At 51.0% G+C, this 51,372-nt stretch carries 43 protein-coding genes and 1 pseudogene (1 of these 44 cut by a window edge); 17 read left to right on the top strand and 27 right to left on the bottom strand.

Annotated elements, in window-relative coordinates; genetic code table 11:
* Positions 1 to 1,513, bottom strand: a pseudogene (locus G462_RS22400) (hypothetical protein); the annotation flags it as partial.
* Between the two features lie 123 nt (positions 1,514 to 1,636).
* On the opposite strand from G462_RS22400, the gene G462_RS0110080 reads away from it, so the two are divergent.
* Entirely contained in the window at positions 1,637 to 2,497 is an 861-nt protein-coding gene (locus G462_RS0110080; protein WP_026958889.1) for a helix-turn-helix transcriptional regulator, read from the top strand.
* A 46-nt stretch (positions 2,498 to 2,543) separates the two neighbouring features.
* Here G462_RS0110080 and G462_RS0110075 read toward each other — a convergent pair whose 3' ends face one another.
* The 9 genes from G462_RS0110075 to G462_RS0110030 all read right to left on the bottom strand — a co-directional run bounded on the left by G462_RS0110075 (position 2,544) and on the right by G462_RS0110030 (position 11,281).
* Positions 2,544 to 2,939, bottom strand: coding sequence for a group I intron-associated PD-(D/E)XK endonuclease (locus G462_RS0110075; protein ID WP_026958888.1), 396 nt, complete (start codon positions 2,937 to 2,939; stop codon positions 2,544 to 2,546).
* A 310-nt stretch (positions 2,940 to 3,249) separates the two neighbouring features.
* Positions 3,250 to 3,477, bottom strand: a complete 228-nt coding sequence (locus G462_RS0110070; protein ID WP_026958887.1) for a hypothetical protein — start codon at positions 3,475 to 3,477, stop codon at positions 3,250 to 3,252.
* Between the two features lie 120 nt (positions 3,478 to 3,597).
* On the bottom strand, positions 3,598 to 3,924 hold the full coding sequence (locus G462_RS0110065; RefSeq protein WP_026958886.1) for a hypothetical protein: 327 nt from the start codon (positions 3,922 to 3,924) through the stop codon (positions 3,598 to 3,600).
* Between the two features lie 51 nt (positions 3,925 to 3,975).
* The gene (locus G462_RS22395) at positions 3,976 to 4,344 is read right to left on the bottom strand and encodes a hypothetical protein (protein WP_051326662.1); all 369 of its coding nucleotides are present in this window, start codon (positions 4,342 to 4,344) and stop codon (positions 3,976 to 3,978) included.
* Positions 4,345 to 4,372: 28 nt separating this feature from the next.
* Complete coding sequence (locus tag G462_RS24250; RefSeq protein ID WP_084405017.1) at positions 4,373 to 5,833, bottom strand: TnsD family Tn7-like transposition protein; 1,461 nt, start codon at positions 5,831 to 5,833, stop codon at positions 4,373 to 4,375.
* 23 nt (positions 5,834 to 5,856) lie between these two features.
* Complete coding sequence (locus tag G462_RS24245; RefSeq protein WP_169720159.1) at positions 5,857 to 6,813, bottom strand: TniQ family protein; 957 nt, start codon at positions 6,811 to 6,813, stop codon at positions 5,857 to 5,859.
* The gene (locus tag G462_RS0110040) at positions 6,806 to 8,245 is read right to left on the bottom strand and encodes an AAA family ATPase (protein ID WP_026958883.1); all 1,440 of its coding nucleotides are present in this window, start codon (positions 8,243 to 8,245) and stop codon (positions 6,806 to 6,808) included. Before G462_RS0110040 ends, G462_RS24245 begins: the two co-directional genes overlap by 8 nt.
* Before the next feature lie 13 nt (positions 8,246 to 8,258).
* On the bottom strand, positions 8,259 to 10,460 hold the full coding sequence (locus G462_RS0110035; RefSeq protein ID WP_026958882.1) for a Mu transposase C-terminal domain-containing protein: 2,202 nt from the start codon (positions 10,458 to 10,460) through the stop codon (positions 8,259 to 8,261).
* Entirely contained in the window at positions 10,457 to 11,281 is an 825-nt protein-coding gene (locus G462_RS0110030; RefSeq protein WP_026958881.1) for a TnsA endonuclease N-terminal domain-containing protein, read from the bottom strand. Before G462_RS0110030 ends, G462_RS0110035 begins: the two co-directional genes overlap by 4 nt.
* Before the next feature lie 474 nt (positions 11,282 to 11,755).
* Between G462_RS0110030 and G462_RS0110015 the strand changes: the two genes are divergently transcribed.
* Positions 11,756 to 15,886 (top strand): esterase/lipase family protein, encoded by a 4,131-nt coding sequence (locus G462_RS0110015; RefSeq protein ID WP_026958879.1) that lies wholly within the window; start codon positions 11,756 to 11,758, stop codon positions 15,884 to 15,886.
* A gap of 252 nt (positions 15,887 to 16,138) precedes the next feature.
* On the opposite strand, the gene gcvP is transcribed toward G462_RS0110015, so the two are convergent.
* The 3 genes from gcvP to gcvT all read right to left on the bottom strand — a co-directional run bounded on the left by gcvP (position 16,139) and on the right by gcvT (position 20,714).
* The gene (gene gcvP, locus G462_RS0110010) at positions 16,139 to 19,030 is read right to left on the bottom strand and encodes an aminomethyl-transferring glycine dehydrogenase (protein WP_026958878.1); all 2,892 of its coding nucleotides are present in this window, start codon (positions 19,028 to 19,030) and stop codon (positions 16,139 to 16,141) included.
* A gap of 152 nt (positions 19,031 to 19,182) precedes the next feature.
* A complete protein-coding gene (gene gcvH / locus G462_RS0110005) occupies positions 19,183 to 19,575 on the bottom strand; it encodes a glycine cleavage system protein GcvH (RefSeq protein ID WP_026958877.1) in 393 nt (130 codons plus the stop codon).
* A gap of 47 nt (positions 19,576 to 19,622) precedes the next feature.
* Positions 19,623 to 20,714, bottom strand: coding sequence for a glycine cleavage system aminomethyltransferase GcvT (gcvT, locus tag G462_RS0110000; RefSeq protein ID WP_026958876.1), 1,092 nt, complete (start codon positions 20,712 to 20,714; stop codon positions 19,623 to 19,625).
* Positions 20,715 to 21,159: 445 nt separating this feature from the next.
* On the opposite strand from gcvT, the gene G462_RS0109995 reads away from it, so the two are divergent.
* The gene (locus tag G462_RS0109995) at positions 21,160 to 21,915 is read left to right on the top strand and encodes a sulfite exporter TauE/SafE family protein (protein ID WP_026958875.1); all 756 of its coding nucleotides are present in this window, start codon (positions 21,160 to 21,162) and stop codon (positions 21,913 to 21,915) included.
* Positions 21,916 to 22,064: 149 nt separating this feature from the next.
* Complete coding sequence (locus G462_RS0109990) at positions 22,065 to 22,724, top strand: hypothetical protein (RefSeq protein ID WP_026958874.1); 660 nt, start codon at positions 22,065 to 22,067, stop codon at positions 22,722 to 22,724.
* Positions 22,725 to 22,781: 57 nt separating this feature from the next.
* On the opposite strand, the gene ald is transcribed toward G462_RS0109990, so the two are convergent.
* From ald to G462_RS0109970, 4 genes are all read right to left on the bottom strand, one after another.
* Positions 22,782 to 23,903 carry an alanine dehydrogenase gene (gene ald, locus G462_RS0109985; protein ID WP_026958873.1) on the bottom strand — a complete coding sequence of 374 codons (1,122 nt, stop codon included), beginning with the start codon at positions 23,901 to 23,903 and terminating at the stop codon, positions 22,782 to 22,784.
* 56 nt (positions 23,904 to 23,959) lie between these two features.
* Positions 23,960 to 24,721 (bottom strand): SDR family oxidoreductase, encoded by a 762-nt coding sequence (locus tag G462_RS0109980; RefSeq protein ID WP_026958872.1) that lies wholly within the window; start codon positions 24,719 to 24,721, stop codon positions 23,960 to 23,962.
* A gap of 292 nt (positions 24,722 to 25,013) precedes the next feature.
* A complete protein-coding gene (locus G462_RS0109975) occupies positions 25,014 to 26,309 on the bottom strand; it encodes a methyl-accepting chemotaxis protein (protein ID WP_026958871.1) in 1,296 nt (431 codons plus the stop codon).
* Between the two features lie 169 nt (positions 26,310 to 26,478).
* Complete coding sequence (locus tag G462_RS0109970; RefSeq protein ID WP_026958870.1) at positions 26,479 to 27,384, bottom strand: AraC family transcriptional regulator; 906 nt, start codon at positions 27,382 to 27,384, stop codon at positions 26,479 to 26,481.
* A 213-nt stretch (positions 27,385 to 27,597) separates the two neighbouring features.
* Between G462_RS0109970 and G462_RS0109965 the strand changes: the two genes are divergently transcribed.
* The gene (locus tag G462_RS0109965) at positions 27,598 to 28,563 is read left to right on the top strand and encodes an SDR family oxidoreductase (protein ID WP_026958869.1); all 966 of its coding nucleotides are present in this window, start codon (positions 27,598 to 27,600) and stop codon (positions 28,561 to 28,563) included.
* 58 nt (positions 28,564 to 28,621) lie between these two features.
* On the opposite strand, the gene G462_RS0109960 is transcribed toward G462_RS0109965, so the two are convergent.
* On the bottom strand, positions 28,622 to 28,975 hold the full coding sequence (locus G462_RS0109960) for a DUF4345 family protein (protein ID WP_026958868.1): 354 nt from the start codon (positions 28,973 to 28,975) through the stop codon (positions 28,622 to 28,624).
* A 157-nt stretch (positions 28,976 to 29,132) separates the two neighbouring features.
* On the opposite strand from G462_RS0109960, the gene G462_RS0109955 reads away from it, so the two are divergent.
* On the top strand, positions 29,133 to 29,642 hold the full coding sequence (locus G462_RS0109955; protein ID WP_026958867.1) for a GNAT family N-acetyltransferase: 510 nt from the start codon (positions 29,133 to 29,135) through the stop codon (positions 29,640 to 29,642).
* A 20-nt stretch (positions 29,643 to 29,662) separates the two neighbouring features.
* Here the strand turns inward: G462_RS0109955 and pdxR are convergent, their stop codons facing one another.
* Positions 29,663 to 31,165 carry a MocR-like pyridoxine biosynthesis transcription factor PdxR gene (pdxR, locus tag G462_RS0109950; protein WP_026958866.1) on the bottom strand — a complete coding sequence of 501 codons (1,503 nt, stop codon included), beginning with the start codon at positions 31,163 to 31,165 and terminating at the stop codon, positions 29,663 to 29,665.
* A 214-nt stretch (positions 31,166 to 31,379) separates the two neighbouring features.
* On the opposite strand from pdxR, the gene tauA reads away from it, so the two are divergent.
* The 5 genes from tauA (at position 31,380) to G462_RS22385 (ending at position 36,887) form a co-directional block, all read left to right on the top strand.
* Positions 31,380 to 32,387 carry a taurine ABC transporter substrate-binding protein gene (tauA, locus tag G462_RS0109945; RefSeq protein ID WP_026958865.1) on the top strand — a complete coding sequence of 336 codons (1,008 nt, stop codon included), beginning with the start codon at positions 31,380 to 31,382 and terminating at the stop codon, positions 32,385 to 32,387.
* Positions 32,388 to 32,444: 57 nt separating this feature from the next.
* A complete protein-coding gene (locus tag G462_RS0109940; RefSeq protein ID WP_026958864.1) occupies positions 32,445 to 33,281 on the top strand; it encodes a taurine ABC transporter ATP-binding protein in 837 nt (278 codons plus the stop codon).
* A gap of 8 nt (positions 33,282 to 33,289) precedes the next feature.
* Positions 33,290 to 34,267: an ABC transporter permease subunit gene (locus G462_RS0109935; RefSeq protein ID WP_084405014.1), complete on the top strand. Its 978-nt coding sequence runs from the start codon at positions 33,290 to 33,292 to the stop codon at positions 34,265 to 34,267.
* Between the two features lie 151 nt (positions 34,268 to 34,418).
* Positions 34,419 to 34,796, top strand: coding sequence for a CHASE3 domain-containing protein (locus G462_RS23925; RefSeq protein WP_026958862.1), 378 nt, complete (start codon positions 34,419 to 34,421; stop codon positions 34,794 to 34,796).
* A 63-nt stretch (positions 34,797 to 34,859) separates the two neighbouring features.
* Positions 34,860 to 36,887, top strand: coding sequence for a response regulator (locus G462_RS22385; protein WP_084405013.1), 2,028 nt, complete (start codon positions 34,860 to 34,862; stop codon positions 36,885 to 36,887).
* A gap of 75 nt (positions 36,888 to 36,962) precedes the next feature.
* Here the strand turns inward: G462_RS22385 and G462_RS0109920 are convergent, their stop codons facing one another.
* Positions 36,963 to 38,981 carry an alkyl/aryl-sulfatase gene (locus G462_RS0109920; protein WP_026958861.1) on the bottom strand — a complete coding sequence of 673 codons (2,019 nt, stop codon included), beginning with the start codon at positions 38,979 to 38,981 and terminating at the stop codon, positions 36,963 to 36,965.
* A 111-nt stretch (positions 38,982 to 39,092) separates the two neighbouring features.
* Between G462_RS0109920 and G462_RS0109915 the strand changes: the two genes are divergently transcribed.
* From G462_RS0109915 to G462_RS22380, 4 genes are all read left to right on the top strand, one after another.
* Positions 39,093 to 40,001 carry a LysR family transcriptional regulator gene (locus G462_RS0109915; protein ID WP_026958860.1) on the top strand — a complete coding sequence of 303 codons (909 nt, stop codon included), beginning with the start codon at positions 39,093 to 39,095 and terminating at the stop codon, positions 39,999 to 40,001.
* A gap of 130 nt (positions 40,002 to 40,131) precedes the next feature.
* The gene (locus G462_RS0109910; protein WP_026958859.1) at positions 40,132 to 40,683 is read left to right on the top strand and encodes a hypothetical protein; all 552 of its coding nucleotides are present in this window, start codon (positions 40,132 to 40,134) and stop codon (positions 40,681 to 40,683) included.
* A gap of 85 nt (positions 40,684 to 40,768) precedes the next feature.
* Positions 40,769 to 41,251 carry a GNAT family N-acetyltransferase gene (locus G462_RS0109905; protein ID WP_026958858.1) on the top strand — a complete coding sequence of 161 codons (483 nt, stop codon included), beginning with the start codon at positions 40,769 to 40,771 and terminating at the stop codon, positions 41,249 to 41,251.
* 98 nt (positions 41,252 to 41,349) lie between these two features.
* On the top strand, positions 41,350 to 41,952 hold the full coding sequence (locus G462_RS22380; RefSeq protein WP_211234209.1) for a hypothetical protein: 603 nt from the start codon (positions 41,350 to 41,352) through the stop codon (positions 41,950 to 41,952).
* 5 nt (positions 41,953 to 41,957) lie between these two features.
* On the opposite strand, the gene G462_RS0109895 is transcribed toward G462_RS22380, so the two are convergent.
* From G462_RS0109895 to G462_RS0109865, 7 genes are all read right to left on the bottom strand, one after another.
* The gene (locus tag G462_RS0109895; RefSeq protein WP_026958857.1) at positions 41,958 to 42,884 is read right to left on the bottom strand and encodes a DUF6963 family protein; all 927 of its coding nucleotides are present in this window, start codon (positions 42,882 to 42,884) and stop codon (positions 41,958 to 41,960) included.
* Positions 42,884 to 44,710 carry an ABC transporter ATP-binding protein gene (locus tag G462_RS22375; protein ID WP_051326660.1) on the bottom strand — a complete coding sequence of 609 codons (1,827 nt, stop codon included), beginning with the start codon at positions 44,708 to 44,710 and terminating at the stop codon, positions 42,884 to 42,886. Before G462_RS22375 ends, G462_RS0109895 begins: the two co-directional genes overlap by 1 nt.
* Positions 44,710 to 45,570 (bottom strand): ABC transporter permease, encoded by an 861-nt coding sequence (locus G462_RS0109885; RefSeq protein ID WP_026958856.1) that lies wholly within the window; start codon positions 45,568 to 45,570, stop codon positions 44,710 to 44,712. The genes G462_RS22375 and G462_RS0109885 overlap by 1 nt, the downstream gene beginning before the upstream one ends.
* Before the next feature lie 4 nt (positions 45,571 to 45,574).
* Positions 45,575 to 46,498, bottom strand: coding sequence for an ABC transporter permease (locus G462_RS0109880; RefSeq protein WP_026958855.1), 924 nt, complete (start codon positions 46,496 to 46,498; stop codon positions 45,575 to 45,577).
* A gap of 56 nt (positions 46,499 to 46,554) precedes the next feature.
* Positions 46,555 to 48,093 carry an ABC transporter substrate-binding protein gene (locus G462_RS0109875; RefSeq protein WP_035477425.1) on the bottom strand — a complete coding sequence of 513 codons (1,539 nt, stop codon included), beginning with the start codon at positions 48,091 to 48,093 and terminating at the stop codon, positions 46,555 to 46,557.
* A 328-nt stretch (positions 48,094 to 48,421) separates the two neighbouring features.
* Entirely contained in the window at positions 48,422 to 49,258 is an 837-nt protein-coding gene (locus tag G462_RS0109870; protein WP_026958853.1) for a MurR/RpiR family transcriptional regulator, read from the bottom strand.
* Positions 49,259 to 49,348: 90 nt separating this feature from the next.
* Positions 49,349 to 50,266, bottom strand: coding sequence for a MurR/RpiR family transcriptional regulator (locus tag G462_RS0109865; protein ID WP_026958852.1), 918 nt, complete (start codon positions 50,264 to 50,266; stop codon positions 49,349 to 49,351).
* A 207-nt stretch (positions 50,267 to 50,473) separates the two neighbouring features.
* Here G462_RS0109865 and G462_RS0109860 point away from each other — a divergent pair, with 207 nt between their 5' ends.
* Together G462_RS0109860 and G462_RS0109855 are read left to right on the top strand one after the other, a co-directional pair.
* Positions 50,474 to 51,010, top strand: a complete 537-nt coding sequence (locus G462_RS0109860; RefSeq protein WP_051326659.1) for a TRAP transporter small permease — start codon at positions 50,474 to 50,476, stop codon at positions 51,008 to 51,010.
* Positions 51,007 to 51,372, top strand: the 5' end (the start) of a protein-coding gene (locus tag G462_RS0109855) for a TRAP transporter large permease (protein WP_035477423.1). Its footprint extends 918 nt past the window's final position; the window shows 366 of its 1,284 coding nt (coding positions 1–366); the start codon lies at positions 51,007 to 51,009; its stop codon lies off the right edge, out of view. Before G462_RS0109860 ends, G462_RS0109855 begins: the two co-directional genes overlap by 4 nt.

Genomic DNA, 51,372 nt, shown 5'->3' with positions numbered 1-51,372 from the left:
TGACACCCAATGAGTCAGAGCGAAGGTACTGGCTTGAATACAAAACCGTGGCCAATTTAACTTGACCACTACAAACCCAGTGTGCTAGCAGTCCAGATGACGTCAGCGCGAGGTCGAAAGTAGACGCTATGGCAGTATTATCTGTTTCACTGTATTTGGAGATGTTAGAGATTTCATATCCGCTGTCATGAAAACTGTAGGCTCTATACTCACTTTGCAATTTAAAGCTGAGACGAGCGGATATCAGTGACATGATGCTCTTGGTCAGCTCAGGCAATCCCAAGTTGTTCAGTATTTTTTCAACGAGGTTTTCTGTTGTGTATGGGCGCGTATCGTCTGATTTCTCGATATTTGTCTTCAACTTGAGTACAGCGCTGAGCATTGCATTACAAAACGACCGCACAAGTTGAGCGCCACTATTCACGAATTTAATTGCACTCAAATCTCCCTGCGAACCAATTTCATGACTACCGCTTTTGTTGTCTAACCTTGACCTCAAATCCTCATGGTTGAAATTGATCGCATGTATGGACATCCGGTCAGACAACATAGTGAAGATACGGTTCTGATTCTCACGCCCTTGAAGAATCGTTTTCTCGGTGATGTAAGGTCTTAAGTCTGCCCTCCACTTTTTCTGATGATTGCCAAGCGTTTCTCGGAACTTGTCAAAGCACTTATTTACGCCCGAAAATTCCTGAGAGCCTTGAATACTGAAGCTTTCGAAGCTGGAGTATAATTTCCTCGTCAGAGCAATGATGTCGTAATCAGAAACTGTACTAATTAGGTGTGCAAGGAACTCAGATTGCTGGCGATCAAACTCGTCCAAAATTAGCAATGAGTTTTCCAAAAAATCGCTGATTCGATGAGTACGTTGTATTCCGTGCCATGGATAAAGGAGTTTAGCTGTCGTCATGAAGATGACTTGTGTTGATTCAGCATCTATCAACCCGGCAGGAAAAACTCGATTCAGGACGTCCTCGACTGATTTTTCTTGTTGCACTTGTTGCCGAAAATACGACCGCAATAAGCTGAAAATACTCCCATAAAGCACCTGAAGATCCTCGTCCAAAATGCTGGAACACTTCGCTACCTTGGCTTCTTCAATCATGCGGGCTTTATCAAGTAACTTTTTTATTTCTCTTCTTGCGTTGTGCTCCAAAACGCCGAGCAAAATTCCCCAATCACTATCACTTAATTCGCCAATAGACGTCGCCTGGGCGGGAATTAAAATCACGTTTCTTCTGAACTTGTCCTTGCTCTCAAGACTAAGGGAATGATCTTCGTCAATACGCGCCAAGAGTGATTCGTATGCTTCTTTGACATTGATCCTCAAGTTGGTGGCGTAGATTAGTGTTTTCTTGGAGTCAGACTTTAGGTGCTCTAGTTGTAAAGCCGTTGCTTGATAAGTCTTTCCCAATCCCGTCTGAGCATCGACCAGCGCTAGGCAGCCTTGCTTGCTACAACAGGCTTCTGGACCAACCATGTCTATATACGTATTCAGTAGAGCACTCACTAATGACTCCTATCGCATTGGGAATTGACGCTTTGTCGATACCGAACAATAATAAGTAGCTAATAGCGACAGGTAAATACTGAATACACATACACGTCGCATAACTAGACAGGTAATCACTTGATGGATAAATGGCCTATTCGATGGGATCTCCTCTTTCGCTATCGCATGATCGAGATTATTGCACTCTGGGAAGGCAGGTTAACAACCAAACATCTGATACAGAGCTTTGGTATAGGTAGGCAGCAAGCTTCAAAAGATATCAATAGCTATATCACGGAAGTTGCGCCCGGAAGTCTCATCTATGACAAACAGCTAAAAGGCTACAAACCCAGTGATAGCTTCTCTCCTAAGCTAACAAGTGGTCAGGCAGATGAGTATTTACATATCCTCGCCAGGCAGGAGGATATGGCCATCACGTTTTCTGAACTCAATATGGGTTTTGAAAACACAGAAATGGTTCGCCCGATAACCCGCAACATATCGCCAGAGGTGTTACGACCGCTAGTTCAAGCAATTAGAGAAAAAAAACGTGTAGACATAAGCTACACATCAATGAAGAACGGGAAGGAAGTAGAGAGAATAATCTCCCCCCATACACTTGTTTGTACCCCCCTGCGCTGGCATGTTCGGGCTTTTTGTGAACATGCCCAAGGATACAGAGACTTTGTACTGAGCCGGATAAGAGGGCTCCCAGACATTAACGATAAAATCGTCATGGGTAGAGACCAGGACGAAGCGTGGAACACTGCTCTTGAAGTACACCTTTCACCTGATCATAGACTCAGTGAATCGCAAGCTGCCGTAGTAGCCCATGACTACGGGATGACCAACAACATCATCAAGATCCCGACATCAGCGGCGTTGGTTAGATACGTGCTAGATGCTTACAACATAGACGTTAAACTCCTTGATTTAGATCCGAAAGGGCAACAAGTAGTCCTAAGCAACTATGAACAGCTCAAACCGTACTTGTTCTTTTAGATAGCTCACGAACAAATCAAACGCAGTACCAACAGTTTTCCGCTAACTATATGCTTTCAAATGCCTTAATGAAGGGCTTTCTGTCTTTATGGAAACGGATATGGCCAATTGAATTCAAGGGCTTACGGGCTTCATCAAACGGCTTTGTTATGTAGCCCCAGTTCCCTACCTTAGAAAAGAAAATAACGTAGTCAATATCTGCACTTCCCCACCTATTTTCAACCAATACAGACTCATCATGAGTGTCTATAGCTTTTACTTGAATTCGATAGAGAGTACGACCATCTAAGGCGATAAGGTCTGTCTTCATGTCATGATCTGTTATGGGCATGAAGACCTCCCAGCCATCGCAAGTCAACCAGCTTGCGGTAAGTGTTTCAAATGAGACGTTTTGGTAGTACTTATCGGCGGGAGGAGTTCGGACGATACTTCGTTTAGGCATAGCGGTTCCTATAAATTGACGCCGAATACCAGATGGGCCTCCTGGTAGACGAACAAGGTACCGCTCACCGGTAACCTCAATTTATATCACCGTACAAGCGTTCGCTTTGCACCTAGTACAAAGGCTGGCCAGCCTCGCCGTTCCCCTGTATTGGGTTACTAGACGTAAATGCACTATCAGACATCATGCCTGTGATATCAGTAAGATTTTGAATTTACAACGAAGTCATTTGCCATTCAACTAGTTTAAAGCTGACTGCTTTGTCATAGCCCTTACACTGGTGACGCAAAGAAGAGCGTCTTTACCTTTCCTACTCGAAACCTCCCATTGCTTTGCAATTCAAATAGCTTGTGAGCTCGGCAATACCATAGTCTTCCAAGACCTCTCTCGGTGATAGCCCTTCATAACTAGGTAACTCAGCATGATTGAACCATGCTACGGTGTTTTCCCCCGCTTTTTCGTTAATAAACTGAGCAGCTTCTACACTAGTCTCCGCATCCTCGATTAACGCCAACAGTGAGTAGTAATCGATTCCCATTCGAAGTTCCTCGTACGGTTAGTAAGAGTTCAACATGTATATCGTCAGCGCATGATAGTTTCGTCAGAATGCCCCCTCCAATGCTTAGTTAGAGGGTACTCATGATGCTGATGTTGATTTTCATTTCCTTCCCAAGAGCTCCCCAACGGAGACTTGCTTAATCATTCGTTCAAAGTCATCAAACAGTGTTTCTAGAGCGACGTCATTCACGGCTCGAGAGCTTATGAGATAAAAGGTTGGCAGGCCGGTCATAAGTTGATAGTCAATTTTGTACACTTCAATACAGCCGTCGGGCTCTGCAATTGCAGCGAGCTCTCTAAACAGCCGAGAAACGACGAATGCGTAGCAGCTTTGAGTTTGGTAGTCGTCAAGGACAGCTAGTCTAGGATAGAGGTTGTCTATCTGCTTCATTACCGCCGATGAAACAACATCATCACCAATTAGCACTACAAGCCTCCAGTCTGCTTAAAGCTCCCAAAGCATCGTTTGCAACGAGCGTTATACCTTTGCTTTGACTTCATTAGGCAGACCTGGAACATCACGCAGCGCTATCTCCATCATGCTAACGCCATGAACCGAACTCTTTTTAGAAATGCTCTCCATTACTAGCCCTTGATAAAAGGAATAGCCGCTTTCCCCGTCTAGATGTAGCTTGTAGGTTGAGCCACTCGCCTGCGGCCAAATGACATACTCGCCATCCAGAAAAGCCTCAGACGCGTCAAAAGCGCCGCTTGAGACATTCCACCGGTCATTCTCCCTCCAAGTTGCAAACACCTTGTAAAAAGGCCTATCCTCAGGTGCTTCAAAGCGAAGAACTGTCCAACCTTCGGGGGTATGTGTTTTGATGTTTTGCTTGTAGGTCTCCATATTGACTCCTGATTCATGGGGTTAATAATCACTGTTTTGAACTGCGCCTAGCAGCTCTTGGGATAGCTTCAGGCAGTTGCTTGTACAACCAGTCTTTGTCGTGTTTGAACAACCAGGTATAACTGGCTCGGGCGGCATCTTGTATTTGTTTTCGAGAAGGTGTTTTGAGGCTATTTTGTGTGGCGACTAGGTTTGCACGATGCTCACTTCGCTTGTGGTAAAAGCGGATTCGAGAACGTAATACAGGCAGCTCAGAATATCGCCCGAGTTCTTGCTCGACAGCACCGACTGAACAACCAATATGAGCAGCAATCGCTTGAGTGCTTTTGCCAATAGTGAGCTTTCGCCAGATAATCCGCCGTTCTTCCTCAAATAGCTTTTGCGTACGGCGCTTGACCTCGACACTGCCCCTTAAAGCTATCCGCTTAAATGTCGAAACACTGCCGCCAAGTGTCTTCGCCACTTGCCGAAGGCTTTGCCCAGTTTTTAACTTGGATAATGTCTGCTGCTCGACTTCTAGTTTTAGCTGAGACTTTTCTCGGTCGATTCTCCGAGCATGCCGCTCTATCACTTTTTGGTGTGTAACTTCAGCTGTTCCACTGAAACGCATGAAGTCGCTGACTGACTCAAACAGCGCTCCAACCATCAAAAGATGTTTTAGCGGATGATGATTAGCCGCTACTCCTCTTACTATGCAAGCAGGAAACTGCTGACGCTTGCCAAGAGAAAAAACTGAGTCCAGTGAAGGTTCTGATAACAGCGGATTCCAGTAGACTTCTAACTCGGAGCGCCAAGTCTGTTGTCGTACATTGAGATTTGGAGAAGCAAAGCCCATCTCAGCCAACCTCACGCTATAGGCATAGATTAACCACTCATTATCAAGTGGAGTCCAACAAACCTCCAATAGCTCCCGACTCAGCTGAGCCAGCCTTACAGCTACCAGTGGAGCCAGTTTGAATTGAAGAGCTCGCTCTAACTGTGGCGGCAGAACTAAACGACTTCGAGATCTTGGTACAGATACCAGCATAACTCGGTGGGTGGCGCATGCAATTACACCAGGTAGCTGATGCTCGGTATGCCAAAATGCCACCCCATATTGATGTAAATCGCTTGCAGCACACCTTGGGCAATATCGAATTACGGATGGCTCAGCGACTCGACTAGCAACAATAGATAAACGCGAGTACGCAGACTGCGTATTACCATTGGACATGTCATTTAGGACATTATTGAACACTTCTTGTTTGGTGAAAGCCCGCCAATATGGAAGCGCCGAATGCTGCTCCACTAAACACTGAACAGAATGCCCTGAAACACTGGATAACGTTTCAGCGTAGCTGGGCAACAATGACATTAGCTGCCGGTGGTTTTTACCAATGAGATGAGCTAGCGCGACCCGAGTTGAAGGCATGCCGGAGCGCAGCCCCCAACGAGCCAACCAACTGTAAAGTGATTCGCCTTCAAATATTTCGGGAACGAATGCAAGCATCTCGAGCTCCTTGTCTTCTCAACTTATGCCAGCAAGTCATCAAATACCGATTCGAGCTCTAGATAGTTGAGCATCATCAGCACACTTACAGGCGGTGCGATCCTCGCTCTGTAAGCAACAGCAGATAGTCGCAGGACTTGGTTGGTGCCATCAAAGAGCTTGTCGCAACTCCGGTTGAAGAAATTGCGAATCACGAGCTCCGGTAACCAAGCTTCAAAATCTCGCTGTTGCTGTGTAATTTCAGCCCTCAGAGGAACACTAAGGTGCTGCGGCAACATCTCATACCCCAGCTTTTCTCGCATCGCCTTAATCAAAGGTTCGTTTTCTACCTTTGAGCCACATTGCTGGAGGTAATAACTCGCAGTATCCAGCCAATGAATAAACGGCGGGATCTCCATTGAGGCAGGACTTATTTGCTCTGAACACTCGCGACAACGACCATCAATGGGTGGTAGCCAATGACGTTGAAAATGAGAGTACTTAAAACCGCAACGAGTGCATTGAAAAAGTAGTAGTGCGTTATGTCGGTAACAGGTCAACGCGGAAGGAAGCTGGTGATAGGTATGCCAATAGGAGGTACCGTACTGTTCATAATCCTCTTCAGCACAGCTCTGGCACCAGCGCCAATGTTGCGCGTGTTTGATGAGATTTTGCTGAACAGGCTTTATTCTTATGGATGCAAGAGACTCATCACCGGACAGCAATAGGTTTCTATCTAATTGTCTAAGAAAGGGCGCATAATAAGGAAAAAGAGTGTGCTGGCCAATGACGTTTTCCCAACCCAAAGTCTCGATAAATTGACGCGACAAATCCCAATAAACAGGTCTCCATACTGCCATTGGGCTCAAACTATTCACATTGTTTGAAACAGCTCGCACAGTGTTGAGAAAATCGTTTCTCCCGCTCACATCAAACCAGCGAGCAAGTACGCTCAAAACATGCTCATGAGGCAATAGCGAAGGCAGATATCGATTACGCATTATCATCATCCTCAAGACCTTGTAAGAACTCTCCCTTAGACAATAGGGAGTCCACACCGAGCATAAGATTCTGATTTTCAGGAAACTCTGTTTTGACTACAGTGGCTTTCTTTCGCGGCACTTTCTTACGCTCTTCAACAACTTCCTTATTGGAGTAAGCCGCCTTATTACTTTCGGTACGAATAGACTTTTCATAACCACTCTTATCCCCACGACGATACCGTGCCAGAGCAGGATCAATCAGGCTGAATTGATTTCGGTAAACCATCTCAAGCAAACCCTCGTGATATGTGTGGTAGCCATCATTGGAGCTAGAACTATCTAGCAGGTTGACAAACGTTTCATGATGTAGCGAGGCCAAGCGAATCATGATTGCTGGCAATCCACAGGTCAGCTTGTGAAACTTGGCCTTAAAGCTATCTCGAACAATTAAAGGAGTTGCTGGGTGTACCAATGCTTTAGGGAAGAGGGTATCAAAGAGTTCTGAAAAATAGGTTGAGCTCAACTCATGGTTGCTCAGCCGGTACTCTCGATCGTTTAGCATTCGGCGCACTGTTGTAGTGTCCGTGCCGACACGATAATCCCCATTGGGCAAAGCCTTGAATACATCAACTCCTTCTGCCGTGCAGCTTTGAAAAATAGGAACTCCGATTTTGTTAAAAAGTGCTTCAAGGATTTGCAGATTAGGCGAGTTTGAGTTTTTTGAGTAAGCCAACATGAACTGTAGTTCGTCGACATGTACCATGCCGAGGTTGTGCTCAAGGGCAACGATCTGCATGGCAGTTAGGTGCTTATCTACTGACTCTCGATCTCTAGCACTCCATTCCTCCGCATAATCGGTTCCTAAAGCGGCATCAACTGCGTGAAAAAAGTTCACCGCCATGGCTTTCGCCGAGCCAGTGGGCGGCAAATCAAAGCTAACCCAGACGAGCTGATTGTTCGCAAAGTGCTTTCCTTTATACGAACAGTGATGAATCACCTGAGGGATCCTTGATTGGATTGTCCGAATCACCGTCGTCTTACCAGTACCTGAATCGCCTGCCACCAGCACAGACGGAGCGGTAGTTAAACCAACAGGATGTGTGAACTTGACCTTGTCCTGACGCATCTGTTCAGCTAATTTAGCCTTGAGCCTAACCATTTGGGGTGAAAAAGGATCGCGCTTAACATACGAATGCAAAACTAGGCTCATGATCTTGTGGTACATAAGCCAGGTTTGTGGCAGAGGTTGGTGGACATCGGTAAGCTGTCGTAGTTGAGTCATTTGATAAAACGGCGGCAGAGACCAAAAATTGGCTTGGATATTAGGTTTGGAAATAACTTCATTAACGAAAACATTGCGGTCTAGGCAGACCTGAATAGCCTCGGACAAAGGGTTTCCGTTGAGGTTAAGATCCATGTGAGGGACATACTCTGCATCAATTACAATCATGTTTACTCCTGATTTAAAAAAGCTTCTTATCGAGATCGTCTGGTAAGTTCTGCTCTGGTGCTTCTGAGGTAGTTTCATCCATTAGCGCAGCGTGTAACTCCACCGCATGTAACATCTTCTCAAGGGTTTTCTGAAACAACTGACGAGATTTAATTCCGGGTTGGATTGACTTGCGGGAATTCTCCGGTGTACCAGACAATTGCTCCTGGTTAAGCGCTTCGATGCGGTCAATAATCCCTTGCTTGAATGCCGCCATCCTTTTTTTGTTAAGCCGGTTTTGGTGCTTTTTGTCTTTGAACTGCTCAAGGAGGTGCAGCAAAGGCTCCCAATGCATATCTAGGAAGGGTGATTCGTCATTTACATTCTTCAAATGCAAGCACACGTACTCTCCCTCAGACGTTTTATGCCAGATCTGAGAAGTCCAGTCTTTGGTGCGTTTAACTACAATTTTGAATGCACCATGGTGTTTAGCTTTGGTATACCACCCAGCTTGGTTAGCAAAATCTGAGTGATATACTAAGCCTTCAAAATAGACCCCATTGCCACGAACATAAGCAGTTTCTTCAGGCAAGAAAGCCCACCTAACTCTTCCTGGTTCAACATCTTTTGAAGGCCTACCACCATTCATTTCCTGCTTAAGGGAGTGCAAAAAAAGTGCTTGAGGAGTTATGTCGATATTGGCTCGGATCGCATTGATATCCATTTTGCTAATGCGCTCAGCGCTGTTATTGCGAAATACAATCTCCTCGTAGATAAGTCGATGCAGAGCATCTAAGTCATACTCAGCTCGATTCGATGGGTGCTGTTCGTCCCTACCAACCAGCTTTGGTATGGCCCCAGCGATAAAGTGAATTACGCCATTAAGCACACCAAAAGCCCTCTCCACACAGCCTTTGGCATCCCCTCTGAATACGGCTGTGAAATTAAATGCCCGTATTCCAAGCTCCGATCTTAATATCGACTGAATTAGCCCGTCTTTGTACTCAGGGCCATTATCGATCGTGACCTGCACGGGAATATGGGCAGCGGGCCAATTTACGTCTTCAGGAGGGACGCCAAAACGTGCACAGAACTCTTTTTTGTCCATGCAAGCGTTGACCAACGCTTGCGCAGCACCTTGCCAACAGGGGCCATCGAAACCAAGATAAAAACCCACATACATGGTGCTTGCGACGTCGACCACCAAGTAGAGCACTGGCCGTCCCATTGTGTACTGACCTGTCGTGTCATAAGGGTATCTAACGTAAACATCAAGAATGGTAGCGTCGATTTCATAGCGATGAGTTGCACCTATAACACCGTCATGAGCGGAGCCCTGACGATCAGCATAATCCTTCTCATAGACTAAGTTTCCATACTTGATCTTTAGGTATTCTGCTTTGGTAAAAATCTGTTTTAAGTGGTAGTAAACCTGCTCATCAGAGAGGCATTCGTGCTCTTTAAAGGGAACGTAGGTACGGTGAACCTCTCCTTCAATCTCCCTCTCTACAATATGGTTCTCAAAATTGAGCTGATAAACTTCTATCGCTTTTGCATAGGTAAACTTACTACAAGTCTTCTTTACGAAAGCGACGACCTGACGCAGCGCTTTTTTATGAAGCTTTGTTACACCCATCGACTTCGATCGACTGTTCCGATTATCTTTGCCGCCGCGCCCTCGCTTCACGTTGTTAGGGCCAGGCTTGTCAATGTGGAGATAGTTTGAACCACAAGCTTTAAGCCTGACAGGTAGGAGAGCATTAATTGTGCAGCCGAATGTAATGTAGCGATTAAGGGCGCTGTAGTACGCCCCCTTAGTCTTCCATGCAGACTCATCATCAGAACGGATGTTTTCAGCAACAAGAAACATCACCTCATCAGCGATGCCGTCTCCATAGAGGTACTGGTTTATAAGTGCGTCACTCGTTAGCGGAGCCAGACGTCGATGCTTTTCATCCCGCTTAGCAACCCACGTCTGCCTCTTTTGTTCTTTAAGCTCTCTGTCACTGAAAGACATCTCTGCTGGATAAGAGAATTGCTGTGTTGTATAGCCCTTTTGCTTAATAAGCTTGGTTAACTCATTAAACTTCCAAATCTTTGGTTTCGGTAAATTACTGCGGCCTTCAATAACTTTAAGGTCCACCACAGCCGCGAGTTGGCGACTAAAGTGTACATGGCAGACTAGCAGGTCGATCTCCCCGTCATTTGAGGAGATCTGTAAGCTCTGATAAATCACAGCTTCAACTCTACTGGACGAAATAGTCGGATATGGCGAGTTGTCACAATGGGGAGGAGGTGGTGAAGCCCGCAGTATTGGAAAAGCGACTGAGATCGTTGGAAAGACAAGCGCAAGTTTGAACCCACAGAGTTTAAATGGTCCTGTAGCTCTGCTCGTGGGTCGGATATCCACGATTCAATGAACGCTTCACCAAACTCTACTAGTTCATTTCGACTAGCTACTAGGTCATGAGCCAGTTCAAAGTAGTTGACGCACCATGCTCTCTGCTTGGTTGTATTCCGCTCTGTGATTATTCGATACTCAACTCCTCGCCGAGCCCAATACTCCCGCTCAATACAGAACTTCTGCCAAGTGCGTGAGCTCTTTTCAACTACTTCACCCTCAGGAGTTATTTCGAAAATCTGATTCCAATACTTGAAGGAGTAAGCAATGAGCTTAAATCCACCATTGGGTAACCGTACCTTGACCAAGAAATCGAGAGTCATGGGGTGAGCTACGAAGGTCTTCCAATCACGAGGGTGGATAACATTCAGGCCAATGGCGATATCCAAGGTTTCATCAATATCCAGAACATACTGCTCTTCCACGCTGATTGTGTTTGGTTGCCAAAGCAGAATTTTGTAGCTGCGTTCTTCACCGTCAGAGAGCAGATGCACCTCGCGATTTTGTCTCACACAATAGACCCAATGACGCCTGCCTACTTTGTTAACCTTCCTAACAGTGATGAAAGGCAGGTATGTTTGCTTGAGCTGAATCTCCCTCTTCCATGCATTTATCGACTTAACGATTTCGTTAGTAATTACCGGTTGCCGAACCATAAACGCTTTCCTGTTCAAAAAACGTCCTTATACCAAGTCAGCTCAGAAAATTGCAGTCTGCAAAAACTTGTAACTGTATGTTATAATTAAGGAAATAGTTAATTATACGAAAAGAAACTAATGTCATTAGGGGTAGATCTCCTCTCTTTATGTCACTTTTTCGGGCCTGTTTTTCTAAGTCTTTGACCCCCCTAACATTCTCGATTTTGAAATAGCCGCATACTACTGAAGTTATTGCTAAAAATGTCATTGAGGCTTCCCAAAATTTCGAATACCTTCGGTTTTTTCTAAGTGAGAAAGAGTTTCATGACTGACGTGATTTTAACCACTCAGGAGGAGGCAACCTACCTGAAGCTAAATGAAAAGACTGCTTATCGCTCAGCTAGCGAAGGCAAGTTATCGGGGTTCTAAATTGGCGGTATCTGGCGATTTAAGCGGATTGACGTTGAGCAATGGATTAAAGAGAAAAAAGAAGTGGCAAAAATAGTTTTAAGATCAGATCCTGAAAAAATTAAAGATGTTCACGTAATCTTGCTGCATGGCTTGGGAGGTGACTCAAAGAATACTTGGTTAGATAGAAATACCAAAAAAGTAGCTTGGCCTATGTGGCTCTTGGAAGATTGTGAAGATCTAAACATATGGACTGTTAAATATGAAGCTCCAAAGCTCAAGTTTGATAGTTCAGGGATGGGCATTCCGGATCTTGCTACAAACATTTTTGAGAACTTACTTAAAACTCCGAAGCTAGCCGATGGCGAAATAGTATTTGTTTGCCACAGTCTTGGAGGACTAATTACAAAACAAATATTAAGAATCGCTAGTGATCAAAATAAAAGAGAAGTTGCACATCAATTTATAGAAAGAGTTACTGGCGTTGCTTTTTTAGGCACTCCTCATCTTGGCTCTGACATCGCAACTCATGGCCACAATATTTTTGCCAAAGGTCTTTTGAGATGCCTAACATTTCAACAACCATCAATAGCTGCTGCATCTTTGAGTCGAAATGACCCCAACCTTAGAGAATTAAATACTTGGTATCGAGATTGGTGCCAGCACAAAGTACTGAGACATCTTGTCCTTATAGAAACTGAAAAAATGTACGGTACTATCACTGTTGTTAAACCAGACAGTGCTGATCCTGGTATAGCTGGGGTTAGAGCTATTCCTATTGCGGTTAGTCATGAAAACATTTGTAAGCCAAATGATAAAAATGATGAGATATATACCCATATCAAAGAATTTGTATCTCAAAAAAAAAGAGATTTTCATAAGCTATGGATAAGTTCACGATTTCATAACGATATAAACGCATGGGAAGGGTATAGTAACTGGGCAAATTGCCCCCATGGAACGATCGGTGAATACTTCGTTGATGAACAGGTTAGATTGCTTGATTCATCTTCAAGCAATAACGAAGGGCTTAAAGGTTTAGATGGCTTAAACCTTATTAGAAACAAGTTATTAGAAAGAAAAGCGTCTATTAGACTTGTTGGTTTATCTGGTGTTGGAAAAACTCGGTTCGTGCAAGCTTTATTTGATGAGCGCATTGGTGAAAACCCTTTGCCCCATAAGGCAGTATTTTATACTGATATGGCCAATGGTCCAAAGCCAACACCGCAAGCTTTGGCAGAAAAAATCGCTAACGAAGGCCGAAAGGCAATTTTGATAATAGATAACTGTCCACCTGACTTACATAGATCCCTAACCACATTGTGTAGCACCGAGAGCAGTAGCACCAATTTACTGACTGTCGAGTATGATTTAAGAGAAGACCAACCAGAGCAAACAGAAGTATTCTCTTTAGAGCCATCATCTGTCGAGCTTATAGAAAAAATACTTAACGCTAGATATCAGCATCTAGGTCAGCAAAACTCTAGAACAATTAGTGAATTTTCAGGTGGCAACTCAAGAATAGCTTTGGCTTTAGCAGAAACAATAGGTAAAGACGAAAACATCTCAAGCTTAAGGGATGAAGAACTATTTAAAAGACTATTTAACCAACGTCATGCTAATGAAAAGTCACTCGAAACAGCCGCTCAATATCTTTCACTCGTTTATTCATTCCAAATTAACAGTGATAAGACTTATAGTGATGATATTACTTTACTCAGTGAACTATCAGGAATTCCACCAAGAGATATCCATGAATCAGCTAAAGAGCTAAAGCGTCGAAATTTAGTTCAGCAACGAAGTAAATGGATGGCTGTTTTACCGCACCCAATTGCGAACAGGTTAGCAAAGCATGCGTTAGAAAATATAAGTACAGGTGTTATTTATGATAACTTCAATGAATCAACAGATGAACGCTTACTAAAATCCTTTTCAAGGAGATTAGGCTACTTACCTAAATGTGAAGAAGCCAAAATCATCGTTAATGAGTGGTTAAATAAAAATGGATTATTACATAAACTATACGCCGAAGGAAAAAGTGAATTTGCCTGGGTATTGCTCACCAATATAGCTCCTATTTCAACTAAAGAAGTTTTACTTCACATTGAAGCTTTAGCTAAACAGCCTGATTTTTGCACACGAAAAAATAAGCAATTTACAGAAATAACAAGACTTATCAGGTCTATTGCTTATGATGAACAATATTTTGATATCTGTGCAAATTTGTTATGCCAATTCACTTTATCAGAAGATAAAGCTGAAAATTGCAACTCTATCAAAGATGTTTTAAAGTCATTATTTCAACTTTATTTATCTGGAACTCATGCAACCAAAGAGCAGCGTTTAGATGTTATAAAAAATTTAATTTCTATGGCTACCGAGCATAGTGTAGAACTGGCTTTCGAACTCTTAGACGCATCTCTTGAGGCTTGGCACTTTTCCTCCAGCCATAGCTTTGATTTTGGTGCGAACCCAAGAGATTTTGGTTATAGACCAAAAACCAACCAAGATGTTGCAGACTGGTATCAATTGTTCATTGAATATACATCTGAATTTATCACTAATAAAACTCTTCACTCAGAGCGAGCCAAAAAAGTACTAGGCAAAAGCCTACGTGGCTTGTGGCGACAAAATTACTTAAGAGGTTTAATTGAACACACTTGTATAAAAATAAGTACTTTAGGAATGTGGGCTGATGGTTTTTCTGCCTTACATGATATCTTAAAATGGGATTGCAAAACTTCCACAGAAACAGAAATACAGAGGTTGCGAACAATCGCAAAGCAATTATCACCTAAGTCCTTATTAGACGATATAAACATGTATGTATTGGCTGATAAATGGAAATTTCATGATTTAGAAGAATATGATAAGGATGGTGCTTTAAATGAGCGCGGTTATAAAAAAGGACAGCAATACTCTATAGATTTGGGGGTAAAAGCAGCAGATACTGATAGGCAGTTACTTCAATCTATGTTGACTGAACTTCTGTCATACAGTGGTTCTAGCTCTAACTTATTTGAATTTGGAGAAGGTTGTGCAAAAGGAACACATAATAACGAAGAGCTATTAGCCTTGACAGTTTCTGCATTAGAAAAAGTACCTGAGAAAGAACGAAACATTAACTTCTTATGTGGTCAAATTAAGCACCTCTCGAAAGTTAACATCAAGCTCACCAATACTTTCTTAGATGAATTCATGGAACACCCTGAACTCAAGCAATGCTTTATATTAGTTCAACTAAGTTACGTTATCGACCAAAGTGCAATTGCTCGTATACTTAAAGCATTAAAAGAAAACATATCTCCAGTTTGGATGTATGGAAACTTAGCATGTGGTCGCAGTCACGAACCAATATCCGACGCTCAGCTATGTGAAATGTTAGATTTAATTTGGCAACAAGAAGACGGCCAGACAGTTGCCATAGAAATACTATCCATGCGCTTTCATGGGCTAAAGCAAAAACAACACTATGTTGTTTCAGATTTGCTTAAAGAGAAATCAGCATCACTTTTAGCATCATTCAATTACTCAGAAGAAAAAGGACCTTCCGGCGGCAGCGATTATAGTTTAACCCAAATAGCCAATGTCTGCTTTTGTGATGGCACAAATGAAGAGTATGCTTTAACTGTTCTAGAATCAATTAAAGCGAAAATCTCAACTCATATCATCGGAAGATATGATTTCCCAGAATTTATGTCCACAATTATTCAATTGCATCCTATTTTAGCCCTTGAAGTATTTATAGGCAAAAATAAAGAAGTAGAACCTCAGATAAGAAACGCAATAAAGGGGAGGCTTGATAAGAAAGTAAGTCCATTTTCGAAAGTTGATATAAAGAGCACGTTAGACTGGTGTAAATACAACGGTAAAGATAGCTATCCAGCTCTCGCATCAATTATTACACCTTACCAATCAAATGAAAAAACTGTTAAGTGGACACCATTAGCGATTGAATTGTTACAAGCTTGTCCAGAACCTACTTTGGTTTTGGATAAATACTTATCTAATTTCACTCCAAACGGAGGGACAGGTTCATGGGCAAAAATACTTGAGTCTCGATTACCTTTATTTCAACCATTGATAGATTCAACTGACAAAATAGTATCCGAATGGGCTATTGCTAAAAAACCACAATGGGAAGCTTACATTACAAGAGAATATGAGAGAGAAGCAGAACGTGACACTGAAAATGGTGAGCGATTTGAATGGTGAGTAAATCTATTGAGAATGAGGAACAGAAAAGCGAACCAAACGGTTCGCTTTTCTACGTCTGGACTAGACAGTCACAATCTTAATTTCAGTCACAGACTTAATTAATCTAGTCACAAACTTAATTGTGATGTGACACTTATAGAGTATGAGTTGCTCTACCTTAAGATAAATGGGCAAAAGCGTGTCACAACAAAAAAGCGAGCACCACTCCCGCAGCGCTCGCTTCCAATCACTACAAGTAGAATCGAAACCCTACTCCTCCTGATAAGCCTCCATCGGCACACAAGCACAGAACAGGTTTCTATCGCCAAACACATCATCGATGCGGTTCACCGTTGGCCAGAACTTGTTGGCGCGTACGGCATCGGATGGGAACACCGCGAGCTCGCGGCTGTAGCTGTGGGTCCACTCCGCGTCACATAGGTCGTCCATGGTGTGAGGGGCATTAACTAGTGGGTTGTCTTGCAGGCTCCATTCGCCGCTCTCTACCTTGGCGATCTCAGCGCGGATGGCAAGCATGGCTTCGATAAAGCGGTCTAGCTCGGCCAAGGACTCTGACTCGGTCGGCTCAACCATTAGCGTTCCCGCCACCGGGAAGCTCATGGTGGGGGCGTGGAAGCCGTAGTCGTTGAGGCGCTTGGCGACGTCCATCTCGCTGATGCCGGTGGCTTCTTTGAGTGGGCGCATGTCGATAATACACTCGTGGGCCACGCGGCCGTTACGACCTGCATACAGGATTGGGTAGGCGCCACCCAAGCGCTTGGCTAGGTAGTTGGCGTTAAGGATGGCGATTTCGGTGCTCTTGCGCAGGCCTTCGTTGCCTAGCATGGCGATGTACATCCAGCTAATCGGCAGGATGGAGGCGCTACCGCAGGGCGCGGCCGATACCGCTGGGTTGTTGTCGCTCTCTTTGCCGATTTTCACCACGCTATGGCCGGGTACAAACGGCGCCAAGTGGGCTTTTACGCCAATCGGTCCCATGCCCGGGCCACCGCCGCCGTGTGGAATGGCGAAGGTTTTGTGCAGGTTGAGGTGGCTGACATCGGCGCCGATAAAGCCCGGTGAGGTAATGCCCACCTGTGCGTTCATATTGGCGCCATCAAGGTAGACCTGACCGCCGTTGGCGTGGACGATATCGCAGATCTCGGTGATGGTCTCTTCGTACACACCGTGGGTCGATGGGTAGGTAACCATAATGCAGCTAAGTTGGTCGCTGAGCTCTTCGGCCTTGGCCTTAAGCTCGTTGAGGTCCACGTTGCCTTGCTCGTCGCAACCGACTACCACCACCTTCAGGCCCGCCATTTGCGCAGAGGCCGGGTTGGTACCGTGAGCCGAGCTTGGGATTAAGCAGATGTTACGATGCAAGTCGCCACGGCTGGCGTGGTATTTCTGGATGGTGAGCAGGCCAGCGTATTCACCCTGCGCGCCCGAGTTAGGCTGCATACATACCGCGTCGTAGCCGGTGATATCCACCAGCCAGGCTTCTAACTGCTCCACCATCATCTTGTAGCCCTGGCTTTGGTAGCTCGGGCAGAACGGATGCAGCTTGGAGAACTCGGGCCAGCTTACCGGGATCATCTCGGCGGTGGCGTTGAGCTTCATGGTGCAAGAGCCCAGTGAGATCATCGAGTGGTTCAGCGCCAGGTCTTTACCTTCCAGCTTGCGAATGTAGCGCAGGATGTCGGTCTCGGAGCGGTACTTGTTGAACACCTCGTTGGTCAGGATGGGGTCTTTACGCAGCAGCGCATCGCCCAGCACGGCTTGCTTGCCTTCCAATTGCTTATCCAGCTCGTAGGCATCCAGGCCGTGATCTTTACCGAAGATCACCGTGAACAGGTGGTTGATATCGTCGGCAGTCGTGGTTTCGTTCAAGCTGATCCCCACACAGCGCTTAATATCGCTGCGGAAGTTTACGCCCAAGTCGTCGGCGGCATCCAGGATGGCGGCTTTAAAGTCCACCTCCATCTGCAGGGTGTCGAAGTAGCAATCGTGGGTGAGTTTCACGCCTTTTTGGGTCAGGCCGGTGGCCAGAATCCGGGTGAGGCGATGCACGCGCTCGGCAATAGTGCGCAGGCCATCGGGGCCGTGGAACACCGCGTAGAACGAGGCCATATTGGCCAGCAGCACTTGCGCGGTACAGATGTTGGAGTTGGCCTTCTCGCGGCGGATATGTTGCTCGCGGGTTTGCAGCGCCATACGCAGCGCCGGCTTGCCACGGCGGTCTTTGGACACACCGATAATTCGCCCGGGCAGCGAGCGCTTGTAGGCATCGCGGGTGGCGAAGAAGGCCGCATGCGGGCCACCAAAGCCGAGCGGCACACCGAAGCGTTGGGCGCTGCCCAGCACCACGTCGGCATCCATTTCACCGGGGGATTTCAGCATCACCAAGGAGAGTAAATCGGTCGCCACCGCCACGATCGCTTTGCCTTCGTGCAGCATGTCGATAAGGCGGCTTAGGTCACGCACCTGACCGGTGGTGCCGGGGTATTGCAGCAGTGCGCCGAATACGTTGTGCTCGGTCGCCTCATCAGCCGGGGCTGTGATTACTTCAAAGCCGAAGTACTCGGCACGCTCGCGCACCACATCGAGGGTTTGCGGGTGCACATCGTCGGCCACGAAGAAGCTGTTGGCTTTCTTGTTCTTAGACACGCGCTTGGCCAGCGCCATGGCTTCGGCGGCGGCGGTGGCTTCGTCCAGCAGTGATGCGCTGGCCAGCTCCATGCCGGTTAAATCGAGCGTCATCTGCTGGAAGTTAAGCAGCGCTTCCAAACGGCCTTGGGCAATCTCGGGTTGATAGGGGGTGTAGGCGGTGTACCAGCCGGGATTTTCCAGTACGTTGCGCTGGATAACATGGGGTACATGGGTGTCGTGGTAGCCCATCCCGATGTAGGAGCGATAAACCTGGTTGCGATTCGCCAGGGCTTTGAGTTCTTTGAGCGCCGCTTGCTCGCTTAGCCCTTCGCCGATGGACAGGCCATCTTTGAGGAGAATGCTCTCGGGCACGGTTTGTTGGATTAGCTGCTCAACGGTGTCTAACCCCAGCTCATCGAGCATCTGCTGGGTTTCCCGTTGATCGGGTCCAATATGACGGCGAGTGAAATCTTGGTTTTGCTCTAATGCTTCTAGTGGCAAAAACGCGCTCATGATGTTGTTCCTGTAATCTGTCGGCTGATGTGCCTGATTCCTTCAGAGAGATGCGGCAGGCAATAGGCTTACGGCATCGATGCCGTGGTGGCTTACTCCATTAAGCCAACCGAGGGCGACAGCCCGCATTGCGGGCTGCGGTAATGCTGGTGTTACTCGTCTTCTTCGATAGACGCGGCGTAGTCTTCGGCGTTGAGCAGGTCGTCCAGCTCACCCTCGTCTGAGGCTTTTAGCTTGAATAGCCAGCCGTCGCCAAAGGCGTCGCTGTTAACCAGCTCGGGGGAGTCTTCCAACTCTTCGTTGATGGCAACCACAGAACCGCTGATCGGCGCATAGATGTCGGAGGCGGCTTTTACCGACTCAGCTACCGCGCAATCATCGCCGGCATCCAGGTCGTCGCCAACGTCTGGCAGGTCAACGAATACCATATCGCCCAGTAGCTCTTGGGCGTGGGCGGTGATCCCGATGGTGTATACGCCATCGCCTTCAGAACGTACCCATTCGTGGCTGTTGGTATAACGTAGGTCGGCAGGGTTGTTACTCATAGCTGTGCTTCCTTCAAAAAACTAAAAACTAGTTAACTTTTAAAAACTTAGGCTTTAGCGCCATTTCTGACAAAAACAGGTTTCACCACATTGACTTTAACCTGTTTTTTACGCATTTCCACCAGCGCGGTCTCGCTTTTGACCGCCGGTATTCTGGCCAGTGCAATACTCTGCCCAAGGGTGGGCGAAAAGCTGCCCGAGGTCACAACGCCTTGGTGTTGCTGGCCATTTTCATCTTCTACCCATACGGAGAGCCCAGCGCGCATTACGCCCTTGCTCTCCATTAGCAAGCCCACCAGCTTATCGGTGCCTTGCTCGCGTTGTTTCTCTAGCGCTTCACGGCCGATGAAGTCGCGCTCGCTTGGCTCCCAGGCAATGGTCCAGCCCATATTGGCAGCCAGTGGCGAGATGCTCTCGTCCATATCTTGGCCGTAGAGGTTCATTCCAGCTTCGAGGCGCAGGGTGTCGCGAGCACCAAGTCCACAAGGCTGCACGCCTTGCTCTAACAGACCTTGCCATAGGGCAACAGCTTGTGACTCTGGCACTACAATCTCGTAGCCGGCTTCACCGGTGTAGCCGGTGGTGGCAATAAACAGATCGCCCGCTTGCACGCCGAAGAAGGGCTTCATTCCTTCCACCACTTGCTGCTGCTCGCTGGTTAGCAGCTTGGCGGTAAGGGCTTTGGCTTCAGGGCCTTGCACGGCGATCATCGCCAACTCTGGGCGCTCAGTGATAGAGACCTTAAAATCGGCGGCTTGTTCACGGATCCACGCTAAATCTTTTTCGCGGGTGGCGGAGTTGACCACCAAGCGGTAGTCGGTTTCGGTAAGGTAGTAGGTAATCAGGTCGTCGATTACGCCACCTTGATGGTTGAGCATGCCGCCGTACATGGCCTTACCGGGAACGGTGAGCTTGGCCACGTCGTTGGCCAGTAGGTAGCGCAGGAAGGTTTTAGCCTGAGGCCCCTGAATATCGACAATGGTCATATGCGACACATCGAACATGCCGGCGCGCTGGCGCACTGCGTGATGCTCTTCGATTTGAGAGCCATAGTTGATCGGCATATCCCAGCCGTGGAAGTCCACCAGCTTGGCGCCGGCGTCAAGGTGAGCTTGGTGCAGTACAGTCTTCTGAGCCATAGTCCTTACCTGCGATTGGTTGCATAGCAACGCGCTTATCCATCAAAACGGAGTTTGAGTATAACCTTGCTTACACCTGCGTAACATCAGCTCAGCCCTAAGTTTGCTAATCCAAATTGGTGCAGTCGTCAGATTTACGAAGTGGCTCACAAGACTAATTAATCTACGCAAAACCACCAAGACAGCATTATGACCCACCAAAGAATTTATGAGCGATATATATTTCCATATAAATCAGTATTAACGAGATCTTAAGCCATCGCTGTACTTGTGCGTTGATTAGTAAATCTAACCCTAGCCCAAACTCACTGAAAAAAATATTTCATCTACGCTAAGCTATTGATTTAGATATTAACATTTATAGTAAATACTAACATTAGGGTTGAGCGTCGCTGACTTGCCTGCTACTGCAAGGCAAAGCACAGCCCAGCCCTTTGGACACGCAATGTCAGCAATCACCCTGCTCCCACCCGCTCTCGACCTTCTCGATTCTCTGCTACTAATCGGCCTGAGCTTTTTTACCTCCGGGCTAACTGCCGCCATGGGGATTGGCGGTGGCTCGCTATTGATTGCGGTGATGGCGCAACTGGTCCCCGCCAGCGCCATTGTGCCGGTGCATGCCTTGGTGCAGTTGGGGAGTAATAGCGGCCGCACCTGGCTGTTTCGCGAGTATGTGAACTGGTCGATGCTGGGGTGGTTCGCACTGGGCTGTATTGGCGGCTCCTTGCTTGGCGGGCAGCTAGCACTGAGTCTACCTGCTCACTGGATACAGCTACTGCTCGCCATCTTTATTTTGCAGAGCGCATGGCTGCCGCTTACGCTCCCTTCCCTCTCCCCCAAGCGCGTTGGATTGCTCGGTTTAGCCACCGCCTTTCTCACCATGTTGGTGGGCGCGACCGGGCCAGTGCTGATGTCGGGCCTCAAGCACCTGCTCCATGAGCGGATGCGCCTAGTGGCCAATATGGCCGCTATGCTCAGCACCCAACATGTGATTAAGGCCTTGGTGTTTGGCCTGCTGGGCTTTGCCTATCAGCAGTGGCTGGGCTTGATTGTGCTAATGGTGGCTAGCGGTTTCTGCGGAACCGTATGCGGCAGGCAGCTACTGCGGCGCAGCAACGACCAGCGCTTTCATTTTTGGTTGAAGTGGCTGCTAACGCTGTTGGCCTTGAAGTTGGGTTGGGATGGCTTGTTTGGTCGATAACTGACGACTCACTATGAACGGCTCCAAAGCCACTATTGACAACAAAAACAATTAATCATCAAACGTGACTGCGCTCACCACAATTGATTTACAAATCAATTAAATTGGTTAACGAACACCCTTGTAACGTTAACCAAAAGGAATTGAAAATGAGCCACGCACGTCTTGCAACACTCGCAACCGCCGCAATACTAAGCACCGTTTCAATATCCACTATCGCTGCCGATAAGCTGTATACCTTCGAGAACCCAACACTTCGCGCCGTCGATGTGATGTACGACTCGAACTCTACTCAGTCCTACCCTATCGATAAGTCGTCAGCAGAGCAGTTCTGTAAAGAGAAGAATCCCGACTACTTGTTAGAAAGTGGTTCGTTTACCAATAAAGGCTACGGCGACATCATGTTGCGCTATCGAGAAGGCTTGTGGGAGTTAATGGCCAGTATTCCCACTGCGATTGTGCCCGATATGGCAAGACTGAGCTCAGTCACATGTAAGCTCCATGTTGAACCCCAACCGGTTGTAGAGAAAAAGGCGTTCTACTATCCACAAGTAAAATGGTACGGCGTGTCTAGGGTAAGTGGCCTGTTCTACTGCCGAATGAATGGGTACCAAAATTATCTCGTTTCAGAGAGCCTGTTCAAGTATCACCCCCCTATTTACGATCCTCAAGTGCCTAAAACCTACTTGAGTGTGTACCGTGGAAATTGGAACAACATCACGCTAGATGGCTGGAACCCTGAACTCGCAGAGGGTGAAAACGCCTACGAGATAACCAAACTAATGTGCAGCCGCACCGTGTATAAATAAGCACAAAGCCCGCCCAGCCGGTTAGTGCTGAGCGGGTCCTTCCATCAAATTAAATCGTTACGCCGCTTTCAACGCCGCCAATGGATCCAAGAAGTCCTTGGCTTGGCTCTCGCCCACGCTTTGGTTAGTTAGCTGACCATGCATCACATTCAAGCCTGCCAACAGATGTGGATTCGCCAGCAGCGCTTGCTTGTAACCCAAGTTCGCTAGCTGCAGTACATAGGGCAGGGTCGCGTTGTTCAGGGCGAAGGTTGAGGTGCGCGCTACTGCGCCCGGCATGTTGGCCACGCAGTAGTGAACCACATCATCGACGATGTAAGTCGGTTCTGCGTGGGTAGTGGCTTTCGAGGTGGCGAAGCAGCCGCCTTGGTCAATCGCCACATCGACTACTGCAGAGCCAGCCTTCATCGCTTTGATCATCTCAGCGGTAACCAGCTTCGGCGCGGCAGCACCGGGGATCAGTACCCCACCAATTACCAAGTCGGCTTCAAGTACCGAGGCTTCCAGGTTGTATTGGTTGGAGAACACAGTCTTCACCTGACCGCCGAACTCGCTATCCAGCGCACGCAGGGTGTCGATGTTGTTGTCCAAAATAGTCACGTCGGCGCGCAGGCCTGCTGCCATTTGTGCGGCGTTCTTACCCACCACACCGCCACCGATGATGGTGATCTTGGCGGGCTCAACCCCACTAACACCACCAAGCAGCATGCCCAGACCGCCATTGGCTTTTTCCAAACAATGGGCGCCGGCCTGTATCGCCATACGACCTGCAACCTCTGACATAGGCGCCAACAGCGGTAGCGAGCCGTTAGCTGCTGTTACGGTTTCGTAGGCAACACAGACCGCGCCGCTACCCAGTAGGTCGTCGGTTTGTGGCACATCGGGGGCAAGGTGTAGGTAGGTGAACAGCAGCTGGTCTTCACGCAGCATGGCGCGCTCTTCAGCCAGTGGTTCTTTCACCTTCACTACCATCTCGGCTTGGGCGAACACATCCACCGCTGAGCCAACTATGCTGGCACCGGCTTTGATGTAGTCGTCGTCGCTGATACCAATTCCTACACCGGCACCGCTTTGAATAAGCACGCTGTGGCCATGTTTTACCAACTCTTGAACAGAGGCAGGTACCAAACCAACCCGATACTCGTGGACTTTAATCTCGCTAGGTACGCCAATAATCATGTTTCACTCCTTAAATACAGATATTCGCTTAAATCGTTACTTGATTCGCTTGTGGCTTAGCTGTCTTGCTTGACCACGTTGAAGTTGTTCCAGGCCTGCGAGGTGGGCATCACTTCCAGGCTGTTGATATTGATATGCGGTGGCTGATTGGCCAGCCAGAAGATAAGCTCTGCGATGTCTTCGGGCTGCAAGGCATTGGTGCCGCCATAAAGCTGTTGGTACTTGTCTTGGTCGCCATCAAAGCGCACCAAGGAGAACTCACTTTCCGACAGGCCCGGCTCCAGGCTGGTCACGCGCACGCCCTTTCCGGCTAAATCACAGCGCAGGTTACGGGAGAACTGGGCGACAAATGCCTTGGACGCGCCATAGACATGGCTGCCGGGATAGGGCCAGTTGGAGGCAATCGAGGCCAAGTTGACCACGCTGGCACCGGGGCTTTGCATCAAGCGCGGCAGTAGTGCGTGGGTAACGTTCACCAGGCCGGTAACGTTGGTATCAATCATCACCTGCCAATCTTCTAGCTTGGCGGCGTAGCTTGGGTCGGTGCCCTTGGCCAGTCCGGCGTTGTTGACTAGCACGGTAGGCTGGCTGAAGGCCTCTGGCAGATCCTCAACTATCTTGGCAACCGCTTCGGCGTCGCGCACATCCAAGGTGGCGATATGCACCTCACACAGCGGGCGAAGCTCGTCGGCTAAGGCTGCTAAGCGTTCAAAACGGCGTCCGGTAAGAATGAGCTTCGCGCCAGCCTTGGCAAAGCGGCGTGCACTGGCTTCACCAAATCCGGAGGTGGCACCGGTAATAAATACACACTGAGTCATCGTTATTCTCCTCCGCCCCACAGGGTATGGATGGTTACGAGGTGGACTGCCTTAGCTTTGTCTGCAATAGCGAGGTGCTACCGAATAATCCTTTGGGCTAAGCGCCAATCCATCGCGCTATTAACTAGTGTGTTTAGAATAGAAATGATCTTTGTCTGGGTTTAGTGCCAGATGGCTGAAGCTGTTAGGCCAGTCGGTATGTGAAGGAGGGTTTGACGAGTAATTGGCTGGAAGACGCAGGCCCCAAAGCAGTCACGCCTAGCGATTGAGGCTAGACGTGACAGCGAACGGCTTAATGATTGTCGGTCAGGTTCATCACGGTTTCCGAGACGTTTTCCGCGCCTTTGTGGATCTCGTCCATCACCACCGAGACTTCAGAGATTTTATCGCTGCCTTGCTGGGAGATATCGGCTACTTCGGCCATCAGGCTGGTCACAGATACCGTCAGCGCTTGGTTTTCGTTAACCACGTCGGTGATCTCCGAAGTGGACTCGGCAGTGCGCGATGCCAATTGCCTAACCTCATCGGCCACCACCGCGAATCCGCGCCCCTGATCCCCGGCCCGCGCCGCTTCAATAGCCGCATTCAGGGCCAGCAGGTTGGTCTGCTCGGCGATGCCTTTAATGGTCGAGACGATCTGCTCGATGCTTTTAGAGCGCTCATTTAAGGTTTGCACCTTGGTGACGGTCTCTTGCACTTGCCGCGAGATGTTTTGCGATACCTCAACCGAGTCCGCCAGCAAGTTGGCCCCTTGCTTGGCGATTTGGGCAGTTTCTACCGAGGTGCTGTGGGCAATCTCCGAGGCCTCGGCAATGGCGCGGTTCTTCTCGACTTCCTCAGTGATATCCGAGGCAAACTTGATGACCTTGTGCACCTTGCCGTGCTCGTCGTAAACCGGGTTGTAGGTGGCCTCGATCCAGACATTGCTGCCGCTGGCGCTTTTGCGTAGGAACTGGCCTGATTTGATCTCGCCATTACCCAGCTCTTGCCAGAAGTTCGGATTCTGTTGGTAGAAATCATCAAAACAGAAGATGCGATGGTGTTTGCCTACCACCTCGTTGGCCGAGTAACCCAGCGTCGCCAGGAAGTTTTGGTTGGCCTGAATAATGTTACCTTTCACATCGAACTCAATCACCGCCATGGATTTGTCCAAGGCATCGAGAATGGCTTTTTGAGTGCGCTCTTGCTCAAAGATCTGGGTGACATCGTTGGCAATCTTCATGGCCCCGGTGACTTCGCCTTGCTCATTTCTGATGGGGAAGTAGGTCGCATCCAACATGATCTTGTTGCCTTGCTTGTCGAAACGCTCAAAGGTGCCAGACTGCTGTTTTCCTGCGGCAATATCCCGCCAAAACTGGCTGTACTCAGCGCTGTTTGCATAGCGCTTATCGCAGAAGATGCGATGATGCTGACCTTTAATCTCGTCTCTACGGTAACCCACGCACTGCAAGAACAAGTCGCTGGCATCGACGATGGTGCCATCGGGCTTGAACTCAATCATGGCGAGGCTGTGGTTCATGGCGACTAGGACATTGTCACCGTGGGTGTTAGGTAGGTTTTCTTCTGACTTCTTTCCAAACATGAACATGGCTTTGTCGCTCACTCAAACATTCTGACAAGAACAATATCTCGTCAGCGTAGACAGTAATCCTTGTGTTTTCACCGCGATTGGTGACGGAGTGGAGCTAGGTCGCCCTAGCTCTGGGAGTGATGATGGAATATGTGGCAAGGCGCGCAATTTGAGCTTTGGCTCTAACTCAAACCAAGCCTTGTGCGATATCACCCGGTAGCTGCCGGGATAGTCCCCATTGCTTCGGTGACTGCCCATACATCCGCTTAAACTCGCGACTAAACTGTGATGAGCTGACATAGCCCACCTCCATGGCTGCAACATTCACTGGGGTGCCTCCGGCGATCTTCATGGCAGCATTGTTGAGGCGCATTGATTTCACAAACTGAATCGGCGACATGCTGGTCGCCTGCTTAAATTTGCGATGGAACACGGCGCGGCTCATCCCCACCTGCGCAGCCATCTCCTCGATGGTGACCACTTCACCCAAGCGAGACGAGAGCAGCTCGATTGAGCGGGCAATTTGGTTGCCTACCCCAAAGGCCCGTCTGGCGGCGTGTCCCGCATCCCCCTTTAAGATGGCGTAATAAAGCTCGCGTAAGCGCCCTTCTCCCAGTATCGCGCTGTCAGTGGCGTTGCCGCTCAATTGCAGCAGTCGCAGCAGTGCATCCGTAAAGCGTTCATCCCAGCGCGCCAGGGTTAGCCCCTCGGGATGCATGCCATGTTGCGGCGGACGAAGCGACGTATTGGCGCGCTCCATCTCGAGGGCCAAATCGGTCATTAACTTAGGATCGAGGGTGATATAGACCCCCAGCAAGGGATTGTCTGGTGATGCCTCGGGTGTGCCCGCTTCCACCGGCATCGACATCGGGCAGCACAGATACTGGCTGCTGTCGTAGTGGTAGCGCTTGCCATCGAGGATGGCCTGTTTCGCGCCACTCACAATCGCCACCACGGTCGGTTGATATACCGCCGGAGCGCAGCTTACCGACTGGCTGACGCGAAATAACTGCACGCCAGCGATGCCGGTATCGAGCAAGCCATCTTCATGGAGGGCCTGCACTACAAGGTGTTTTATCTGGTGTTTACTCATGCTTTCAAACTAGCGCCGCCTGCCGCTGCATTCAAGCAAGCGAGACAATTAGGCAATTTTTAGCGACTAAAGCGCCTAGTTTGCGACCACACCGAGACATATAGTTCAAACGCACAACGACCACTGCTTTCACTCAGCCCTAAGCCAGCGCTTAACGCGGCTAAGCGCCTAAGCAGCACAGACACCATCAACGCAAACCGGGGAGCTTGAAGCATGAACACCCACAGCAAACGCAACACCCACAGTAAACGCAACACTCAAGGTTGGACACCAGCGCAACTTGGCTCCCTGACCGGCAAGACCTATCTGATTAGCGGCGCAAACTCCGGCGCTGGCTTTGAGGCAAGTCGGGTGTTTCTCTCAAAAGGGGCCCGCGTGGTAATGCTCAATCGCAACAACGATAAATCTGCAGCAGCCATTCACAGCTTGAAGCAGGAGTTTGGTAACGACGCCAAGGTCTCGTTTATTCGTATGGACCTGGCAGAGTTGAACTCGGTACGCGACGCCGCCGCACAAATCCTCGAGCGCGTTGACCACATCGATGCGCTGATCTGCAATGGCGCCATCGCTCAAGTGGCCAAGCAGCAACTCACCGTCGATGGCTTTGAAAGCCAACTTGGCGTTAATCACTTCGGTCATTTTTTGCTGTGTAGGCTACTGTTCGAGCGCATCAACGCCTCGCAGGGGCGTATCGTGGTGGTGGGGAGCAATGCCTACAAGATGGGGCTAAAGCGGATTCAGTTTGACGATCTGAACTTCGACAACAACTACACCGCTTGGAACTCCTATGCCCAAAGTAAGCTGGCGCAAATGATGTTTGGCTTTGAGCTACAACGCCGCATTGAGGCTACGGGCAAGCAGGTTCAGGTACAGATCTGCCACCCCGGCGCTTCTCGCACCAACTTGCTGATGGATACCGCTAGCCGCTTTAACAAGATCCTGTGGTCGGTGCTACAACGGGTGATTGCCCAGTCCGCCGAGAAGGGCTCATGGCCCGAGGTAATGTGCGCAACCAGCGAGGCACTCACGCCACTGCGCCTATACGGCCCAACCCAACGAGCCGATACAGTAGGTCCGGTGGGCGAGTGTCAGCTTGATGAGGTCGCCCTCGACCGCGCCATGGCCAGTGAGCTATGGGCCCTGTCAGAGCAGAAAACCGGGATAAGCTGGGGGTTGTAGCTTGGCTTCGGCTTAGAATGGCGAGAGCCGGCATCAAGGCTTGCAGGAAAGCACCGCGCTAGGTTCGAGCGCGGAAATACCACCACACCAGCGGCAGCAAAATCACCAACTCGATTCCCACGTTAATCCATTGCTTCAGCACCGGGCCATCGAGCATGATGCCGATCAGCCTTGCCACCAACAGGCCAAACAACAGTGACGCGCCAGTGGCGGCAATAGTAGCGCCCCACGGCTGCAGCTGATGGTGGAACATCAGCAGCGTCCCAGCACCGATGAGTAGGCCCCACCAAATCCGCCGCTCGGTGGCTTGAAAGGTATCGCTGGGAATGGGTTTGTTGCTGACAAGTTCGGGATTCCACGCCAATACAACGCCTGCAACTATTAATAGAACACCGATGATTTTGGCCAGCATATTGAACTCCTTTTGTAAGTATCCCTCAAGAATAGCCGCTAGTGTGCGGCGTGGAGCCGCTACCAATCAGTGCTTTATTGATTAAGGAGTGTTGACCTGTCTATAACTCCATAGTTTAGGATGTGCGATATTCATTTAGTTATTACGAAGACCCCGCATGCAAATACGTCACGAAGCCCTAGCCGACATCGATTCCATCCGCGCGCTGACCTATGCCGCGTTTAAAGGCCATCCCCATCATGAACCCGGCGCTGAGCCCACCGAGCATGTGATCGTAGACAAACTGCGTGAGGCCGGCGCGCTTAGCCTGTCACTAGTAGCGGAGGTTGATGGAGAGATAGTCGGCCATATCGCCTTGTCTCCAGTGAAGATTGGTGAGGCGGAAGTCGGGCAGCACTGGTTTGGTCTTGGCCCGGTATCGGTGCTACCTGCTAAGCAAGGGAAAGGCGTGGGATCGCAACTCATCCGCCAAGCGCTGGAAATGATGCAGCAACAAGGCGCTGAAGGCTTAGTGGTGATGGGGGACCCTAGCTATTACGGACGATTTGGCTTTAAGCACGATGACACCATTGTCTTCCCGGGTATCCCTCAGGATTACTTTATGGCGCTTGCGATGAGCGCTCAAAAGCCAAATGGCGACGTAAGCTACCACCCAGCATTCTACTAACGCCTAGCCGCCCAACCTAGTCAGGCGACACTCTTCGCCTTGGCCGGTCTGGGTAAACCGGTGAGCTGGCTAATCAGCTCACCCAGTTTGCTCAAGCCCGCTTCAATCCTATCACTCTCAATGGCCGAGAAGCCAATGCGGATATAGTGCTGCTCGGGCATGCCGTTGAAGAACAGGCTATCGCCCGATTCGACCAAGATCCCCAGCTTAGCCGCCTCCGCAACCAAGTACTCGCTGCTAAGACCATCGGGCAGCCCCAGCCAAAAACAAAAGCTACCGGGGGTAGAGTGCAGCTGGCAATGGCTTAGATAGCGATCCAGCCCTTGTTTTACCTGCCACCATTTTTGCTCGTAGAGGCGGCGCATTCGGCGTACATGGCTATCGTAATAGCCCTGTGCAATAAACAGCGCCAAGGTGCGTTGGTTGTTAGCGGGCGGATGGCGATAGTTAAGTCGGCGCAGTGCACGCAGTTCATCAATGAGACGGCGATCCGCGACAATATAGCCCAACCGCAGGCCCGGCGAGAGCGACTTAGACAGGCTGCCCACGTAGATCACCCGGCCGCTGCTATCGAGGCTTTTGAGTGCCGGTAGCGGCGCTTCAATAAAGTTAACCTCGCTTTCGTAGTCATCTTCTACCACCAGAAAGTCGTCCCGCTCCGCTTGCGCCAATAAGCGTTGGCGCCGCTCAAGTGGCATGGTCACGGTGGTGGGATACTGATGGCTTGGGGTTACACACACATAGTCGCAATCACGCAGTTGCTCGCCTAGCACCAGGCCCTGATCGTCCAAGTCCAAGGGCTTAAGCTGGGCCTGCTGATACCTAAAGATGTTGCGCAGATCGGCATAGCCGGGGTCTTCCATGCCTACCTTCACCTGCGGCCCAGCCAGTAGAGAGGCCAGCATAAACAGCGAGTTCTGGGTGCCCATGGTCACCAGCACCTCGCCCTCTTCGGCCACGATGCCGCGCTTTGAGAGGATCTGCTGGCGGATCTGCGCCACCAGCTCGGGGGCATCATCGTCGATGTAATCTTCCACCCACTCGTGCAGGCTGTTGCGGCTCTGGGCGATGCGCAGGCATTCGCGCCACTGGTAGATGGGGAACTCTTTGGCTTCGATCTGCCCATAGATAAAGGGATAGGGATAACTGAGCCAGGCCTTGTCTTTATTTAGTCGACTATAGGCGCTGGGCTGGTGCTGGATACGTGCGCTCCACTTTGGCGCATTATCCTTATTATCAGTAGGGTTTTGCACTACCTTGGGGAGGCTTGCCTCCTGAACTTCCGGGTTTACAAAGAAACCACTGCGCTCTTTTGCCAATAAATAGCCCTCATCCACCAGGCTTTCATAGACCAGAACCACGGTGTTTCGCGATACCCCCAGCAGCTTAGCCATCCTACGGCTGGACGGCAGCGGGCGCCCGCCAAACTGGCCTTTGCTAATTAATTCAACGAGTTTCTCTCGGATCTGCCGCTGATAGCTCTTACCCGGCTTGAGTTCCAGATTAATTAGTAGCTCGGTCATACACCCTCCCTGAATCAGGACGAAATCTTGCATTGCACCCCATTAGTGAAGGTAGGCACTGCAATTTCTCCGCCAGCCACGAACAAAATACAGCCAGCAGACGCTGGACCAACGATTTAAAAAATTGGCCCTAAGTCATGGGAATACGCGCAAGTAACTTAAAGATGAACCTCAATCACGGTCCATCGGTCGTTTAAGTAACAAAGGATGAGTTATGAACACACGAATTTTGAAACGAGGCCTTGTCGCCATTACTGCAGCTGTCATGGCTGCCAGCGTCAGCGCCAAAGAAGTCACCATTGGGTATCAGGGAATGTTTAACCCATGGAAGCACGCTATCGACCAACAACTGGTTGAGAAAGAAACCGGCTACACCATTAAGTGGCGTCGCTTCGACTCTGGCGCGAAAGCGATGACCGCCATGGCCGCGGGCGCGGTGGATATCACCTCGGCCGGTTCCAGCCCGATTGCCAGTGCGGTAAGCCGTGGCGTTGATATGCAGCTGTTCTGGATTCTGGAGAACATCGCCGATGCAGAAGCACTGGTGGTACATGAAGACTCAGGCATCAATGAACCGAAAGACTTGGTTGGCAAGCGCATTGCGGTGCCCTTTGTGTCAACCACCCACTTCCACGCCCTGTTCGCACTGGAGCAGTTCGGCCTGACCGAGAAAGACGTGAAGCTGATTAACATGCAGCCTAACGCCATTGCGGCAGCATGGCAGCGCGGCGATATCGACGGCGCATTTATCTGGGATCCAGCCCTTGGCACCATCAAGCAAAGCGGTAAGGTGCTGATCTCCTCAGCCACCCTCAGCGCTTGGGGCAAGCCAACCTTCGATGGCCTGGTGGTTGGCACCGAGTTCGCCGCAGAAAACACCGAGTTTATGAACAAGCTGGTGAAGATCATCTCCGACTTGGATGCAGAGTATCGTGCCAACAAACAGGCCTTCACGCCCGATCACCCGATTGCCCAATCGATTGCCAAAGTAAGCGGCGGCGAAGTCTCAACCGTGCCTGAAGTACTGGCCCTGTACGACTTCCCAGATATCGACACACAATTGAGCTGTGCCTGGCTGGGCTGTGGCGCAGATGGCGGTGCCACCAAGTCACTACAGTTCACCTCTGAGTTTTTGAAAGAGCAGAAGAAGATTAACGAGCTGCTGCCTGACTACAGCCAGTTTGTGAATACCAGCTTTGCTGAAGCCGCTGCCGAGATGTAACAGCGCGCAGGCCACAAACGTAATAAGCAACTATCTGAATCAGCACAGGAACCAACCATGAATAAGTTAAAGATCCACGACGTCTCGGTTGTCTATCCTGCAGCTCAAGGCGGTGACCCAGTCACCGCCCTTAATGAAGTCAACCTGACTATCGAGCAAGGCGATCTGGTCGTTGCGTTGGGTGCTTCTGGCTGCGGCAAGACCACCCTGCTCAACCTGATTGCCGGCTTTATCCGCCCCACCGATGGCTACCTCACCTTGGGCGATAGTCGAATCGAAGGCTACCCACGGGTTGCCGTTGGGCTGGATATCGGCGACGAAGTCACCGGCCCCGGCGCAGACCGCGGGGTGGTGTTTCAAAAGCACGCCTTGCTGCCTTGGCTAAATGTGATTGAAAACACCGAGTTCGGCCTCAAGCTACAAGGGGTCGACAAGCAAGAGCGCCGCGAACGCGCCGCTAAGTTTCTCAAACTGGTGGGCCTTGAAGACTTCCACCAGCACAAGATCTACCAACTCTCCGGCGGGATGCAGCAACGTGTCGGTATTGCCCGCGCCCTGACCAACGACCCGCAGATGCTACTACTGGATGAGCCACTCGGCGCGCTGGATGCGCTGACCCGCGAATCACTACAAGAACTACTGCTGGATGTGTGGCGCGAGACCCACAAGATGATGTTCTTCATCACCCACGACGTGGATGAAGCGCTGCTACTGGCGACTCGCCTGATCGTAATGTCGCCGCGCCCCGGCCGGATTACCCACGAGTTTGAACTCAACTTTAACCAACAATTTCTCGAGACCCGCAATGCCCGTCAGGTGAAATCCAGCCCTGAGTTTATTGCGATGCGCGAGAAGATCCTCGCCATTATTCACGGCGATGAAATCGCAGCCTAGGAGTGATTATGACGAGCAACAGCCTACCCATGGATGCGCTCAGTGAGATGCCTGAGAGCGCCGAGGCAACCAAACCTAGCATCAACAAGCCCGCACCTGCTGTCACCACAAGCAGCAATGGCCGCGAGCTCACCCCCTTCGCGCAAATGATTGTCCGCCAGCTAAACAAGCTGCAAAAAGGCTCACCGGTGGCCAGCGGCGAGTACTACGGCCAGCCCGGCGCTGGCGACAGCCGCATCATCGCGCTGTTCTCCACCCTGTTCTTTATCGGCCTGTGGGCCTTGGTCACTGAAACCGGCATGGTGCGCCCGCTGTTCTTGCCCTCGCCGGTGGATGTGGTGGCACGGATGGTCGATATCACCCTCGATGGCTTCTCCGGCGCTACCTTGGGCCAGCACTTAGCGGCCAGTCTGGGGCGGATCTTCGGCTCCTTTGCCTTGGCCTGCCTGATTGGTATTCCTCTAGGTGTGGCGATTGGCTGCAGCCGGGTGATGCGCGGGATCTTCGATCCGCTGATTGAGTTCTACCGCCCTCTGCCGCCGCTGGCTTACCTGCCATTGGTGATTATCTGGATGGGTATCGATGAGAGCAGCAAGATTATGCTGATCTTCCTCGCTATGTTGGCCCCAGTGGTGCTCAGTGCCCGCGCTGGTGTCAGCTCGGTGAAGATTGAGCAGATCCAAGTGGCCTACTCGATGGGCGCGAGCCGCAGGCAAGTGGTGACCCAGGTGATTCTACACGGTGCTCTGCCAGATATCCTGACCGGTATGCGCATCGCCATCGGCTTTGGCTGGACCACCTTGGTGGCCGCCGAGATGGTCGCCGCTGAGCGCGGTATCGGCTTTATGGTGCTGAACGCCTCGGAGTTCTTGGTGACGGATGTAGTGATTGCCGGGATTGTGATTATCGGGGTGATTGCCTACCTGTTCGATATGCTGATGCGCTATATGGAAACCAAGCTGGTGCCTTGGAAAGGGCAGATCTAACCCGTTGTTATTGGTTTTATCAAAGGCTGGGAGTACATACTTCCAGCCTTTTTCTTATTAAGCCCTCGCCAAATTCAAGCCTCTGATTACTAACAAATCAGACACTTGTTCTAGACTGAAAACTATTCCATTCATTACTCGCTGGTTTGATATGCCCTCACTGATCCTTCGCGTTGAAAACCTCTCTGTACAGAAGAAGTTACTGGGTAGCTTTGCCATTCCGGTGCTACTGATGCTGCTAGTGTCAGTCTCTGCCTACCAGAACACCCAATCGATGGTGGAAGACAACCACTGGGTCGCCCACACCCACAAGGCGATAGCCCGCGCCCAAGAGCTGCTGAGCCTGGTGGTGGATATGGAAACCGGTAAACGCGGCTATCTGCTCACCGGCAACGAAGCCTTTCTCGAGCCCTTTCACGCGTCATTAAGTGTGTGGGATCAAAAGCTGGCCGCGCTATCCAACCAAGTCAGCGATAACCCGGCTCAGGTTGAACGCTTGGCCACGATTGGCGAGCTACACGACCAATAGCTGAAAGAGGCGGCGTACAAGGAGATCCTACAGCGAGAACTGGTCAGTGATGGTCAAGCCTCGATGCAGAGCATTGTGGAGCTGGTGCAACAAGAGGTTGGCAAAAACATCATTGATGCCACCCGTACCAAGATTGCCCGCTTTATTGAGAGTGAGAACAAGCTGATTGCGGTACGCATCGAAAAATCACAACACTCCGCCAACCAAACCAGCATGGTGCTGTTTCTCGGCACCTTTCTGGCTGCGGCCGCCTCAATATTGGTGGCGGTTTGGGCCGCTAATCGAGTCAAGAAACGCATTCGCCTACTGCGCGATGCCACCAAGCAAGTGTCGCGAGGCAAACTTAAACAAGGCCAACGGCTGCTGGCTTCCAGCGAGCACTTGCAAGGGAGAGACGAGTTGGCCGAGCTGACCGTTGGCCTCAATGAGATGGCGCAAAGCTTAGTGAAAAGCGACCTGCAGATGCGTGATTACAACCAAAAGCTACGCGAAGAACGCAAGAACGCCGAGGCCGCCGCCCGCGCCAAGAGCGAGTTTCTGTCGACCATGAGCCATGAGATCCGCACCCCGATGAACGGGGTTATCGGCATGACCAATCTACTGTTGGATACCGACTTAGACGAGCAGCAGCTGAGAATGACCGAAACGGCCAAGAACAGTGCCGAGTCTTTGCTAGCGATCATCAACGACATCCTCGATTTCTCGAAGATTGAGGCTGGCAAGATTGAGCTGGAATCGGTGGATTTCGACCTCGGCGAGTTGGTGGAAGATGTCGGCGGCATGCTCTACATCTCTGCCGAGCGCAAAGGCATTCAGCTGATCTGCCCTGCCACTCCGGTTATCGATCAGTGCTATCGCGGCGATCCCGGCCGGATCCGTCAGGTGTTGAGTAACTTGGTAAACAATGCGATTAAGTTTACCGAGCATGGCGAGATTGCGGTGAATATAAGGGTTGAGCAGCAGCTTGAATCGGCCAATCAGCTGCGCTTTGAGGTGGTCGACAAAGGTATCGGTATCAAGCCAGAGCAGCAAGAAAAGCTATTTACCCGCTTCTCCCAAGCCGATAGCTCCACCACCCGCAAGTACGGCGGCACCGGCCTAGGTTTGGCCATCTGTAAAACCCTCACCGAGATGATGGGCGGCGAGATAGGGGTTATCAGTACCCCCGGCGAGGGCTCGACCTTCTGGTTTACCCTACCCTTGCAGCACGCGCCAGACAACGCTGTGGTCTACCTGCCTTGCGGCAACCTGCAGCAGCAACGGATCTTGGTGGTGGACGATGTGGCCACCAACCGCAACCTGCTCGATAGCTTACTCAAGATTTGGCAGATCGAGCATCACTCAGTCAGCTCTGGGGAGCAGGCTCTTGAAGCCTTACAACTAGCCGACGACCTCGGCAAACCCTTTACCATTGCTATAATCGATTACCAAATGCCCGAGATGAGCGGTGTCGAGCTAGCCGAACGGGTCCTAGCCGATCCCAGACTTAAGAGCACCAAGCTGATTATGCACTCCTCGGTGGCACAGATGGGCGACTCCTCCTTGTTTAAACACATCGGCTTTAGTGGCTACCTCACCAAGCCGATGCAGCAGGCAGATCTACTCAACATTCTTAGAAAAGTCTCGGGTATAGAAGATGCCCGCGCCAAACAGATCATGGTTACCCCAGATACCCCGAATCAGCGGCCTCAGTACAAGGCCCACGTGTTGATCGTCGACGATGTCACCACCAACCAGCTAGTGCTGCAATCGATGCTGAGCAAGCGCATCCGCGCCGACAAAGCCGACAGCGGCCAAGAGGCCTTAGCCGCCTTGGCCGGCGATGCGGACTATGACTTGGTGTATATGGACTGCCTGATGCCCGAGATGGATGGCTACGAAGCCACCCAACGGATCCGCAACTCAAACGATCCCAACATCAATCAGCAGGTGCCGATCATCGCCATGACCGCCAACGCCATGCAGGGCGACCGGGAGAAATGCCTCGACGCCGGGATGGACGATTACCTGACCAAGCCCATCAACAAGAAAACTCTAGAAGACTCATTGAATAAGTGGCTGACCAAGCAATCCGTTGAGCAATCGTCTTAGGGCGCTAGCTGGATATTCTCGTCCAGAAGCCAAAAGCCCTCCAAGATAGGAGGGCTTTTCTTTACGCTACCGAACTTAACGCTGCGGCATGGGTAAGATTTCGAACAGGCCATCGAAGCTGTCCAAGCTCGCCATCAGGCTCTCAAGCAACTCGCCATCGCCCTCGAGCTGAGCGGCGCCCGAGCTTAACAAGCTATCCAGATCGCTGTTCCCCAGCACCAACTGGGTCAGAGCCCCTTTGCTGATGGTCAGTGTCACATCGGTGCGCGGAAGGGTATCCACCTCAATGTTAGCCATATTGGCGTTGGAGACCTCGCCGTAGAACTGCTCATCCAGCTCTGGGTGAACGACGCCAAAGGTGAAGTTCAGCCCCGCTTGCTCGGCCTTCTCGGCGTTAAGCTGTACCGCCATAAAGTCCAGGAACATACCGGTTGGGGTATTGGCGATGACATCAGGCGATGCCAGCTTGATGGAAGGCTGGATCTCGCCGGTGCGCAGTTCCACCGCCCCTTGCAGGTAAGAGTTACGCCAAGCCATAGTCTCAGACTGGTAGCCCTGCTGCTCGAAGCTATCTGCCAAGGCAAAGCGATACTGGGTGTTGTCAGGCTGACACTGCACCAAGTCGTTAAATAGCTGCGAGGCTTGCTGATACTCGCCTTGGTTAAAGTGCTGCATGCCCGCTTGGTAGAGCACCTCAGCGCCAGCGGCTTGCACATATACGCAAGACTTATCTTGAGTTTGCAGCGGATTGGTGTTGACCGGGTTCATATCGTGATAACCCAAGTACAGGTTCACCACCGCCCGCGCATTGTGGCTGTATGAGCCGTGGTAGCCATTGGTGTGCCAAGTATCGAGCTGCGATTGTGGCACCAACTTTTCAATCTCGCGACCAACATCGTTGATGGTGACACCATGGTTAGCCAGACGCATCGCTTGGTTATGGATAAAACCATAGTTGTCGCGCTGCAGCGTCATGTACTCGCTGATCTCATTCAGCTCACTGTCCGGGTTGTTCCACACCGGTGCGGAGTGGGCAGCATGGATGTTATCGACCAGACCGCTATCGACGAAGCGCAGCTTGAGCTCGGTAAGATACTTGGTCCACACTAGCGCATCACGCACCTTGGCGCCGCGGAAGGTGTAGATATTATGCATTCCGTCGTAGGTCAGCTCGGCGGTATTGAGCGAGCGGTACTTGGGCACATACAACACCATCTCTGCTGGCGCTTCGGCGCCGGGCATATTGATGGCAAGGAACTCCAGCCCGTCGATGGTAATCAGCTTCTCGCGCGGCTGCACTTCATGGGTTGGCGCCACCAAGGTTACCTTGCCTCGCGAGGTGCCCAGCCCAAGCGCATTGTCGACGATCCCTTTCGGGTCGTTACCCAAGGTCGTGCCATATTGGTAGTTAGCCCGGCGACTCATGGCGGTACCAGCAATCACGTTCTCGTCAGCCAGCTCTTTGATAAAGTCTTTCGGCGCATAGATCTCAGCGCCCTCAGCAAAATCACCCGACTCAACGATGCCGCGCGAGCCGCCGAAGTGATCGCCATGCATGTGTGAGTAGATCATACCGGTGATCTTGTGCTCGCCATTAATCGCGGGCAGATGCAGCTTGGCAAACTCCCAGGAAGCGCTAGCCGCCTCTTTCGACAGCAGCGGGTCATGGATGACGTAGCCATTATCGCTGCGATAGATAGTCATGTTCGACAAGTCAGCGCCACGGATTTGATAGACCCCATCGGTCACCTGATACAAGCCACCTGCGGCGTAGTTAAGCATGCCCTGTCGCCAGATAGAGGGATTCACGCTGGCAGGTAAATCTTGCAGGTCCATATCCGACATATAGTCAAAACGGTTTTTTAGCTCGCCGGCCTGATGGTCGCCAAACTCGGCGATCAAGCCCTTGCGGGTGCGCTCAAAGGCTGACACATCCTGCCATGGCAGTTGCTTGGCCAGCTCGGCATTGACCGCAGTGGTATGCTCGCTGGCAGGCTTTCCTTGATAGTTTTCCAAGCTTGCGTAGTCAGCACTGGCGTTAAATGACACAGCGATGGCCAGCGATAGTACAGAAGGAATAAAACGGGTTTTCATAGGGAGCCTCATCGGTTCGCAGTAAACAGTTCGCAGCTACTTTACCCAGTTGACACATAGCAAAACATGCATGAATCTATATACAAAACATCAGAAATAGTTATGTGTTAGATGTTCAAAGATATCGATCTAAACCTGTTAAAGGTGTTCGTTGCGGTCTACCGCCAGCAATCGATTACGCTGGCAGCAGATGCGCTGGATATGACCCAGCCCGGCGTGAGCGGCTTGCTTAAACGCTTACAGCAAAAGCTGGGAGTGCAACTGTTTGTCAGGCAGGGGCGTGGCATTGCGCCTACCCATCAAGCCCACGAGCTCGCCCGCCAAGTCGAACCGGCACTCACCCAAATCGACAATGCCCTAGAAGGCTTGGAAGGCTTTAGCACCGCCCATTCACGGCGTTTTGTGGTGTATGCCAGCGAACCGGTGATGCTAATGCTAATGCCACTGATTGAGGCCGATAACAGCTTGGGCAAGGTCAGTATCGAACTGCAACCCACCCAACTCAATGAAGAACAACTGCTGCAAAGCCTGATGCAACAGCAGGCCGATCTGGCCATCGACTTTGCCAGCTACTCGGCCCCATCGTTTTTCTCGGAGTATCTGTTCGACGATGCGATCTGTTTGATTGCCCGCGAGCAACACCCCCGAATCAGCGGACCGCTAGAGGCAGAGCAGTTCTACCAAGAGCGCCACATCACCGTAAAACTGCGCCGCGAAGATGCCTACTTGGCGGACTACTACACCGAGGAGCACCTAGACCAGCGGCAGATCGCAGCGGTGTGCGACTCCCTGCTGTCACAGATGTCGATGGTGGCAAACAGCGACTGTATTGCCATGACCGCCCGCAGCCTGGCCGACGCCTTCGCCGATAGTATGCAGATTCAGGTACTCCCCAGCCCCTTTACCAGCCTGCCGGTGCGCTACCGCCTGCTAACCCACAAACGGATGCGGCACAGCCCAGCCAATATGTGGCTGCGCAGCAAGCTAAAAGCCTACTTTGGGCAGCTGATTTCGCCTTAAAAGCGCTGGAAAAGTGGGCCAGAAAGCAACTACCGTTGAGTGCTAAAAATTTGCCCAAAAGTTGACTCAATATTCCCACAGAGCTGCCGACCCTAAAGCTAATGACGGAATAGTTATTAAGGATGTAGCTATGCAGCTCCCTAAACTTGGGCCGGGCGTCCACCTCAACACCCAAAAGCTGGAGCAAGCCATCAGCCAACGGCTTGAGCAGATGACGATCAATCAGAAGCTGAATATCGTTAACAAGTACGCTCCTGACACCACAACCAGAGACAACATTCAGCCCGGGCAATCAATCTCGGTGTTCGATGTTGAGCAAGAGGATCGCGAACACTATATGGGCTTGGAGACTCGGGAGATCCTCAGCAGCATCGATTACACCTACACCACCCGCAAAGAGCTCTACCTAACCCTATCGACCTTGGCAGATCGCGGGGTGATTACCGACCGCTCCGCCCAGGGGGTTATCAGTGCCATCAGCCACGACGAAAACTTAAACGATGATGTGCGCTTTAACTCGCTCAATTACGTGGAGAAACTGCTCAACAACCATACGGAAGTGGGCGATATCCGCCACAAATACATGCTCGAATCATTAATCGGCAGCAATAAGATGATGGATGCCTTGCACGACCGAGCAGTTGAGTTGCGACTGGAAGATGGGATTGACGAGTGGGTTTAACTCATTCTGCCGTTGTCTGAATTTGCCCAACCTGTGATGGGGATGCACAATACCCCTCCATTAACCGTTTTAAGCTCAAGCCCTTATGTCGCTACACATTCGCCCTATTCAAGCCAGTGATGACGTCTGTATCCAGCAAATCATCCTGCAAGTCGGTAAGGAGTTTGGCGCAATTGGCGAAGGCTTCGGCCCCTCCGATGCCGAGGTGGCACAGATGAGCCAACACTATCTGGCCGAGCAACGCAGCCGCTACTTTGTCGCCGAGCTAAACGGAAAGGTTGTCGGGGGCGGCGGCATCGCCGCGTTTAATCACAGCGCTGATACCTGCGAACTGCGCAAGCTGTTTATCTTGCCACAAGGCCGTGGCCAAGGAGTGGGTCGCCAACTCAGCCAAGCCTGCTTAGCTTTTGCTAGAGACCAAGGCTATAACCGCTGCTACTTAGATACCCTGAGCAATATGGACGCCGCGATTGCCCTCTATCACAGCCTTGGCTTTGAGCGGCTAACCCAGCCATTGGACGGCACCATTCACAACGGCTGCGATGTCGCAATGCTCAAGGTTTTATAGGCTTGAACAACCTACTCTAACGAAATATTCTTAATTTTTTTCAATGATTTATTCCGATAATGAAGGCTTACAGCAGAAGGGGTTTTCTACGTTTAAGCTTGACCGGCTTACTGCTGTCACAGCTTGGTTGCAGCAGCGCGCCCAAGCCCTCGCGTCAGTTTGCCTCAGCCAAAGCCAAGGTACATAACCGCGGCCGCGCTCCGGACGACTTCCTTAACCTACTGGTGGATTGGGCCCAAGACGCGCCCGATGAGATCTTTGCGGTTAACCCGCATTTCGATATCTACTCGGTAGTCGCACCACAGCTAGGCCCGTGGCGGAACCTCACCCATCGCAAGGCTGCCATGCTTGAGGTGTTGCGGGTATTGGGCGGCTTTGAGAGTAGTTGGGACTGGCAGGCCGGGCGCGATACCACTAACCCGAGCTCCAACACCGCATGTACCATGGAGGCGGGGATCTTCCAATGCTCCGGGGACTCAATGTATTTCGATGCCTCGCTCAAGCAGTTGCTGTACCAAGCACGTGGCAGCAGCGACTGCGACACCTTCCGCGACGAAACCCAGCGCAACCCACGCTTCGCCATCGAATACTGCGCCCGCTTGCTGCGCTTCACCGTAAAACACCACGGGCCGATTAAGCGCCGCGAGATTAACCCGTGGTTAAGCAAAGAGGCGATGGCCGAGTTTGAGCGCTATCTATAGCAAGACTACGCCACTACTTCGCAGTTCAAACTCAGTTGCTCTGCCCCGTCTTTTCCCTGCTCGACACACAAGAACGAAATACGCCCATGGGTGCAAACCACATAAGGTTCATCAGCGGTCATCCCGTACAGGCCCTGCGGGTTGTAGACTTTGGTGCCCTTTAAAAACAACGAGCCTTCGTAATAGGGAGCAAAACAGCGCTGGTCATTCAACTCTGCTCGAATGACTTGGCCAGCTGCGTCTACAAATAGCTTGTTGGAAGGCGCCACTCTAAGCTCAGTGTCGGAGTTAAGACAAATCGCTCCCAGCTCTTGCTCAGGTCTTGTAACCGAACCAATGATAAAATCCTTCACCAATTCAGCAGGCGCAATGGAGTTCATAGTCAACGCTATTGAACACGTTTTGGTGCACACTAAACCGGCAGCGGTATCATCTCTTTCGCTGAGCATGGCGCAGTCTTGTTGATACAGCCCCCCCAGCTTGTCGATGGCGACAAAGCCTGCATCCAAGTCTGGATGCTCTGCTAAAAGGCCATCCAACTGCTCGGCGTTGATTCCACGATCTTGTATCTCACTTAACAGCCGTTGGTTAAGCGCCTCACCACTTGAGATAAGTAGCTGCGGGAAACGGTGGCCGCTGACAATATTGCCCTGCTCGTCCCACGCTAAGAAGCGCGACAAGGGCTCTGGCCGCCATGCCCCCGATGAGATAAGCCCTATCCGTTGACTACCTTGCAGCTCAGCCACGCGCCCTTGCAGCGCCGTTACACCACCATTCTGGGTATCAAAATAGTGCGGCTGATTGTGTTCATCGAACACCACCATGGTGACGAATCCGCCAATTGCGCCGCCAGCAAACTGCTCAGCGCGGGACAACGCATCAACAACTTTCAGCGCGATGTTTGGCCCATCTGCAACAATACCAATGGTCATCAGGCCACATCCTCCGTTACATCGCTTGGCGCAACCGCAGCGCTGTCATCAGCCACATAATGTTCACCAATTGAGGTGATGTTGGTCATGTTATGGCGAGGAATTTCTTCAAAAATAGAGCGCACCGGACTCGGAATTTCTGAATTGTTCAGGGGTCGGTTGAGCAAGCTGGCCTTGGTAGGATCCGCCACTGGCACCGCCTCAAGCAGGCGTTGGGTATAGCTATGCTGTGGGCGGTTTATCACGCGTGCCGTGTCGCCCATCTCAACAATTCGCCCCATGTACATCACCGCCACGCGGTCGCTTATCTGCTCGACAACGGCTAAGTCATGGGAGATAAACAGCAAGCTGATCCCCAGCTCTTGCTGCAACGATTGCAATAACTCGATGACCTGAGCCTGCACGGTGACATCGAGCGCAGACAAACACTCGTCGGCAACAATCACCCTTGGCTCACAGGCAATGGCGCGCGCAATGCAAATCCGCTGGCGCTGCCCGCCCGAGAACTGATGCGGGTAGCGCGTCATATCATCGGCACTCAAGCCAACCCGCTCAAACAGTTCGCCAACGCGTTGTTTGCGCTCGGAATCAGAGCAGATATCAAATAATTTTAATGGCTCCTCCACCAATGCGCCCACAGTTTTGCGCGGGTTTAGCGAGGCAAAGGGGTCTTGGAAGATCATCTGAATTTGCTTGCGTAAGGGGCGCATCATACTGGCGCTCCAGCCGGTAATGTCTCGCCCCCGAAAGCGTATTGCCCCCGCACTGCTTGGCACGAGGTTGAGTAGCGCTCGACCCAAAGTCGACTTACCGCTGCCACTTTCACCAACCAAGGCCAAGGTTTCCCCCGGAAATAGCTTCAAGCTGACTTGCTCAACCGCGTGAACCCGTGAGCGAACGCGATTAAACAGCCCTTCTCTTACATCAAACTGCACACACAGATCCGCCACATCAAATAAAGGAACTGCCGCATCATTCTCTGCAATCGTTGCTATCGGCTGTTTCGCACTGCTGCCTAGCTTAGGCACTGAAGCCAGCAATGTTTGGGTGTAAGCCTGCTTGGGCTTGCTGAACACTTGCTGCACGCTACCGGCTTCCACAAAGTCGCCACGCCGCATCACCAGTACCCGATCAGCCGCCTCGGCCACCACGCCCATATCATGGGTGATCAGCATCACGGCGGTGTTGTACTGGGTTTTGAGGGTATTTATCAGCTTGAGGATCTGCGCCTGAACCGTCACATCCAAGGCAGTGGTCGGCTCATCGGCAATCAGGATGCGCGGCCGGCAAGCCAATGCCATCGCAATCATCACCCGTTGGCGCATACCACCAGATAACTGATGGGGATACTGCGCCATGCGTTTACGCGCTTCGGGAATACGCGCTTCTTGTAGCATGGAGACGGCGAGTTCAAAGGCCTCACTGCGTGATAAAGGCTGATGAGTCAGGATCCCTTCCATTAACTGCTCACCAATACTAAGCACTGGAGTCAGTGCGGTCATCGGCTCTTGGAAGATCATCGCGATATGGTTACCGCGTACCTTGCGCAATGACTGATCGCTCAGGCTCAGCAACTCTACCTGTTCGCCTTGCTTACTCAGCATGGCTTGCCCACTCACATCAGCGCTGCCCGCTGGAAGTAAACCTAGCAGAGCCCGAGACATAACACTTTTACCCGAGCCCGATTCGCCCACTACCGCCAACGTCTCTCCGGCTAGCACGTCAAAGCTCATTGCCTTGACCACCGTTTTAACACTTGCTCCCTGTTTAAAAGACACCGACAGATCTGCGACCGACAGTACAACAGGGGATTGAGTCTCAGCCATTACGACTCTCCTTTGCGGCGAGGATCCAGCACACTACGTAGCTGCTCCCCTAGTACATTAAACAACAACACAATCAGCACGATACAACCGCCTGGAATCATCAATAGCCAAGGGGCTCGCTGGAAGTAGTTCTTACTGCTGGCTAACATCGCTCCCCACTCAGGAGAAGGCGGCTGGGCACCTAGGCCAAGATAGCTCAGGCCAGAAGTGGCGAGGATGGCATTCGATAAACCAATGGTGGCAACCACCAGCATCACTGGCACCACATTTGGCAGAATATGCACAAACAGTACTCGGAAATGGCTAGCGCCCAAGGCGATAGTGGACTCGACATAGACCTGCTTTTTTTCAACTAACACCGCGCCATAGCAAACTCGCGCATAAAACGGGATGGCGGCAATGCCGATTGCCAGCATGGCGTTTTCCAAACTCGGCCCCAGCACGGCAACTAATGACAACGCAATCACAATCTCGGTAAAGCTGAACAACACATCCATGCCACGCATTAGCAGTTTCTCAGGCCAGCCGCCGCAGTAACCGGCTATCAGTCCAATCAACATGCCAAATCCTAGCGATACGCCCACCGACACCAAGCCCACCATTAAGGTCAAACGAGTCCCCATCAAAATGCGACTGAAGATGTCTCGGCCAAACTCATCGGTACCAAACCAATGCGCCCAACTCGGTGGCGAAAGACGGGGACCGCTGGCCATCACCTCAAAATCATAGGGGCTGATAAGCGGTGCCAACAGCGCCACTATCACGAGGGCAGCAACGATGCCCAGCAATACGGCTAGCCTGCTTGGTCGCCAAGTTAAACGCCCGGCGCTAAGCGAGGGGGTTTTGATCACCTGTTCCATGGCTCTACTCCTGCCTAATACGTGGATCTAAAAAGGCATACAGCAGGTCCATTGCCACCGACACCAACACAACAATCATTGAGAAGCACAACACAAAGCCTTGAATCAACGGGTAGTCCCGCTGGAAGATGGCTTGAATCGCCAACCGCCCCACCCCGTTCCAGCTGAATACATATTCGATCACAATCGCGCCCCCCATCATGTAGGCAAACTGCATCCCTAGTACCGACACGATGGGAATCAAGCCTGAACGCAGCGCATGACGCAGCAATACCTTGGGCTTAGATAAGCCTTTGGCACGTGCGGTGAGCAGGTAGTCCTGAGCGAATACATCTATCATGGTTGAGCGCACTATCCGGCCAATCACCGCCGCTTGGCAGGCCGCCAAGGTCACCGCGGGCAGAACCAAACTACCTAGCCCCTGCCCCGCTACTGGAAACCAGCCTAACTCAACGGAGAATAACGACAGTACAATTAGTCCCAACCAAAATGGCGGTACCGATATTCCTACCACAGTGCCCGTCATCAGCACCTTATCTGGCCACTGCCCTTGTTTGTAGGCGGCTATAAAACCGGACACGCCGCCGAACACAATGGCTAGAGTTAGCGCGCTCAAGGTCAACAGCAACGTATTGGGCAAGCGCAGTAACAGCAGCTCCGCAACCGATTGCTGGCCACGAATGGTGACGCCCATATCCCCTTGCAGCAGCTTACCCATATAGATGATGTACTGATGGATGATAGAGCGATCCAGCCCCAGACTGTGGCGGATCTGCTCTAGCTGCTCAGGGCTAGTCGTCGCCGATTGAGCGTACATAATCTGCACCGGGTCGCCCGGCACTAGGTGAATCAAAAAGCAGATAGCCAGAGTAGTGATCCAAACCGTCAACGCGGCACTCATTAGTCGCTGCAGCAGGTAGGTAGTCATAAGGTCTCCTCATTGCCGGGCGGGTAGCCCGGCAGCACACATCATTAGCAGCGCGCTTAGTTCACGACCACATCGGTAAAGATGGGTTGGTTAAACGGTTCAAACTTGAGCCCAGAGACGCTGTCATTCACGCCGTATAGCCACACCCACCCCGGTGTGTAGATAGGCACATGCACTGCCTGCTCAATAAGATAAGCCTGTACTTGCTGCACAATCTCCAGCCGTTTTTCAGGGTTGGTTTCCAAACGGGTTTGCTTGAGCAGGGCATCCAACTCAGGCGAGTTGTACCCGTCGTAAGCGCCGGGCGAGTGCCATAGCTGATAGAGAATGTCTGGGTCGTACCAAGACCAGCCCATCAAGTCCATCGAGCCCTTGCCTTCGGTGATATGGTTTTCCTGTTTTACCCGCGCATTTAACGAGCCGATATCCATAATTTCGATAGAGACTTCAATCCCAACTTGCTTAAGCTGGCTTTGGAATACCTGTAGCAGTTTGTCGCGGCTGCCGTCGGTCCAAGTCATGATCTTCACGTCCATCGGATTGCGCTTGTCGTAGCCGAGTTCGGCGAGCAGCTGTTTCGCTTTAGCGGGGTCGTACTGATAGCCAATGCGCTTACAGTAGTCTTGGTCATTGCCCATCACGCCACGCGCCACGGTGCAATGCTCGCGCTCTACCAGCCCCTCAAACACAATGTCTAGGGCCATATCCGGGTCAATCGCATAGGCAACAGCTTGGCGCGCGCGAACATCGTTAAACGGTGGGCGAGACACGGCAAACTCGATAAACACATTTTGCCCGGTATTAGGCGCGGAAAGCAGGTTCAAGTGAGGGTGGTTTTCGACTACCGAAACGCTCTCCAACGGCGGCTCGGCGATATGTACCTCACCGGTTTGCAACGCTGCCAGACGGGCCTGCGCTTCAGGCATAACCTTGATGATCAGCTTGTCCATTTTCGCGGGGCCAGCGTTTCCAGCCATACGGCCGTGATTCACGTAGGCCTCGTTGCGCGCTAACTCAATACGATCGCCTTTGATCCACTGCACCAACTGCCAAGCGCCAGTGCCAATCGCGGTAGTACTGCCAAAGGAGGCCAGCGACTGCTCATTGGACTTGCAGATCATGCTAGCGAACGGGTCAGCCATAAAAGGAATAAATGCGCCGAAGGGTTCACTAAAACTAAAGCTAACAGTTTGCGCATCCACAGCGTTTACCGACTCGATGGGACCCCACGCACTTTGGGTGTTGCTTGGGTTCGTCTCTGAAAATGCGCGCTGATAGGTATAGATAACATCTTCAGCAGTAAACTCACTGCCATCATGGCACTCGATCCCTTCATGTAGAACAAAGGTGACTTGCGTACCATCGTCACTCACCCGGTAGTCTTTGGCTAAGTTGGGGCCAATGTTACCCTCAGCATCGCGCGCCAGTAAGGGCTCATAGATCTGATTCCACACCTGCATTGACAGGGTGGATGTGGTGCGGTGAGGGTCAAGGCTATCTATATCGCCATAGCGTGCCCAGATAATGTCATTGCTCGCCATCGCCGGGCCTGTTAGCAGCCCTATAGCAATCAGCAAAGAGAGAGATTTGGTCATCTTTTGCGTCCTTTTCAATATCGAGGTTCCTGCACCTAACATTGCAACAGCCATACCCAGATGATTAGTTTTTCAAAAACCAATCATTTATGGCATTTAAGGATCGCTTTTGATGAATTACATGAAAGTTAGTGCGTTCAGTTCGTCTTACATCAAGCTATCACTCTGACAGAAGTACAGTAATTGCACTAAAACTGAGCAAGGCTAGCACTGTAATGAAGCACTAGAGCTTGTTTATGTTTATGTCGATGCCGCCCCTGCACAGTCTTTTCCTTGCCTGATTGGCCTAGAAATCGCTGCAAAAACAAACATGAAAGATAAGCAGGCCCTAGCCATTCCACTCATCGTGAAGACTTTCAATAAAGTACAGACGCTTAATAGCAGGTTCGCCCAACACCCCACCAACCTCTGCGCAAAGATGGTTAATCAAGCTGATACCGGCAGTGCCAGAATCAAACATGTACATGCCCCGACTGCGATAACGCAGCATCGACACACCAGGCAAAGACTGAACGGTTTCACCGCTAATCAATACTATGTGGGCGCCTACAGCCTGCCCTGAGGCAATGATCTTAAGATCGTCGGGAGAGAGGCGGCGCTGGGCAAACACCATAATGACATCAGATTCCGAGATGGAAGCAAACTCCTCAGCAACCGGAAACCCTGACAAAGGAATCATCCGAATATCAGATTTCACCCTTATCAGTAGTGAACGTGCGTAGTGGGCCATCGCATAGTCATCATCAAAGCCCACCACCCACAGTTTATTGGCCGCCACCAGCTGTTGGACGATGGTGTTGAGCAGGTCTTGATCGAGCCGCTCGTAGGTATGCTGGATGTTTTCTTGCTCGCTACTGAGGTGCAGCTGGGTGTGCTTTTTTAGGTTACCCGCCGCATAACGGGCAGTAAGTCGGGCCTCTTGTTGCTGATTCGAGACATTGATATCGCCCGACTCCTTGAGGGCATGCTTAAAATGCTGGTAGCCGAGCCGCTTAATAAAACGCGACACAGTCGAGACACTCACCCCCGCCAGCGACGCCAGCTCACCCGCACTGTAGTTTCGTAGCAGCGGACCTAAGCGCAACATCGCTTCAGCAAGAGCACGCTCACGTCGCGAAAGCTGTTCTTCAATCACTCGAATTCTGGCTTGCAGGTTACTTTTCATAAGCTAACAACTTGTCATTTTTGACAAAAACTAAGAAAGAACCGTGCCAGATGCTCAATAGCGCTAGCTCGTAGTCAGCCTAGTAAGAGACTAAAGCTTGCCGGGATGCTTCACATGCACGCCATTGTCGTGCAGCTCAGCCAGTTGCTCGTGCACGTTTTCGATGCGACGTAGCCGATCTAAGGCCTTGTCATCGAGCTCCAGCGCGGTGTTCACTAGCAAGGTCATCACACTCATGGCGCTGCTGTAAGAGTCAAAGGCGGAGGTGCTGTGCAAAATGCACGGGAACTTCCAGCGCACCCGTTTCTCCAAACTGGCTGCAGTGGGGTCGGCAATCAGGGCCACAGTGGCCCCTTGCTGCGCGGCAAAGTCGATGGTTCGCTCCAGGATGGCGGTGCGTCGACGCATGCCAATGGCAATCAGCAGGTCGCCTTCTCCCAAGTCGAACAACTCTTCAGCCACTGACTGGGCAGGGCCGGGGTGGAGCGTAACGTCACCCCGCAGCAAGCTGAGCTGCCGTTGGAAGTACTCGGCTAAAAAACGACTGTTGCGGTAGCCCAGCACCATCACCCGCTTACTGCTGTGAAAGGCCTTGGCGAAATCGCGCAGGCTGTTGGGGTCGATGCCTTCCAAGGTGCGCTGCAAGTTGGCCAGCTCGCGCTGAATATGGCCATCGATGATCTGACTGCTGTTCTTTGGCGTGTCGCTGCTGCTTTGTGCATGGCTTTGGTAGAGCGGAGCGCCCCACTTTTTCGCCTCACGGGTTTGCCGCCGGGCATCGTTGTAATCTTTGTAGCCGATCCGGCGAAAGAAACGCGACGCAGCAGCGTTGGAGGTATTGGCCAACTCACACAGCTCAGAGGCCGAGTAGTCGGTGATATCACCGGGAAAGTTCAACAACAGATCGGCCAAGCGCTTTTCAGAGGGCGGAAACTCATCATAGTAACGGCGCACCCGCGCATCCAATAACTCTTCTGCTAGCTGTTCATCCAACGATGCTTTAGACAATCTCAGTTCCTCTTTTCTTCCGACCTTTTTGGCGACCTTTAGATCCACTCTGCTGCATGGCAGCTTTATTGATTTATGCATCAAAGGTAAGTGATTTTCAATTTAAATTATGCATGAAAATTTCTTTTCAAAAAACCCTTGCACCACTGAAAATTAATTTTTAGGATTATCGCTGTTGATATTTAATTTTCACCCAGGAGGGGAGAAATGCCCGTCAGTAAAGACGTCAATCTGGCATTTGTAGAAGGAGAGGCGTTAAGCATGCTGACCCGCTTTCGTCAGGCCGCAGCTGCGTTAAACACGCTGACCGAGTACCTATGTGCCCTGCTGCTGGGCAGCATGGTGCTCATCGTATGGCTCGGCGTGGTCGACCGCTACTTCGTTGGCCTACATATCACCTGGACCGAAGAGCTGGCCCGCTACTTGATGATCTGGGCTGCCTTGTTGGCGATGTCCTGCGGAGCGAGTCATCGCGAGCACATTGGCTTTACCCTGCTACGCGATCGGCTGCCAAGTAGTGCTGCCAAGCTGGTCACCCTGCTCACCGACCTGATTAGCATCGCCTTCTTTGCCTATCTGTTTATCTATGGCTGCAAGATGACCGCCGATGGCGTGCATCAATACGCCACCATCTTTGGTATGTCGATGTTTCTACCGTTTGCCTCGGTGCCGGTAGCGGCCGCACTGACCATCGTGCAACTGCTGGCCGCCATGTTGTCACCCGCTAGCGAGGCCCACTCATGATCCTCACCGTTGTCTTGTGTTTCTTTGTATTGCTGCTCACCGGTATGCCCATCGGCTTTATTCTCGGGATTGCCGGGGTGGTAGGCCTGTATGGGATCGGCGGTGATTACATGATGGTGATGGGGGCCAAGCGCTTCTTTGAAGGCTTGGATCTGTTCACCTTTATGGCTATGCCGTTTTTTATCTTGGCGGGCGAGATCATGAACCGCTCGGGAATCACCGTGCGCCTGATTCAATTTGCGGAAGCCCTGGTCGGTTACCTACGTGGCGGCTTGGCTCAATCGAATATGTTGGCCTCGGTGCTATTCGCCGGTATGACCGGTGCTGCCGTCTCCGACGCCGCCGCCTTTGGCAACACCTTG

This window comes from Aliagarivorans taiwanensis DSM 22990 (genome assembly GCF_000429505.1).
Classification (GTDB): Bacteria; Pseudomonadota; Gammaproteobacteria; order Enterobacterales; family Celerinatantimonadaceae; genus Aliagarivorans; species Aliagarivorans taiwanensis.
This window is presented reverse-complemented; position numbering and strand designations above follow the sequence as displayed.

Coding starts and splice junctions, on each gene's coding strand:
- G462_RS0110080 (WP_026958889.1), top strand. CDS start 1,637: ATGGATAAATGGCCTATTCGATGGGATCTCCTCTTTCGCTATCGCATG.
- G462_RS0110075 (WP_026958888.1), bottom strand. CDS start 2,939: ATGCCTAAACGAAGTATCGTCCGAACTCCTCCCGCCGATAAGTACTAC.
- G462_RS0110070 (WP_026958887.1), bottom strand. CDS start 3,477: ATGGGAATCGATTACTACTCACTGTTGGCGTTAATCGAGGATGCGGAG.
- G462_RS22395 (WP_051326662.1), bottom strand. CDS start 4,344: ATGGAGACCTACAAGCAAAACATCAAAACACATACCCCCGAAGGTTGG.
- G462_RS24250 (WP_084405017.1), bottom strand. CDS start 5,833: ATGCTTGCATTCGTTCCCGAAATATTTGAAGGCGAATCACTTTACAGT.
- G462_RS24245 (WP_169720159.1), bottom strand. CDS start 6,813: ATGCGTAATCGATATCTGCCTTCGCTATTGCCTCATGAGCATGTTTTG.
- G462_RS0110040 (WP_026958883.1), bottom strand. CDS start 8,245: ATGATTGTAATTGATGCAGAGTATGTCCCTCACATGGATCTTAACCTC.
- G462_RS0110030 (WP_026958881.1), bottom strand. CDS start 11,281: ATGGTTCGGCAACCGGTAATTACTAACGAAATCGTTAAGTCGATAAAT.
- gcvP (WP_026958878.1), bottom strand. CDS start 19,030: ATGAGCGCGTTTTTGCCACTAGAAGCATTAGAGCAAAACCAAGATTTC.
- gcvH (WP_026958877.1), bottom strand. CDS start 19,575: ATGAGTAACAACCCTGCCGACCTACGTTATACCAACAGCCACGAATGG.
- gcvT (WP_026958876.1), bottom strand. CDS start 20,714: ATGGCTCAGAAGACTGTACTGCACCAAGCTCACCTTGACGCCGGCGCC.
- G462_RS0109995 (WP_026958875.1), top strand. CDS start 21,160: ATGTCAGCAATCACCCTGCTCCCACCCGCTCTCGACCTTCTCGATTCT.
- G462_RS0109990 (WP_026958874.1), top strand. CDS start 22,065: ATGAGCCACGCACGTCTTGCAACACTCGCAACCGCCGCAATACTAAGC.
- ald (WP_026958873.1), bottom strand. CDS start 23,903: ATGATTATTGGCGTACCTAGCGAGATTAAAGTCCACGAGTATCGGGTT.
- G462_RS0109980 (WP_026958872.1), bottom strand. CDS start 24,721: ATGACTCAGTGTGTATTTATTACCGGTGCCACCTCCGGATTTGGTGAA.
- G462_RS0109975 (WP_026958871.1), bottom strand. CDS start 26,309: ATGTTCATGTTTGGAAAGAAGTCAGAAGAAAACCTACCTAACACCCAC.
- G462_RS0109970 (WP_026958870.1), bottom strand. CDS start 27,384: ATGAGTAAACACCAGATAAAACACCTTGTAGTGCAGGCCCTCCATGAA.
- G462_RS0109965 (WP_026958869.1), top strand. CDS start 27,598: ATGAACACCCACAGCAAACGCAACACCCACAGTAAACGCAACACTCAA.
- G462_RS0109960 (WP_026958868.1), bottom strand. CDS start 28,975: ATGCTGGCCAAAATCATCGGTGTTCTATTAATAGTTGCAGGCGTTGTA.
- G462_RS0109955 (WP_026958867.1), top strand. CDS start 29,133: ATGCAAATACGTCACGAAGCCCTAGCCGACATCGATTCCATCCGCGCG.
- pdxR (WP_026958866.1), bottom strand. CDS start 31,165: ATGACCGAGCTACTAATTAATCTGGAACTCAAGCCGGGTAAGAGCTAT.
- tauA (WP_026958865.1), top strand. CDS start 31,380: ATGAACACACGAATTTTGAAACGAGGCCTTGTCGCCATTACTGCAGCT.
- G462_RS0109940 (WP_026958864.1), top strand. CDS start 32,445: ATGAATAAGTTAAAGATCCACGACGTCTCGGTTGTCTATCCTGCAGCT.
- G462_RS0109935 (WP_084405014.1), top strand. CDS start 33,290: ATGACGAGCAACAGCCTACCCATGGATGCGCTCAGTGAGATGCCTGAG.
- G462_RS23925 (WP_026958862.1), top strand. CDS start 34,419: ATGCCCTCACTGATCCTTCGCGTTGAAAACCTCTCTGTACAGAAGAAG.
- G462_RS22385 (WP_084405013.1), top strand. CDS start 34,860: ATGCAGAGCATTGTGGAGCTGGTGCAACAAGAGGTTGGCAAAAACATC.
- G462_RS0109920 (WP_026958861.1), bottom strand. CDS start 38,981: ATGAAAACCCGTTTTATTCCTTCTGTACTATCGCTGGCCATCGCTGTG.
- G462_RS0109915 (WP_026958860.1), top strand. CDS start 39,093: ATGTTCAAAGATATCGATCTAAACCTGTTAAAGGTGTTCGTTGCGGTC.
- G462_RS0109910 (WP_026958859.1), top strand. CDS start 40,132: ATGCAGCTCCCTAAACTTGGGCCGGGCGTCCACCTCAACACCCAAAAG.
- G462_RS0109905 (WP_026958858.1), top strand. CDS start 40,769: ATGTCGCTACACATTCGCCCTATTCAAGCCAGTGATGACGTCTGTATC.
- G462_RS0109895 (WP_026958857.1), bottom strand. CDS start 42,884: ATGACCATTGGTATTGTTGCAGATGGGCCAAACATCGCGCTGAAAGTT.
- G462_RS22375 (WP_051326660.1), bottom strand. CDS start 44,710: ATGGCTGAGACTCAATCCCCTGTTGTACTGTCGGTCGCAGATCTGTCG.
- G462_RS0109885 (WP_026958856.1), bottom strand. CDS start 45,570: ATGGAACAGGTGATCAAAACCCCCTCGCTTAGCGCCGGGCGTTTAACT.
- G462_RS0109880 (WP_026958855.1), bottom strand. CDS start 46,498: ATGACTACCTACCTGCTGCAGCGACTAATGAGTGCCGCGTTGACGGTT.
- G462_RS0109875 (WP_035477425.1), bottom strand. CDS start 48,093: ATGACCAAATCTCTCTCTTTGCTGATTGCTATAGGGCTGCTAACAGGC.
- G462_RS0109870 (WP_026958853.1), bottom strand. CDS start 49,258: ATGAAAAGTAACCTGCAAGCCAGAATTCGAGTGATTGAAGAACAGCTT.
- G462_RS0109860 (WP_051326659.1), top strand. CDS start 50,474: ATGCCCGTCAGTAAAGACGTCAATCTGGCATTTGTAGAAGGAGAGGCG.